Source organism: Pseudomonas sp. p99-361 (genome assembly GCF_003935475.1).
GTDB classification, from domain to species: Bacteria; Pseudomonadota; Gammaproteobacteria; order Pseudomonadales; family Pseudomonadaceae; genus Aquipseudomonas; species Aquipseudomonas juntendi.
The window spans coordinates 1-55,668 of the sequence record NZ_RHQO01000007.1; the positions used below are offsets into that span (position 1 = coordinate 1).

The 55,668-nt window shown below is 62.6% G+C and carries 53 protein-coding genes, 1 tRNA gene, 1 pseudogene and 1 riboswitch (1 of these 56 only partly in view); of the genes and pseudogenes, 29 read left to right on the plus strand and 26 right to left on the minus strand.

The genetic code is table 11. The features are described 5' to 3' along the window. Nucleotides 1-214: 214 nt before the first annotated feature. From EGJ22_RS04965 to EGJ22_RS04980, 3 genes are all read right to left on the minus strand, one after another. Entirely contained in the window at nt 215-1,579 is a 1,365-nt protein-coding gene (locus EGJ22_RS04965; protein WP_009682932.1) for a DUF1329 domain-containing protein, read from the minus strand. Nucleotides 1,580-1,604: 25 nt separating this feature from the next. Next, nucleotides 1,605-3,491, minus strand: coding sequence for a DUF1302 domain-containing protein (locus EGJ22_RS04970; protein WP_009682933.1), 1,887 nt, complete (start codon nt 3,489-3,491; stop codon nt 1,605-1,607). A gap of 332 nt (nt 3,492-3,823) precedes the next feature. Further along, nucleotides 3,824-5,506, minus strand: a complete 1,683-nt coding sequence (locus EGJ22_RS04980; RefSeq protein ID WP_009682934.1) for a fatty acid--CoA ligase — start codon at nt 5,504-5,506, stop codon at nt 3,824-3,826. Between the two features lie 210 nt (nt 5,507-5,716). Here EGJ22_RS04980 and EGJ22_RS04985 point away from each other — a divergent pair, with 210 nt between their 5' ends. The 3 genes from EGJ22_RS04985 (at nt 5,717) to EGJ22_RS04995 (ending at nt 8,586) form a co-directional block, all read left to right on the plus strand. Beyond that, nucleotides 5,717-6,682 carry a 2-hydroxyacid dehydrogenase gene (locus EGJ22_RS04985; RefSeq protein WP_029887160.1) on the plus strand — a complete coding sequence of 322 codons (966 nt, stop codon included), beginning with the start codon at nt 5,717-5,719 and terminating at the stop codon, nt 6,680-6,682. Nucleotides 6,683-6,736: 54 nt separating this feature from the next. Continuing rightward, nucleotides 6,737-7,735 carry a class I SAM-dependent methyltransferase gene (locus EGJ22_RS04990; protein ID WP_009682937.1) on the plus strand — a complete coding sequence of 333 codons (999 nt, stop codon included), beginning with the start codon at nt 6,737-6,739 and terminating at the stop codon, nt 7,733-7,735. Nucleotides 7,736-7,774: 39 nt separating this feature from the next. After that, nucleotides 7,775-7,913, plus strand: a riboswitch (yybP-ykoY riboswitch). 88 nt (nt 7,914-8,001) lie between these two features. Beyond that, nucleotides 8,002-8,586, plus strand: a complete 585-nt coding sequence (locus EGJ22_RS04995) for a TMEM165/GDT1 family protein (protein WP_009682938.1) — start codon at nt 8,002-8,004, stop codon at nt 8,584-8,586. Nucleotides 8,587-8,631: 45 nt separating this feature from the next. Here the strand turns inward: EGJ22_RS04995 and EGJ22_RS05000 are convergent, their stop codons facing one another. From EGJ22_RS05000 to EGJ22_RS05015, 4 genes are all read right to left on the minus strand, one after another. Further along, nucleotides 8,632-9,450: a M48 family metallopeptidase gene (locus EGJ22_RS05000; RefSeq protein ID WP_009682939.1), complete on the minus strand. Its 819-nt coding sequence runs from the start codon at nt 9,448-9,450 to the stop codon at nt 8,632-8,634. A gap of 99 nt (nt 9,451-9,549) precedes the next feature. Continuing rightward, complete coding sequence (locus tag EGJ22_RS05005; RefSeq protein WP_029887159.1) at nt 9,550-10,170, minus strand: SOS response-associated peptidase; 621 nt, start codon at nt 10,168-10,170, stop codon at nt 9,550-9,552. Nucleotides 10,171-10,185: 15 nt separating this feature from the next. Continuing rightward, a complete protein-coding gene (locus EGJ22_RS05010) occupies nt 10,186-10,446 on the minus strand; it encodes a putative signal transducing protein (RefSeq protein WP_029887158.1) in 261 nt (86 codons plus the stop codon). Next, nucleotides 10,446-10,628, minus strand: a complete 183-nt coding sequence (locus EGJ22_RS05015) for a CPXCG motif-containing cysteine-rich protein (RefSeq protein ID WP_009682943.1) — start codon at nt 10,626-10,628, stop codon at nt 10,446-10,448. The genes EGJ22_RS05010 and EGJ22_RS05015 overlap by 1 nt, the downstream gene beginning before the upstream one ends. Nucleotides 10,629-10,752: 124 nt before the next feature. Between EGJ22_RS05015 and EGJ22_RS05020 the strand changes: the two genes are divergently transcribed. Further along, on the plus strand, nt 10,753-11,919 hold the full coding sequence (locus EGJ22_RS05020; protein ID WP_029887157.1) for a 1-acyl-sn-glycerol-3-phosphate acyltransferase: 1,167 nt from the start codon (nt 10,753-10,755) through the stop codon (nt 11,917-11,919). Between the two features lie 33 nt (nt 11,920-11,952). On the opposite strand, the gene EGJ22_RS05025 is transcribed toward EGJ22_RS05020, so the two are convergent. After that, the gene (locus EGJ22_RS05025; protein WP_009682945.1) at nt 11,953-12,213 is read right to left on the minus strand and encodes a hypothetical protein; all 261 of its coding nucleotides are present in this window, start codon (nt 12,211-12,213) and stop codon (nt 11,953-11,955) included. Nucleotides 12,214-12,373: 160 nt separating this feature from the next. Here EGJ22_RS05025 and EGJ22_RS05030 point away from each other — a divergent pair, with 160 nt between their 5' ends. Further along, nucleotides 12,374-12,580 (plus strand): hypothetical protein, encoded by a 207-nt coding sequence (locus EGJ22_RS05030; RefSeq protein WP_009682946.1) that lies wholly within the window; start codon nt 12,374-12,376, stop codon nt 12,578-12,580. A gap of 94 nt (nt 12,581-12,674) precedes the next feature. Here the strand turns inward: EGJ22_RS05030 and EGJ22_RS05035 are convergent, their stop codons facing one another. Next, a complete protein-coding gene (locus tag EGJ22_RS05035) occupies nt 12,675-13,259 on the minus strand; it encodes a YajG family lipoprotein (protein ID WP_029886852.1) in 585 nt (194 codons plus the stop codon). A 765-nt stretch (nt 13,260-14,024) separates the two neighbouring features. On the opposite strand from EGJ22_RS05035, the gene mqo reads away from it, so the two are divergent. Beyond that, complete coding sequence (gene mqo / locus EGJ22_RS05040; protein ID WP_009682949.1) at nt 14,025-15,533, plus strand: malate dehydrogenase (quinone); 1,509 nt, start codon at nt 14,025-14,027, stop codon at nt 15,531-15,533. A gap of 268 nt (nt 15,534-15,801) precedes the next feature. On the opposite strand, the gene EGJ22_RS05050 is transcribed toward mqo, so the two are convergent. The 3 genes from EGJ22_RS05050 to EGJ22_RS05060 form a co-directional block, all read right to left on the minus strand. Then, nucleotides 15,802-16,092, minus strand: a complete 291-nt coding sequence (locus tag EGJ22_RS05050) for a PA4642 family protein (RefSeq protein ID WP_009682950.1) — start codon at nt 16,090-16,092, stop codon at nt 15,802-15,804. A 68-nt stretch (nt 16,093-16,160) separates the two neighbouring features. Beyond that, the gene (locus tag EGJ22_RS05055; protein ID WP_029886853.1) at nt 16,161-16,631 is read right to left on the minus strand and encodes a hypothetical protein; all 471 of its coding nucleotides are present in this window, start codon (nt 16,629-16,631) and stop codon (nt 16,161-16,163) included. Between the two features lie 44 nt (nt 16,632-16,675). Next, nucleotides 16,676-17,233, minus strand: coding sequence for a hypoxanthine-guanine phosphoribosyltransferase (locus EGJ22_RS05060; protein ID WP_009682952.1), 558 nt, complete (start codon nt 17,231-17,233; stop codon nt 16,676-16,678). A gap of 158 nt (nt 17,234-17,391) precedes the next feature. Between EGJ22_RS05060 and upp the strand changes: the two genes are divergently transcribed. After that, a complete protein-coding gene (upp, locus tag EGJ22_RS05065) occupies nt 17,392-18,030 on the plus strand; it encodes a uracil phosphoribosyltransferase (protein WP_009682953.1) in 639 nt (212 codons plus the stop codon). A gap of 2 nt (nt 18,031-18,032) precedes the next feature. Next, nucleotides 18,033-19,307: a uracil-xanthine permease family protein gene (locus EGJ22_RS05070; RefSeq protein ID WP_009682954.1), complete on the plus strand. Its 1,275-nt coding sequence runs from the start codon at nt 18,033-18,035 to the stop codon at nt 19,305-19,307. 78 nt (nt 19,308-19,385) lie between these two features. On the opposite strand, the gene hemH is transcribed toward EGJ22_RS05070, so the two are convergent. Next, complete coding sequence (hemH, locus tag EGJ22_RS05075; RefSeq protein WP_029886854.1) at nt 19,386-20,408, minus strand: ferrochelatase; 1,023 nt, start codon at nt 20,406-20,408, stop codon at nt 19,386-19,388. Between the two features lie 13 nt (nt 20,409-20,421). Next, on the minus strand, nt 20,422-21,327 hold the full coding sequence (locus tag EGJ22_RS05080) for a TIGR01777 family oxidoreductase (RefSeq protein WP_029886855.1): 906 nt from the start codon (nt 21,325-21,327) through the stop codon (nt 20,422-20,424). 187 nt (nt 21,328-21,514) lie between these two features. On the opposite strand from EGJ22_RS05080, the gene EGJ22_RS05085 reads away from it, so the two are divergent. The 5 genes from EGJ22_RS05085 (at nt 21,515) to EGJ22_RS05105 (ending at nt 26,591) form a co-directional block, all read left to right on the plus strand. After that, the gene (locus EGJ22_RS05085; protein WP_029886856.1) at nt 21,515-22,501 is read left to right on the plus strand and encodes an NAD(P)/FAD-dependent oxidoreductase; all 987 of its coding nucleotides are present in this window, start codon (nt 21,515-21,517) and stop codon (nt 22,499-22,501) included. A gap of 99 nt (nt 22,502-22,600) precedes the next feature. Next, nucleotides 22,601-23,569, plus strand: coding sequence for a DUF523 and DUF1722 domain-containing protein (locus EGJ22_RS05090; RefSeq protein WP_029886857.1), 969 nt, complete (start codon nt 22,601-22,603; stop codon nt 23,567-23,569). After that, nucleotides 23,559-24,458, plus strand: coding sequence for a MerR family transcriptional regulator (locus EGJ22_RS05095; RefSeq protein WP_029886858.1), 900 nt, complete (start codon nt 23,559-23,561; stop codon nt 24,456-24,458). The genes EGJ22_RS05090 and EGJ22_RS05095 overlap by 11 nt, the downstream gene beginning before the upstream one ends. After that, nucleotides 24,449-25,870, plus strand: coding sequence for a deoxyribodipyrimidine photo-lyase (phrB, locus tag EGJ22_RS05100; RefSeq protein WP_029886859.1), 1,422 nt, complete (start codon nt 24,449-24,451; stop codon nt 25,868-25,870). Before EGJ22_RS05095 ends, phrB begins: the two co-directional genes overlap by 10 nt. Before the next feature lie 19 nt (nt 25,871-25,889). Then, on the plus strand, nt 25,890-26,591 hold the full coding sequence (locus EGJ22_RS05105; RefSeq protein ID WP_029886860.1) for an SDR family NAD(P)-dependent oxidoreductase: 702 nt from the start codon (nt 25,890-25,892) through the stop codon (nt 26,589-26,591). A gap of 65 nt (nt 26,592-26,656) precedes the next feature. On the opposite strand, the gene EGJ22_RS05110 is transcribed toward EGJ22_RS05105, so the two are convergent. The 6 genes from EGJ22_RS05110 to hemA all read right to left on the minus strand — a co-directional run bounded on the left by EGJ22_RS05110 (nt 26,657) and on the right by hemA (nt 32,005). Beyond that, complete coding sequence (locus EGJ22_RS05110) at nt 26,657-27,175, minus strand: acyloxyacyl hydrolase (RefSeq protein ID WP_033744719.1); 519 nt, start codon at nt 27,173-27,175, stop codon at nt 26,657-26,659. A 104-nt stretch (nt 27,176-27,279) separates the two neighbouring features. Then, complete coding sequence (murI, locus tag EGJ22_RS05115) at nt 27,280-28,077, minus strand: glutamate racemase (RefSeq protein ID WP_029886862.1); 798 nt, start codon at nt 28,075-28,077, stop codon at nt 27,280-27,282. Then, nucleotides 28,070-28,825 (minus strand): molybdopterin-synthase adenylyltransferase MoeB, encoded by a 756-nt coding sequence (locus EGJ22_RS05120; RefSeq protein ID WP_029886863.1) that lies wholly within the window; start codon nt 28,823-28,825, stop codon nt 28,070-28,072. The genes murI and EGJ22_RS05120 overlap by 8 nt, the downstream gene beginning before the upstream one ends. Continuing rightward, nucleotides 28,819-29,649 (minus strand): peptide chain release factor N(5)-glutamine methyltransferase, encoded by an 831-nt coding sequence (gene prmC / locus EGJ22_RS05125; protein ID WP_029886864.1) that lies wholly within the window; start codon nt 29,647-29,649, stop codon nt 28,819-28,821. Before prmC ends, EGJ22_RS05120 begins: the two co-directional genes overlap by 7 nt. Beyond that, nucleotides 29,649-30,731, minus strand: a complete 1,083-nt coding sequence (gene prfA / locus EGJ22_RS05130; RefSeq protein ID WP_009682967.1) for a peptide chain release factor 1 — start codon at nt 30,729-30,731, stop codon at nt 29,649-29,651. The genes prmC and prfA overlap by 1 nt, the downstream gene beginning before the upstream one ends. Beyond that, entirely contained in the window at nt 30,728-32,005 is a 1,278-nt protein-coding gene (gene hemA, locus EGJ22_RS05135) for a glutamyl-tRNA reductase (protein ID WP_009682968.1), read from the minus strand. Before hemA ends, prfA begins: the two co-directional genes overlap by 4 nt. 787 nt (nt 32,006-32,792) lie before the next feature. On the opposite strand from hemA, the pseudogene EGJ22_RS05140 reads away from it, so the two are divergent. From EGJ22_RS05140 to EGJ22_RS05225, 14 genes and pseudogenes are all read left to right on the plus strand, one after another. Next, nucleotides 32,793-33,280, plus strand: a pseudogene (locus EGJ22_RS05140) (Hcp family type VI secretion system effector). A gap of 10 nt (nt 33,281-33,290) precedes the next feature. Then, nucleotides 33,291-34,268 carry a hypothetical protein gene (locus tag EGJ22_RS05145; RefSeq protein ID WP_009682970.1) on the plus strand — a complete coding sequence of 326 codons (978 nt, stop codon included), beginning with the start codon at nt 33,291-33,293 and terminating at the stop codon, nt 34,266-34,268. Nucleotides 34,269-35,031: 763 nt separating this feature from the next. Further along, nucleotides 35,032-35,331 carry a hypothetical protein gene (locus EGJ22_RS05155; RefSeq protein WP_223809640.1) on the plus strand — a complete coding sequence of 100 codons (300 nt, stop codon included), beginning with the start codon at nt 35,032-35,034 and terminating at the stop codon, nt 35,329-35,331. 1,077 nt (nt 35,332-36,408) lie between these two features. Continuing rightward, entirely contained in the window at nt 36,409-38,130 is a 1,722-nt protein-coding gene (locus EGJ22_RS05170; RefSeq protein ID WP_029886865.1) for a tetratricopeptide repeat protein, read from the plus strand. A 4-nt stretch (nt 38,131-38,134) separates the two neighbouring features. Next, nucleotides 38,135-38,752: a lipoprotein insertase outer membrane protein LolB gene (lolB, locus tag EGJ22_RS05175; RefSeq protein ID WP_029886866.1), complete on the plus strand. Its 618-nt coding sequence runs from the start codon at nt 38,135-38,137 to the stop codon at nt 38,750-38,752. A 4-nt stretch (nt 38,753-38,756) separates the two neighbouring features. Further along, on the plus strand, nt 38,757-39,617 hold the full coding sequence (gene ispE / locus EGJ22_RS05180) for a 4-(cytidine 5'-diphospho)-2-C-methyl-D-erythritol kinase (protein WP_029886867.1): 861 nt from the start codon (nt 38,757-38,759) through the stop codon (nt 39,615-39,617). A 21-nt stretch (nt 39,618-39,638) separates the two neighbouring features. Next, a tRNA-Gln gene (locus tag EGJ22_RS05185) sits at nt 39,639-39,713 on the plus strand. A 48-nt stretch (nt 39,714-39,761) separates the two neighbouring features. Continuing rightward, nucleotides 39,762-40,703, plus strand: a complete 942-nt coding sequence (locus EGJ22_RS05190; protein WP_003247410.1) for a ribose-phosphate pyrophosphokinase — start codon at nt 39,762-39,764, stop codon at nt 40,701-40,703. 120 nt (nt 40,704-40,823) lie between these two features. Next, nucleotides 40,824-41,423, plus strand: coding sequence for a 50S ribosomal protein L25/general stress protein Ctc (locus EGJ22_RS05195; protein ID WP_009686184.1), 600 nt, complete (start codon nt 40,824-40,826; stop codon nt 41,421-41,423). 79 nt (nt 41,424-41,502) lie between these two features. After that, nucleotides 41,503-42,087, plus strand: coding sequence for an aminoacyl-tRNA hydrolase (gene pth, locus EGJ22_RS05200; protein WP_009686183.1), 585 nt, complete (start codon nt 41,503-41,505; stop codon nt 42,085-42,087). Between the two features lie 24 nt (nt 42,088-42,111). Beyond that, nucleotides 42,112-43,212, plus strand: a complete 1,101-nt coding sequence (gene ychF / locus EGJ22_RS05205) for a redox-regulated ATPase YchF (RefSeq protein ID WP_064314338.1) — start codon at nt 42,112-42,114, stop codon at nt 43,210-43,212. 503 nt (nt 43,213-43,715) lie between these two features. Further along, the gene (locus EGJ22_RS05215; RefSeq protein ID WP_029887927.1) at nt 43,716-44,105 is read left to right on the plus strand and encodes a nuclear transport factor 2 family protein; all 390 of its coding nucleotides are present in this window, start codon (nt 43,716-43,718) and stop codon (nt 44,103-44,105) included. A 92-nt stretch (nt 44,106-44,197) separates the two neighbouring features. Next, on the plus strand, nt 44,198-45,697 hold the full coding sequence (locus tag EGJ22_RS05220) for a cytosine permease (protein ID WP_009686127.1): 1,500 nt from the start codon (nt 44,198-44,200) through the stop codon (nt 45,695-45,697). A 12-nt stretch (nt 45,698-45,709) separates the two neighbouring features. Beyond that, nucleotides 45,710-47,140, plus strand: a complete 1,431-nt coding sequence (locus tag EGJ22_RS05225; RefSeq protein WP_029887928.1) for an aldehyde dehydrogenase family protein — start codon at nt 45,710-45,712, stop codon at nt 47,138-47,140. 77 nt (nt 47,141-47,217) lie between these two features. Here the strand turns inward: EGJ22_RS05225 and EGJ22_RS05230 are convergent, their stop codons facing one another. The 3 genes from EGJ22_RS05230 to EGJ22_RS05240 are packed head-to-tail and all read right to left on the minus strand — an operon-like array spanning nt 47,218 to nt 51,424. Next, entirely contained in the window at nt 47,218-49,629 is a 2,412-nt protein-coding gene (locus EGJ22_RS05230; protein ID WP_029887929.1) for a DUF3772 domain-containing protein, read from the minus strand. A 56-nt stretch (nt 49,630-49,685) separates the two neighbouring features. Beyond that, complete coding sequence (gene ada, locus EGJ22_RS05235; RefSeq protein ID WP_029887930.1) at nt 49,686-50,744, minus strand: bifunctional DNA-binding transcriptional regulator/O6-methylguanine-DNA methyltransferase Ada; 1,059 nt, start codon at nt 50,742-50,744, stop codon at nt 49,686-49,688. Between the two features lie 53 nt (nt 50,745-50,797). After that, a complete protein-coding gene (locus tag EGJ22_RS05240; RefSeq protein WP_009686122.1) occupies nt 50,798-51,424 on the minus strand; it encodes a DNA-3-methyladenine glycosylase in 627 nt (208 codons plus the stop codon). Nucleotides 51,425-51,594: 170 nt separating this feature from the next. Between EGJ22_RS05240 and EGJ22_RS05245 the strand changes: the two genes are divergently transcribed. Both EGJ22_RS05245 and EGJ22_RS05250 read left to right on the plus strand, forming a co-directional pair. Continuing rightward, complete coding sequence (locus EGJ22_RS05245) at nt 51,595-52,110, plus strand: sigma-70 family RNA polymerase sigma factor (protein ID WP_009686121.1); 516 nt, start codon at nt 51,595-51,597, stop codon at nt 52,108-52,110. Then, a complete protein-coding gene (locus EGJ22_RS05250) occupies nt 52,097-53,053 on the plus strand; it encodes a FecR domain-containing protein (RefSeq protein WP_029887931.1) in 957 nt (318 codons plus the stop codon). The genes EGJ22_RS05245 and EGJ22_RS05250 overlap by 14 nt, the downstream gene beginning before the upstream one ends. A gap of 73 nt (nt 53,054-53,126) precedes the next feature. On the opposite strand, the gene EGJ22_RS05255 is transcribed toward EGJ22_RS05250, so the two are convergent. From EGJ22_RS05255 to EGJ22_RS05260, 3 genes are all read right to left on the minus strand, one after another. Then, on the minus strand, nt 53,127-54,284 hold the full coding sequence (locus EGJ22_RS05255; RefSeq protein ID WP_064314340.1) for an MFS transporter: 1,158 nt from the start codon (nt 54,282-54,284) through the stop codon (nt 53,127-53,129). An 83-nt stretch (nt 54,285-54,367) separates the two neighbouring features. Continuing rightward, nucleotides 54,368-54,505 (minus strand): hypothetical protein, encoded by a 138-nt coding sequence (locus tag EGJ22_RS26060; RefSeq protein WP_165944152.1) that lies wholly within the window; start codon nt 54,503-54,505, stop codon nt 54,368-54,370. Between the two features lie 106 nt (nt 54,506-54,611). Next, nucleotides 54,612-55,668 carry the 3' portion of an MFS transporter gene (locus EGJ22_RS05260; protein WP_009686117.1) on the minus strand. Its footprint extends 158 nt past the window's final position, so only the last 1,057 of its 1,215 coding nucleotides appear in the window; its start codon lies beyond the right edge, outside the window; the stop codon is at nt 54,612-54,614.

Here is a 55,668-nt window from a genome sequence, read left to right on the forward strand (position 1 = left end):
GGGCGGCGCTCGATCTCACAGGCGCTGAAGATGCTCCGGCTACCCTTGCCAGGAACCATAGAATCTCCCACAGGTACAGCGCAGGCCTCAAGAACTGCACGGTCTTGGTAGGAGCGGCCTTGTGTCGCGATGGGCTGCGCAGCAGCCCCAATCAGTGTGACATCACACACAAGTGAACAACATTACGGTAAACCGGCGCTTGAATGCGTTCTGCTCAGCGAATGCCGGACTGGCGCAGCGCCGCCGGTTGGAAATCGGCTTTGCTGGCACTGAAGCCGAAGTCATAAGCACGCTTCTCTTCGTTCTTCATACCTAGCGCCAGGTAACGACCAGACTGCAGGTCGTAGATGGCCTCCAGGGTGTACCACGGTACCTCGACATTGTAGTAAGGCTGGGCATGCGCCTCGGACACGCGCCACAGCTGGCCACGGCCATCGTACTGGTCGATCACTGCGGCCTGCCAGGTGTCTTCGTCGATGTAGAAGTCACGCTTGGCGTAGATGTGCCGCTGCCCCGGCTTCAGTGTGGCGACCACATGCCAGACACGGCGCAGCTCATAACGGGCCAGGTCCTGGTTGATGTGCCCGGCCTTGATGATGTCGGTGTACTTGAGCTTGGGGTCATCGAGCTTGAAGGCGTTGGAGGCGATGTACAGCTCCTTCTTGCCCTCCAGCTTCCAGTCATAGCGGTCTGGCGCGCCGTTGTACATGTCCAGGTTGTCCGACGTGCGCAGGCCATCAGCGGCGGTACCCGGGCCGTCGTACGACACCTGTGGCGCCTGGCGCACTCGGCGCTGGCCGGCGTTGTAGATCCAGGCCTTGCGCGGATCCTTGACCTGGTCGAGGGTTTCGTGCACCAGCAGTACGGTACCGGCCAGGCGCGCCGGGGCGGTAACTTCCTGCTTGAAGTAGAACAGGATGTTGCCCGGGTTGTTCGGGTCGTAATCCTTCATCTTGTCGCGGAAGACGAACTGGTCGGAAAAGTACACGGGGTTGAAGGAGCCGTTCTGTTGCGGGGTGGCCTGGGTAACCAGGCGGCTGACGCTGCCACCCCGGTAGCGGGTGATATGGTTCCAGATCACCTCCAGGCCGCTTTTCGGAATGGGGAACGGTATCGCGGTGCGGAAGTTGCTCAGGCCGTTGCCGCCTTCCACCAGGGTGGTCTTGGTGGCGTTCTCCTTGATGGCGGCGAACACGTCGGCAGGCACAGTGGAACCGCGGTGGGTCTTGAATACCGGGATCTTGAAGGTGTCCGGGTAACGCTTGAGCATGGCCATCTGGCCTGGCGAGAGCTTGTCCTTGTACTGCTCGGCGTTTTGCGCAGTGATGGTGAACAGTGGCTTCTCACTGCCGTACGGGTCGGACAGGAAGCCTTTGCCATCGACGCTGCCTGCGGTTTTCGACAAGGGCTGCCATGGGCCGATCGAACCATCGGCGTTACCGGCCTTTTCGGCGCCCATCGGGGTCAGCGTGCTACCCAGCTTGGCCGCCTCGTCGGCGGATACCGCAGCCATGACGCTGGTCGCCAGCAGGGACAGGCTCAGCACACCGGCTTGCAGCAGACTTCTGGTCTTGTTCATGTCGTGTTGTCCTGGATCTGTGGGCTTAGAAGTTCACGCCGAAGCTGAGGGCGACAAAGTCGCGGTCATCCACGGTGCTGTACTTGCCGTCGAAGAAGTTGGTGTACGACAGACTCGCCGTGTAGGTGTTCTGGTACTCGGCGTCCAGGCCCAGGCTGACTGCCTTGCGGCCTTCCTCGAAGTTGCCGCCAGGGCCTGGCGAATAGCCCGACACGTCGTGCGACCAGGCCACGCTCGGTTTCAGGTTGACCCCGGCGAACACGTCGTTGTAATCCCAGATCACGCGGGCGCGGTAGCCCCACGAAGTGCTGGTGGTGTAGCCGTCGTTCTCGCACTTGCGGTTCAGGTTGGCGGTGGAGGCACCCGCACCCGCGCCGGCGATGGTGCTGCTGTTGAGTGCCTGGCAGGTATCTGCGCCGCCGGTGGCGGGCAGCGGGCCTGGGCCGAATACCGGGTCACGGCCGTAACGGGTATCGTGCGCGTTCTCCAGGCCACCGACGTGGGTCACACCCAGCTCGCCGACCACGGTCATGCGGCTGGCGCCCATCACCTGGTCGAAGAAGTGCGTGAGGGTCGTCTGGAACTGAGTGATCTCCTTGCGACGGTAGCCATGCAGGTCCTGGCCAGGGGTGCCTGTCAGCAGCGAGGCGTTGCTCAATGCGCCACCAATCGGGCGAACCCCGGCAAACAGGATGTCCGTGGTATTGAGCTGCACCGGTGCGTTGGGCCGGTAGCTGATTTCGCCGCTCCAGGCGGTGCCAGTGGGCAATGTGGTGGAGAAGCTCAAGCCATACAGGCGAATGTCTTCCGGGTATTCGACGAAGTACTCGGAATTGCCGGCCACGATCAGCGGCGCCAGCGCCCGCAGTTGCGCAGGCAGCGCGCTGAGCCCTGCAAATACCGAAGGTGCGGCCCCTGTGGCGCTGAAGATTGGCGCACGGCTGTGGTAGTTCATGAAGTAGGCACCGAACTCGGTGTCCAGCGGCTCGAACATGTAGCGCATGGCCACACCGAACTGCCCGCTGTCACGCGCATCGCGGTCGGCACCACGCCGCACCATCACGCCCTCTTCGTTGATGTTCACGCCGCGCGTGGCAAGAAACTGCTGGGCGGCGCCCGGTACCGTGCGGCTGCTGTTAAGCACGCGTAGGTTGTCGGTACAGCCATCGGCGATGATGTCGGGTTGCGAGAAGAACGTGCCGCAGTTGTCGACGACCGTCTGGTCCCACTCCAGCTGATAGAAGGCCTCGGCCGACAGGTTGTCGGTCAGGCTCTGGGAGATGTAGAACATGTTGACCGGAATCAGGCCTTCCTTGATCTCGGCACCCGGGCGGCGGAACGCCGACACGTCGATGGGGTTGATCGCGTTGATGCCGCCACCGATGAAGGTACTTTCGCCCCAGCTGACCACCTGCTTGCCGAGGCGAACCGAGCCCGGCTGATCACCGATCGAGTAGTTGTGGTAGACGAAGGCGTCGAGCAGTTCGGCGCCGGACGATTTAGCCCCCTCCTTGCGGTTGGAATCGCTGATGTCCTTGAACTCGCGACCTTCGTCCTTCAGCTCGAAGTCATACCAGTACTTGCCGCGCACGAAAACGCCGGTATCACCGTACTTGAGCTCCAGGTCGTGGATACCCTTGAAGATCTTGGAGAAGGTTTCGCCCTTCTTGAAGTTCAGGTGACCGTCGTCGGAGGTCTGCGACAGGCCCTTGCCGCCGTTGTTCACCCCGATCAGGTTCCGGTTGGGGTTGGCGGTCGACCAGCTGGCGCCAATGGAGAGCGACGAGTCGAACTGGCCTTCGATTTCACCGATGTTGAAACTGACAGCGAAAGCAGGACTTGCGAGCGTGGAAGCGATGCTGACGGCCAAGGGCAGCTTGGCCCGGCGCCAGAACGGATTTGCAGATTTCATCGACGCTACTCCATGTACTTTATTGTTATGGCAGTGAGTCCTTTCAAGAACGGCCCGAGTGACCGGTTTGCAGGCTTGCGCCTGCGGCGGCACGGCTAGCGCGTGACGCCCTCCCCCATTCCTGAAAATCCCCTGGCCCCGACTATAGCCAGCAAGGCACAGGCGCTTGATCCCTCTAAAGTGTGATTTGCGCTCCGTGCCAACCACTCGTTGGGTTTTTTCCTTGATCGCGTGCTGGCAGTGCTCAAGGATGGCGCATTTTTACCATTTGGCAAGGCGCCAGCCGCTCTAGAACGCGGGTCGCGTTCTGTCGCACGCGACCCGCCCCGGGTTTACAGGGTGGACAGGAAGGCGCTGTTGCTAGCCTGCCACTGCACGATGTCCTGGCGTATGCGCTTCTTGTCCAGCTTGCCGACACTGGTCTTGGGAATTTCAGTAACAACGGCGATCTGGCTGGGAATCGCCCATTTGTTGATATGGCCTTGCTCGACGAACGGCTTGAGGTGGTCCTTCAGCGCTTTCGCATCGATCGCCATGCCCTCGCGCACCACCAGCAGGGCAAACGGGCGCTCGCCCCACTGCGGGTCGGCCACCCCCACCACCGCGACTTCGCGCACGGCCGGGTGGCGGCTGACCAGGTCTTCCAGGTCGAGTGACGACACCCACTCGCCACCGGTCTTGATCACATCCTTGATACGGTCGCGTATGTCGATGTAACCCATGTTGTCGAGGGTGGCGACGTCGCCGGTGTGCAGCCAGCCGCCCAGCCACAGCTCTTCGCTCTTTTCCGGCTCCTTGAAGTAACCCTGGGTCAGCCACGGTGCACGCAGCACCAGCTCGCCCTGGGTTTCGCCATCGGCGGGCAGGAAGTTGCCGTCGCCGTCGACAATCGCCGCCTCCACCAACGGTACCGGCACCCCGGCCTTGATACGGTAGGTGACGCGCTCATCCTCACTGCCGGCCTGCAACTCGTCGTTCAGGTGCGCGGCGGATATCAGCGGGCAGGTCTCGGACATGCCGTACGCTGCGGTCAGCTGGATGCCGCGGGCCAGCGCCGCCTGGTACAGCGACCGGTTCAGCGAGCTGCCGCCGATGATGATCTTCCAGCCGCCGAAGTCCTGGCCTTGGGCAGTCGGGCAGTTGAGCAGCATCTGCAGGATGGTCGGCACACAGTGGGAGAAGGTGACGTTCTCTTCACGCCACAGCCTGATCAGCATCTCGGGCTCGTAACGACCGGGATACACCTGCTTCATGCCGAGCATGGTGGCCGCGTAGGGAATGCCCCAGGCATGCACGTGGAACATCGGCGTGATCGGCATGTAGACGTCATCGCTGCCCAGCAGGCGCACGCTGTCGATACTGCCGGTGACCGAAGCCTCGGCCAGGGTGTGCAGCACCAGCTGCCGATGGGTGAAGTACACGCCCTTGGGGTTGCCGGTAGTGCCAGTGGTGTAGAACGTGGTCGCCACCGAGTTCTCGTCGAAGTCGGGGAAGTCGTAGCTCGGGCTGGCGGCGGCGAGCAGTTGTTCGTACTCACCCACCAGCCCGGGCAGGTCGGCGACCTGGGCCGGGCCATCGGTCAGCAGTACGGTCTTGTCGACAGTGGTCAACTGCCCGGCGATGGCCTGGTACAGGCCGACGAAGTCACTGTTGACCAGCACCACCCGGTCTTCGGCGTGGTTCATGGTGTAGAGGATCTGCTCGGGTGACAGGCGCACGTTGATGGTATGCACCACGGCGCCGATCATCGGGATGGCAAACATGCATTCCAGGTAGCGGTGGCTGTCCCAGTCCATGACCGCCACGGTGTCACCGGCCTTGACCCCGGCCTCGGTCAGCACGTTGGCCAGCCGGGCGATACGCTCGTTGAGCTGTGGGTAGGTCAGCCGCATCTGGTCGCGGTAGACGATTTCGCGGGTCTTCTCGTAGCGGCTGCCAGACATCAGCAGGCGCTTGATCAGTAATGGATAGGCATAGGCGCCCTCGGCGGGCTTGATGATGCGGGTCTGCAACATGGATATCCCTTTTCTTGGAAGCGGGCCGGAAAAGTCGGTGGGGAGCTGATCTGGGGAGTTACTGTAGTTCGCCAATGTGACGGCCAAATCAGCCGAAGGAATGATTTGCCTGGCCAAGGTATGAGCCGCGAGGCGTTGACGGGCGGCGAGGTTGAGCTGGACACTGCGCCGGGAGCCCACCACAAACCCACCCCTGCCCAGGAGATGTTCATGCCCAGCCCGCGTCGCGCCGTGTTTCTCGACCACCAGTCCCTGGACCTCGGCGACCTGGATCTGTCGCCCCTGCAGCAGCAGTTCGACCAGTTCGAGCTGTTCGCCGCCACCGCCCCGGAACAGGTCGCCGAGCGCCTGCAGGGCGCGGTAGCAGTGGTCAGCAACAAGGTTGTGCTCGACGCCGCCGTGCTGGCCGCAAACCCGCAATTGAAGCTGATTCTGGTGGCCGCCACCGGCACCAACAACGTCGACCTGGCCGCCGCCCGCGCCCAGGGCATCACGGTGTGCAACTGCCAGGGCTACGGCACGCCGTCTGTCGCCCAGCACACCCTCGCGCTGCTGCTGGCGCTGGCCACGCGGCTGTGCGACTACCACCAGGCGGTGGCAGAGGGGCAATGGGCCAAGGCCAACCAGTTCTGCCTGCTGGATTTCCCGATTGTCGAACTGCAGGGCAAAACCCTTGGCCTGCTTGGCCACGGTGAGTTGGGCGGCGCGGTGGCGCGGCTGGCCGAAGCGTTCGGCATGCGCGTACTGAGCGGGCTGATCCCCGGCCGCCCGCAGCGGGCCGACCGGCTGCCGCTGGAGGCGTTGTTGCCGCAGGTTGACGCGCTGACCCTGCACTGCCCCTTGAACGAGCACACCCGGCACATGCTGGGGGCGCGCGAGCTGGCCCTGCTCAAGCCTGGGGCGCTGGTGGTGAACACCGCGCGCGGCGGCCTGATCGATGAGCAGGCCCTGGCCGATGCGCTGCGCAGTGGCCACCTGGGCGGCGCTGCCACCGACGTATTGAGCGTGGAGCCGCCAGTCAACGGCAACCCGCTGCTCGAAGCCGGTATCCCGCGCCTGATCATCACCCCACACAGCGCCTGGGGCGCGGTGGAGGCGCGCCAGCGTATAGTCGGCCAGCTCAGCGAGAACGCCCAGGCCTTTTTCGCCGGGCAGCCACGCCGCGTGGTCAGCTGAGCCAGGCGCCGGGCTCTGCTACACTGCGCCACTTTTTTCCAGGAGGCGTCGTTCATGGACCCGCGCAGTGAAGTATTGCTCCGCCAGGCGGAGCTGTTCCAGGGCCCGCTGCTGCTCGCAGGCGCCCCCGCCGACGGCTTGCTCGGGCAGTTGCCCGAAGCCCGCGCCTGGTCGTGGCACGCCGGCGACCAGGCCGTGCTAGAAGGCCGCTTTGCGGGCCGCAGCCAGTATGGCGTAGAGCCCCCGGCGGGCGCGTTCGACAGCGCCGTGCTGTTCCTGCCCAAATCCCGCGAATTGGCCGCCTACCTGCTCAACGCCCTGGCTTCCCGCCTGGCGGGTCGCGCGCTGTACCTGGTCGGTGAAAAACGCGGTGGCATCGAGGGCGCGGCCAAGCTGTTGCAGGCTTTCGGCAAGCCGCGCAAGCTCGACAGCGCGCGGCATTGCCAGTTGTGGCAGGTGACGGTCGACCAGGCCCCGCAGGCGACACCGCTGCAGAGCCTGGCGCAGCGCTTTGAACTGGCCCTGGAAGACGGACCGCTGCAAGTGGTCAGCCTGCCCGGTGTGTTCAGCCACGGCCGCCTGGACCGCGGTACTGCGCTGCTGCTCAAGCACCTGGACAACCTGCCCAGCGGCCACATGCTGGACTTCGGTTGCGGTGCCGGGGTGCTGGGTGCCACAGTCAAGCGCCGTTACCCGCACAACCGGGTGACGTTGCTGGACGTGGATGCCTTCGCCGTGGCGGCCAGCCGTCTGACCCTGGCTGCAAACGGCCTGGAAGGTGAGGTGATCAGCGGTGATGGCATTGATGCAGCACCGCTCGACCTGAGCCTGATTCTTAGCAACCCGCCGTTCCATACCGGGGTGCACACCAATTACCAGGCCTCGGAAAACTTGCTGAGAAAATTGGCGGTTCATCTGCGAAAAGGGGGCGAAATGCGCTTGGTTGCCAATAGCTTCCTGCGCTACCAGCCGCTGATCGAAGGGGCGCTGGGCAACTGCCAGATACGCGACGAGGCGGAAGGCTTCCGAATCTACCAGGCCGTGCATGGCTGAAAACAGCGCTTGCCGAAAGCATTTTGCCAAGGCAGAATCCGCTCCGTCCTAGGGGAGTAGTCTCCCGCGAGCCCACCGCTCGCCCGGTACGCGTCAACATACTTGGTCCACAGACCATGGCGCGTGCGACCCCCATGCCCACGTGCATGGAGAGATCCGCATAGACGGATCCGGGGTTTGACAAGACCTATGACACGCACACCTTACCCGGGGCGGGAAGGCTGTACGTGTCATAGCCGTGTCGACCCGCCCCCGTAGGAATCCTGATGCTGGAATCTCTGTTGGTCCCCACCGCCATCGTTGCGCTCGCCGAAATCGGCGACAAGACGCAGCTGCTCGCACTCATTCTCGCCGCGCGCTTCCGCAAGCCCTGGCCGATCATTGCCGGCATCATCGCCGCCACCCTGGCCAACCATGCCGCAGCCGGTGCCGTAGGGGCGTGGGTCGGTAGCTTCTTCAGCGATTCGGCCCTGCACTGGATCCTGGCCGCGAGTTTCACCGCCACGGCGCTGTGGACCCTGGTACCGGACAAAATGGACGATGACGAGAACCCGGCGCGCCGCTTCGGCCCGTTCCTGACCACGCTGATTGCGTTCTTCCTCGCCGAAATCGGTGACAAGACCCAGGTCGCTACCGTGATGCTGGCGGCCCAATACCCGCACCTGATCATGGTCATCATCGGCACCACGCTGGGCATGCTGATTGCCAACGTACCCGTAGTGCTGGCGGGCAACTTTGCAGCCGACAAGCTGCCGCTGACGCTGATCCGTCGCCTGGCGGCCGCGGCGTTCTTCGTACTGGCGATCGTGGCCGTGTACTCGGCGATGAAGGCCAGTGGCTGGGTCGGGTAACCGGAAATGACGGGGGGGCGCCGTGCGCCCCCACGCTTCAAGCGATCATGGCTTGGCCGCGGCCTGATACAGCGGCATCACCTTGGGAACGGCCGCCTGCAGCGAGGCAATGCGGCTGGAAGATGCCGGGTGAGTGCTCATGAACTCGGGCGGGGCGCCTTCGGACGCCTTGCTCATCTTGTTCCACAAGGTGATTGCGGCGTTCGGGTCGTAGCCGGCACGGGCCGACAACTCCAGGCCGATCAGGTCGGCTTCGTTTTCGTTGGCCCGGCTGTTGGGCAGGGTCATCGCGTAGTTCACCACGGTGTCGGCCATGGCCATGCTGTTCTGGCCCAGGCCGAAGATGGCACCCGCCCCCTGGCGCGCCATTTCCACACCATAGGCCTTGGACATCGCCTCGCGGCTGTGCTCACGCAGGGCGTGGGCGATTTCGTGACCGACAACCGCGGCAATTTCTGCATCGGTGAGCTTGAGCTGATCGATCAGGCCGGTATACACGATGATCTTGCCGCCAGGGCCGCAGTTGGCGTTCAGTTCATCGCTCTTGATCACGTTGACTTGCCAGTCCCACTGCGCGGAATCCGGGCGGAACTTGGGGGCCTGGGCAATCAGCCGGCTGGCGATGGCCTGCACACGCTTGGCATCGGCACTGGACTTGTCGAGCACCCCCTTGCTGGAGGCTTCACCGAGGGTCTGCTGGTACGACTGGGCGTACATCTTGTTGACTTCATCGGTGGAGAGCATGCTGAACATGTACTGCTGGCGCTCGACGCCGACAGCACCGCCACTGGTGGTATTCACCGCCTGGCAGCCGCCCAGCACGATGCCAGCACTCAACAGGCTGACGACAAAAGACTTACGCATGAAAACACTCCCTTTTTTGCATGCGCCGTATCCTAGGCCGACTCGCCGGTAGCCGCCATAGCCGCAGGGAAGATTTTCATCACCAGCACCGGCCACCCATCAAAGCGGGGTAAGACACTCCGGCGCATCCAGCTTCGGGTCATTGACGAAATTCGCCAAGGCCCTTTCGCGCAGTGGCGCAGGCGGGCTGGCCAGCAGTTCGTGCAGGCGGGTAACCGGCGTATCCGGATCGAGCCAGGCAGCCTGGCCCGCATCGTCGAGGATCAGCGGCCGGCGCTGGTTCATGGCCGCCTGGGTCACCACCGCGCAACTCAGCCACACCTGGTCCTGCACGGGGTAGGCTTCCCATATGGCCGCAAAGTACAACGAGGCGCCCTCCCCCGGCGTCAGCCAATAAGGACGCTTGCGTACCGTGCCCCGCCACTCGTAAAAGCCGTTGGCCGGCATCAGGCAGCGGCGCTGGCGAAACGCCTCACGGAACATCGGTTGCTCGGCCAGGGTTTCGGCGCGGGCATGAGCGGGGGTGCGGGACAGGTCGGTGAGCCACGCCGGGGTCAGCCCCCAACGCGCCATGGCCAGTTGCTGCTGGCCGTCAAGCTGGCGCTGGATCAGCACCGATGCCCCAGGTGCGATATTCCATTGGGCCGGCTGGCCCGCGGGGAACCCCGGCAGACTGGCAAGGGCCTGGGGCCAGCGAAACAGGGCGTAACGTCCACACATGAGCGAATTCAGAACCTAGCAGATCAAGGTACCGGGGATACTCTCCGGTTCGTCGCCAACCAGTGGCTGGGCCTCATTGTACGCATCGATCAGCTGCCGTGCGTACTCGGCCTGCTCATCGGCGACCGCAAGCCCTAGCAACCCTTGCATGGGCAGCTCGCCGACTGCACCGATCAGGTCACGGCCCACCACCTGCACCGCGATGCCTTCACTGGCGAGCATCCCGGCCAGCATTTCGGCTTCAAGCAGGTTTTCCGGTTCGTAGATCCGCCGCATCATTCGTTCTCGCCGTAGACATCCAGCATCCATTCCTCGCCATGCACCTGCAGCACGAAACGAATCGGCCTGCAGCACACCTGGCAGTCCTCGATGTACTCCTGATCGCCACCGGACAGGTCCACCGTGGTTTCGACCTCTTCGCCGCAATAAGGGCAATCGTAGAACGCAGTTTCGAGCATCGCGGCCTCCGGGGTGACTTATGCGTATAATTGCTGGTCTGTTTACGGGGCCCGTGTGCGTCCGAGCCGTTTTTCGGAGCCTGCCCCTGTTTATTACCCTAGCCGTTTCCAACAAGAGAGCATGATGGGCGAATTCGATGCCATCCGACCCTACGACGACGCTGAGGTACCTGCGGTTCTGGCCCGCCTGCTCAGCGACCCGGCATTCCTCGATATCCTCACCCACTTCCGCTTCCCGCGGGCAGCCGGGGCTTTCGGCTGGCTGCTCAAACCGCTGATCGCCCGCCGCCTGCGCAAGGAATTCGCCGGTGTGACCTGCGTTTCCACCTTGCAGGACAAGGTCGAGTACTACGTTGACCAGACCATCGACCGCGCCACCGACGGCGTCAGCTATTCCGGTGTGGAGCAGTTGAAGGCAGGTACGGCCTACCTGTTCCTGGCCAACCACCGCGACATCGTGATGGACCCGGCCTTCGTCAACTATGCGGTGTACCACGCCGGCCTGCCCACGCCGCGCATCGCCATTGGCGACAACCTGCTGCAAAAGCCGTTCGTCAGCGACATGATGCGCCTGAACAAGAGTTTCATCGTGCACCGTTCGATCAGCGGGCGCCGTGAAAAGCTGGCGGCTTATCAGCTGCTCTCGGCCTACATCAACCACTCGATCCGCAACGACGCCACCTCGATCTGGATCGCCCAGGCCGAGGGCCGCGCCAAGGACGGTGACGACCGCACCGACTCGGCGATCCTCAAGATGTTCCACATGAGCCGCAAGGACGAGGCGTTTGGCGCCGTCATCCAGAGCCTGAACCTGACGCCGGTGTCGATCAGCTACGAGTACGACCCGTGCGACCAGGCCAAAGCCCGCGAGCTGTATATCCGCGCCACCACTGGCAGCTACCAGAAGGCCCCAGGGGAGGACGACAACAGCATTGCCAAGGGCATTACCGGCTACAAGGGCCGGGTGCACATCAACTTCGCGCCACCGGTGACCGAGTACTACGAGGATACCAAGCAGCTGGCCGCGGAGATCGACCGCCAGATCCTGGCTGGCTACCGCTTGTTCCCGGTGCATTACCTGGCCTACGCAATGTGGGAGGGTAAGGACGAAGCCCTGCAGGTACCTGGCGCCGAACAGGTGTTCCCGGCCGACGAACTGGCCAAGGCCAAGGAAGAATGGCAACGTCGGCTGGCGGCCTGCCCTGAAGAGCAGCGGCCGTACCTGGTGTTGCAGTATGCGACACCGGTGCGCAACCAGTACCAGGTCAGGCAGCAGGCGCCGGTTGCCTGACCGATTGCGGGGCTGCCTTGCAGCCCCGCAATCTCAAACCCAAGTGCTGAGCCAGGACAGCAGCAGCGCCATGGCCAGGCAAGCGAAGCCCAGAATGTAGAAGTACTTGGGCACCCGCAGGTCGAAGGCATCCACTACCCCCTCCTCAAACGCCAGGCTCTCGCGGGTTTCGGCCGCGCGCCGCCGCGCGCTTTGCAGCAGCAACCCGCCCGGGCAGGTCAGCAGCAGCGCCAGCACATTGATCAACTTGGTGGGATGGGCGGCCAGAAAACCCCAAAGCACTTGCAAGGACATCACGCAACCTCGGTGTAAGCGACGGCGAAGGCCCGCATTCTACGCAACTCGCCCTTCGCTGCCCGGCATTGGCGACAAACTGTCATTTAATTTCATCTGTCATCGGCTCGTCATCTGAGCAGGCCACCCTGTCGACCTTCCCAAGAGCCGGAGCTATTTCATGCTGCACGCCGAAAACCAGGACCGCCTTTACCTCGTTGCCCAAAGCGAGGAGCAACAGGCGCTGATCGATGGTTTTGCCATCAATGTGCAAGACCGCCAGTGGCTGGTCTACTGCGCGCTGGGCGGGCATGTGCATGCAGACCTGCCGGAGGTGGACGCCGGCACTGGCTTCAGCCTGCTGGATTTCCACATAGAGGCGGCGTGAACCTGCGCCGGCCACCCCACCGGCAAGCGTTGGCGAGGCACAAAAAACCCGCTGCCTGGCGACCAGGCAGCGGGTTTTCAGCAGCGCAGAGGGCTTACTGGGCCAGGATCTGGCCAATGCTCGGGTCTTTGAACATGCGGGTCAGCGCATCGCTCAGAACGTCGCCTACCAACTGGGTGTTGGTGTCCTGGTTCGGTGCCATGCCGAAGCGCTGGTCGAGCGACGCACCGTAACGGCCGCTGTAGCTGCGGCCGCCATTCTTCACGTCGGCACGGAAGGTGGCACCGATCGTGGCTTCGGTCACGTACAGGTTGTCTTTGGGCGACTGGTACTTCAGCTCGGCCAGGGTCACGGTCAACTGCGGCGCGTTGTAGGCGTTGGCCGTAGGCGTGAAGCCGAGCAGGCGTACAGCCGCTTCAGCCTGGGCCTGCAGCTTGGGCACCACGTCGTTGCCACTGACGCTGATGGTGCTGGTTTCAGGGTACATGCCACCACGGGTACCCAGCGACTGCGATGGGCGACCGTCAACCACCCGGACCACCACCGGCTGGCCATGACCGACCGGCGCGAGTTGGGCCTTGAGCGTGGGTTGCGGGTTGAGTTGTTGCGGGCTGTGGGCACAACCGACCAGGCTGAGGCTGGCCACGGCAAGCAAACCGAACAACAGACGTTGCAACATGCGCGTTTCTCCAGAAAATGCGGCTAAGGCGCACAGTATACCCAGCCCCGCATCGGCCAGTCATCGGTCCCAGCCCGCTTGTGACAATGCTTTCATGCACTGCCCGGGCCTGTACTTTGCGCCCGCGCAAGCCGGCATTGGCAGCCGCGCATGCGCCTGGCCTGACAAACGCTGCAATAAAAACCACGAATGGCGACATTTCTGCCCGCGACATCGTTATAATCTCCCCCCGATTATAAGGACGTCTCCTGATCGGGCCCCGCACTCGCCGATTGACCCCGGCAACTTCAACGCTTCGCCCACAGAGAGCCTTCCACTCAGGTCTTGCATCGGCTGTCGTGCCTGCTTTTCCGGCCCTTCACGCTGCATGAACCTGCGGGTTGCCATCGCGCAGTCCCTTTTTGAGGTTCACGTCTCCAAAAGAGCGTGAAAAAACGGTTTTCACAACTTCACAAGAGTGTGGCGAGCAAATGAACAGTCTGGCATGTGTAAAAGCGGCAGATGTGTCCCGAACAGCCCTGAACAGGCGGCAAATGCGCTCATCCTGCATGAGTGCCTGACCCGCTCCATAACGCACGCACGACACCTTGACCATAAGTCGAATTGCCGCAGCCCTGGCAAACGGCGTTCAATACCTGAACCCGAAGACTGGTTGGCGGTGTCCGCGGAAGTTGCAAGAACTGCGAAAAGCCGGACATGGCGACCCTGGCAACCCCAGGTCCTATGCTGTCAATTAGGTAGCTGTAGATTGTGGAGACGCGTTAAATGGCGCAGAACGAATCGGTTGATGTGGTACTGGTAGGCGCGGGCATCATGAGTGCCACCCTGGCCGTACTGCTCAAGGAGCTTGACCCGACCCTGAAGCTTGAGGTCGTCGAGGCGATGGACTCCGGAGCCGCGGAAAGCTCCAACCCCTGGAACAACGCAGGCACCGGCCACGCCGGCCTGTGCGAGCTGAACTACACGCCGCAGGCCGCCGATGGCAGCATCGACATCAAGAAGGCCGTGCACATCAACACCCAGTTCGAGGTTTCGCGCCAGTTCTGGGCCTACCTGAGCAAGAAGGACAACTTCGGCTCGGCGCGTGCGTTCATCAACCCTGTCCCGCACCTGAGCTACGTCGAGGGTGACAAGGGTGTTGCCTTCCTCAAGAAGCGCTTCGAGCTGCTCAAGCAGCACCATGCCTTCTCCGAGATGGAGTACACCGAAGACAAGGCCGTGATGAACGACTGGATGCCGCTGATGATGCCTGGCCGCCCTGCCGACCAGCACATCGCCGCGACCCGCGTGGCCAAAGGCACCGACGTCAACTTCGGCGCCCTGACCCTGAAGCTGCTGAAGCTGCTGGGTGACGCGCCGCACGCGCAGGTCAAATACAGCAAGAAGGTCGTCGGCCTGCGCCGTAACGGCAGCGGTTGGACCGTCAGCATCAAGGACGTCAACAGCGGCGGCAGCCGTGAAGTGGACGCCCGCTTCGTGTTCCTGGGCGCCGGCGGCGCGGCCCTGCCGCTGCTGCAGATGTCCGGCATCCCGGAGAGCAAAGGTTTTGGCGGCTTCCCGGTCAGCGGCCAGTGGCTGCGCTGCGACAACCCGGAAATCGTCAAGCAGCACCAGGCCAAGGTTTACAGCCAGGCCGCCGTGGGTGCGCCACCGATGTCGGTACCGCACCTGGACACCCGGGTTGTAGACGGCAAGACTTCGCTGCTGTTCGGTCCTTATGCCGGCTTTACCACCAAGTTCCTGAAGCACGGTTCGCTGATGGACCTGCCGCTGTCGGTGCGCATGGGCAATATCGGCCCGATGCTGGCCGTGGCCCGCGACAACATGGACCTGACCAAGTACCTGGTCAGCGAAGTGATGCAGTCGATGGAACAGCGCCTGGAAGCCCTGCGGCGCTTCTACCCGCAGGCCAAGGCCGAAGACTGGCGCCTGGAAGTCGCAGGTCAGCGCGTGCAGATCATCAAGAAAGACCCGAAGAAAGGCGGCGTGCTGCAATTCGGCACCGAGCTGGTCTCGGCGCAGGACGGCAGCCTGGCTGCACTGCTCGGCGCCTCGCCAGGTGCCTCGGTGACCGTTTCGATCATGCTGGAACTGATCGAGCGTTGCTTCCCTGAGCAGGCCAAAGGGGCCTGGGCCGACAAACTCAAGGAAATCTTCCCCGCACGCGAGAAGACCCTGGCGACCGATGCGGCCCTGTACCGCAAGATCAGTGCAGATAACGACGCGGCACTGGACTTGGTGGAAAGCAGCCCGGCAGCCAAGCATTACGCCTGACTGGCCCGGTAACGAAAAAACGCCCTTCGGGGTAATGCCAGTCAGTTAAGTAAATGGGGGCCGCTTTGCGGCCCTTCGCGGGCACGCCCGCTCCCACAGGGGTCGCGCATTTCTTGAGTGCAGCGCCAAACGTGTGGGAGCGGGCGCGCCTGCGAAGGGCTGCAAAGCAGCCCCACTAACGCTTAAAGGACAGGCATCACCCTTCGGGGCGTTTTTTTGCCTGCGTGTTGGTCAGCCTGGGCCGCGAGGAGGCGGCACAGGCCAACGATCAACCACGGGCCTGGGCGATGATCTCGATGTATTCCTGCGCATTGCGCTGGTCGGCGATCTGCTCGACGAAGGTTTTGCCGTGTTCGTCCTTGCCATCCAGGTCCAGGCCGGCTTCGACGAAGAACCCGACAAAACGCTGGAAGTCGTCCACACGCAGGCCGCGGTAAGCTTTCACCAGTTTGTGCAGCGAGGGTGAGGTGACGCCATCGGCCGGCTCGAACTGAAGGAACGACTTGATGTAGTCGTCGCTGATTTCGTCACCGATTACCTGTTTCTTGTCTTTACGCATTGCCGGCTCCATCTGGACCATCACGGAATTTCGAAGGCCGGCAGTTTACCCCCCGCAGGCCGCGCGCCTCAACGCGTACGTACGGTGCCCGTGTGCAGGTCGGCCCAGATATGGCCGTTGCCATAGGTGAGGAACTGCACATACAGCGTTTCGTTGCGCAGCAGGTCCATGATCACCCGGTAGTCGCTGAGGGGGTAATTCAGGCTCAAGGTGCGGGTCTTGTCGTCGTACACCGGTTTCTTGAGGCTCTTGGCGGCCTCACCGTCGAATGTCAGCAGCACCTGGGCAATGGTCGCCCCCTTGCTTAGCGGCTTGCCCTTCAGGCGCACTTGCAGCGACGAGGTGATCGGGATCGGCTGCTGGTCGGACTGCCGCTGGGCACCGACTACCACCGAGTAGTCGGTCACTTGCAGCAACTGCTGGCTGGTGGGTGCTTCCTGACGCAGGACCAGGTCGTCCGGGGGCAGGAACTGGCTGTGCAGCGGTGCAGCGGCCAGCGGCAGGCTGATGGCCACCAGAAGGGGGAGAAACGCACGCATGTGAGGCTCCTTGTATGAAGCCGCACTCTAACACGTGGCCGTTTTTACAGGCCCTTGACGGCGAAGATGCCGTTGGCGTTGCGCCAGTAGCCTTTGTAGTCCATGCCATAGCCGAAAATGTAGCGGTCAATGCAGGGCAGGCCCACGTAGTTGGCCTTGAGGTCCGGGCTGGCTTTGCGGTCGTGGTCCTTGTCGATCAGCACGGCGGTGTACACCGAGCGCGCGCCGGCGTGCTTGCAGAACTCGATGATGGCACTGAGGGTATGGCCTTCATCGAGGATGTCGTCGACGATCAGCACGTCGCGGTCGATGAACGACACCTCGGGCTTGGCCTTCCAGAACAGCTCGCCGCCACTGGTCTGGTTGCGGTAGCGCGTGGCGTGCAGGTAAGAAGCTTCCAGCGGGAACTGCAGGTGGGTCAGCAGTTTGCCGGAGAAGATCAGGCCACCGTTCATCACGCAGAACACCACAGGGTTCTTGTCGTGCAGGTCCTTGCAGATCTGCTCGCCCACCTTGGCGATGGCCGCTTCGACCTCAGCTTCGGTGTACAGGCAGTCAGCTTCACGCATGACTTGACGGATATGCTCGAGATCGGCGGACATGGCGCGCTCCGGGGGATTTTGGAAAAGCGGGCAAAGGTACGCATCCGCTCGTCACAGATCAAGCGTTTATGGACTAACGTGCAGAATGACCAGACGACAGCGCAGGCTGAATAGATTAATCTAGCGCGGTTTTTTTGCCCGCCTTTCGGAGCCCCCCTATGCCCACTCGTGAGATCCGCCACCCGCTGATCCGCCACAAGCTCGGCCTGATGCGCCGTGCCGATATCAGCACCAAGAATTTTCGCGAACTCGCCCAGGAAGTCGGCGCTCTTCTGACTTATGAAGCCACCCAGGACCTGCCGCTCGAAACCTACGAGATCGACGGCTGGTGTGGCAAGGTCGCGGTAGAGAAAATCGCCGGCAAGAAGATCACCGTAGTGCCCATTCTGCGTGCCGGCATCGGCATGCTCGACGGCGTACTCAGCCTGATCCCGGGTGCCAAGGTGAGCGCGGTCGGTGTTGCCCGCAACGAAGAGACCCTCGAAGCCCACACCTACCTGGAAAAGCTCGCCCCGGACATCAACCAGCGCCTGGCATTGATCATCGACCCCATGCTGGCAACCGGCGGCTCGATGGTTGCCACCATCGACCTGTTGAAGAAGGCTGGCTGCAAAGAGATTCGCGCCATGGTCCTGGTCGCGGCACCAGAAGGCATCGACGTGGTGGAAAAAGCTCACCCCGATGTACAGATCTACACCGCCTCGATCGACCAGCGCCTGAACGAGCACGGCTATATCGTGCCGGGCCTCGGCGATGCCGGTGACAAGATCTTCGGCACCAAGCAAAAGGACGCCTGAACATGCAGGACGGCTTCAACGACCCGCTCTGGCGCCAGGTCGTTTCGGGCGCGCAGATGCTCTTCGTGGCATTCGGTGCGCTGGTACTGATGCCACTGATCACCGGCCTGGACCCGAACGTGGCGCTGTTCACCGCGGGTATCGGTACCTTGCTGTTCCAGTTGGTCACCGGCCGTCAGGTCCCGGTGTTCCTGGCTTCCAGCTTCGCCTTCATCACCCCGATCATTCTCGCCAAAGGCCAGTTCGGCCTGGCCGAGACCATGGGCGGCGTGATGGCCGCAGGTTTCGTGTATACCTTCATGGGCCTGATGGTGAAAATCAAAGGCACCGGTTTCATAGACCGCATGCTGCCGCCCGTGGTGATCGGGCCGGTGATCATCTCCATCGGCCTGGCCATGGCGCCGATTGCTGCCAACATGGCGATGGGCAAGGCTGGCGACGGCAGCGTGCTGCTGCCGTACAAGACAGCCATGCTGATCTCCATGCCGGCGCTGCTGACCACACTCATCGTCGCTGTGTTTGGCAAAGGCATCTTCCGCCTGGTGCCGATCATCGCTGGCGTGCTGGTGGGTTTTGCCCTGTCATTTGCCTTTGGCGTGGTCGACACGGCCAGAATTGCCGCTGCCCCCTGGCTGGAAATGCCCAACTTCACGGCGCCAGCGTTCAACTGGCAGGCCATTCTGTTCATCGTTCCGGTAGCCCTGGCACCTGCGATCGAGCACATTGGCGGGGTTATCGCGGTTGGCAGCGTAACCGGCCGTGACTACCTGAAGAAGCCCGGCCTGCACCGCACCCTGCTGGGTGACGGCCTGGCCACCACCGCCGCCGGCCTGTTCGGCGGCCCGCCCAACACCACCTACGCCGAAGTGACCGGTGCGGTGATGCTGACCAAGAACTACAACCCGAAGATCATGACCTGGGCGGCGGTATTCGCCATTACCCTGGCGTTCATCGGCAAGTTCGGCGCGCTGCTGCAGAGTATTCCGGTGCCGGTGATGGGCGGCATCCTGTGCCTGCTGTTCGGCTCGATCGCCGCGGTAGGCTTGAACACCATGATCCGCCACAAGGTCGACCTGGCCGAAGCGCGCAACCTGGTGATCGTGTCGGTGACCCTGGTGTTCGGTATTGGCGGGGTACTGATCGGCAGCGGTGATGGCCCGGATGACTGGGGCCTGAAGGGGATTGCACTGTGTGCCATCGTGGCGATTGCCCTGAACCTGATCTTGCCTGGCAATGACGGCTGGAAGCACAAGAAGCTCGAGGATCAGCAGCCTTGAGCCACCCTTGACCTGAGCGCCCACAGGGCAGCAAAACACCCTGTGGGAGCGGGTTCACCCGCGAAAAGGCCGGTTCACTCAGGCCTTTTCACACATGTCCGCCAACACCCTCACCCACTGCGGGTGGTCGTTCAAGCACGGCACCAGCACCAGCTCCCGCCCGCCTGCCTCGACAAACTGCTCACTGCCGCGCATGCCGATTTCTTCCAGCGTTTCGATGCAGTCGGCCACGAATGCCGGGCACATCACCAGCAACTTCTTGACCCCCGCCTTGGCCAGCTCGTCCAGGCGTGTTTCGGTGTACGGTTCGATCCACTTGTCACGCCCCAGCCGCGACTGGAAACTCACCGACCACTTGCCGTCGGGTATACCCAACTGCGCCGCAAACGCTTTGGCGGTCGCCAGGCACTGACCCCGGTAACACACCGCGCGCACCTCGGCGCTGGCATCTTTGCAGCAGTCGGCTGCACGCAGATCATGCTTGCCGCGCGTGCCGCGCGGGTACAGCTTTTTCAGGTGCCGCTCCGGCAGCCCATGAAAACTCAGCAACAGGTGGTCGTAATCCTGTGCCAGGTAAGGTTCGGCGCTGGCCGCCAGTGCCTGGATATACGCGGGGTGCTCGTAGAACGGCTGCAGCACCCGCATTTGCAACGGCAACTGGCGCTCTTGGATGGACTGTTTCGCCAACTCCACGACCGTGGTCACCGTACTGTCCGCGAACTGTGGATACAACGGCGCCAGGGTAACCCTGCGCACGCCCTGCGCTGCCAGACGCGCCAACACATCCTCCAGCGCCGGCTGGCCGTAACGCATGGCTATTTCAACCGGCCCATGCGGCCAGTGCTCGACCATGGCGGCCTGCAGGCGGCGGGTCAGCACCACCAGCGGCGAGCCCTCCTCCCACCAAATGGACGCATAGGCATGGGCCGACTGCTCCGGTCGTTTGATCAGGATCAACGACACCAGCAGCCGCCGCAGTGGCCAAGGCAGGTCCACCACGTACGGGTCCATCAGAAACTGGTTAAGGTAGCGGCGTACATCGGCCACCGAAGTGGAGGCCGGGGAACCCAGGTTGACCAGCAGCAGGGCGTGATCAGTCATGCAGCGTCCTATGTCAGAGGCGGCTGGACAGGTCGTCCAGGGCCGATTGCAGATCATTGAAGCGGAAGGCGAAGCCCGCCTCCAGCAAACGTACCGGGCGCGCACGCTGGCCGCCCAACAGCAAGGTCGACAGCTCGCCCAAACCGGCCTTGAGCAGCAGTGCCGGCACCGGCAATAGCGCCGGCCGATGCAGCGCACGGCCCAGCCGCCTGGCGAACTCGCGGTTGCGCACGGGCGTTGGAGCGCAGGCATTATAAGGACCGCTGGCGTCCTTATGCTGCAAGAGAAAATCAATCAGGGCGACCTGGTCGTCTATATGGATCCACGGCATCCACTGCCGGCCGTTGCCCAACGGCCCACCCAGCCCCAGCTTGAAGGGGATGCGCAAGCGCGACAAAAAGCCGCCATCGCTGGCCAGCACCAGCCCGGTACGCACCAGCACCACACGGATGCCCTGGGCCTGCGAGCGCTGGGCTGTTTCTTCCCAGGCTATACACAACTGGCTGGCGAAATCTTCCCGCACCGGGGGCGAGGCTTCGGTCAGTTCGCGCTCACCGCCGTCTCCGTACCAGCCCACCGCTGAACCGGATAGCAACACCTCAGGGCGCTGTTCGCGGGTACCCAGCCAAGCCAGCAGTTGCTCGGTCAGGGCAATGCGGCTAGCCCACAACAGGTTGCGCCGGGCGGCCGTCCAGGGCCGGTCGGCAATCGGCGCCCCCGCCAGGTTGACCACTGCATCGAGCTGATCGTCTGCTTCCAGTTGCTCAAGCCGGGCGATGCCCCGCACCCCGGCGCCGCAGATCTTCGCCACTTCCTGTGGCCGCCGGCTCCACACTGTCAGCCGGTGGCCCTGGCTGAGCCAGTACTGGCACAGGTGCTTGCCAATCAACCCGGTACCGCCTGTCAGCAATATATGCATGCCTGTGTCCTCGCAGATTGCAGCGTTGGTCTATTTTTAACATCAAGGCACTTTTTTGACCCGACGCTCTCGGATAAACATAGGCCAACCTGTCCGGCAAAGCGGAATTACCTTATACAATATTTTTGCTTTGTACAGGTTTTCCTGACAGCGTAGTCTGCTCATAGCAAGGTTTGAAGAGGCCATCATGACAGTACCTATTGCCATCATTGGTGCCGGTATCGCCGGCTTGTCTGCCGCCCAGGCTTTGCAGAAGGCCGGGCAGTCGGTGCACTTGTTCGATAAAGGCAAGGGCAGCGGCGGGCGCATGGCCAGCAAGCGCAGCGAGGCCGGCGCCCTCGACCTTGGCGCGCAGTATTTCACTGCCCGCGACCGGCGCTTTGTCGAGCAGGTCCAGCAATGGGTGGCCACAGGCTGGGCAGAACAGTGGAAACCCCAGCTGTACAACTACCGCGACGGCACCCTCAGCCCCTCCCCCGACGAGCAGACACGCTGGGTAGGCGTGCCGCGCATGAGCGCGATCACTCGCGGCCTGCTCGAGGACGTGACGGTGAATTTCGACTGCCGCATTGCCGAGGTGTTTCGCGGCAAGCAGTACTGGCACCTGCAGGATACCGACGGCTGCAGCCACGGCCCCTTCAGCCGCGTGGTAGTTGCCGTGCCGGCGCCCCAGGCGACACCGCTGCTGGCCGCCACGCCCAAGTTGGCCGCCGTGGCGGCCGGCGTGCAGATGGAACCCACCTGGGCCGTGGCCCTGGCATTCCAGGCCCCCCTGGATACACCGATGCAAGGCTGCTTCGTGCAGGACAGCGCCCTCGATTGGCTGGCACGCAACCGCAGCAAGCCTGGCCGCGACGAGCAGCCCGATACCTGGATATTGCACGCAACGGCAGACTGGAGCCGGCAGCATATCGACCTGCCCAGAGAGGCAGTGATCGAGCATCTGTACGGCGAATTCGCCGAACTGATCGGCTGCGTGGTGCCCGCGCCCGCGTTCTCCCTGGCCCACCGCTGGCTGTATGCCCGCCCGAGCAGCAACCATGAGTGGGGCGCCCTGGCCGATGCCGACCAGGGCTTGTATGCATGCGGCGACTGGTGCTTGTCGGGGCGTGTAGAAGGCGCCTGGCTTAGCGGCCAGGAAGCAGCACGGCGACTGCTCGAACATTTGGACTGATTTCACCTTATACAAAAAAACTGGTTTGCATAACTTCCGCACTGTGCTGGAATAAACCTGTACAAGTTTTTACAAACGTACAGGTTTTCGGAGGCAGTCATGCAAAACCCGCCCACCCACAGCAAGCCGCGTATTGCCATCAGCGCCTGCCTCACCGGGCACAGCGTGCGCTATAACGGCGGCCACAAGGCCTCCGACCTGTGTCGCAAGCAACTGGAAGAACATTTCGAATGGCTGCCTGTTTGCCCAGAGGTAGCCATCGGGCTAGGCGTGCCTCGCGATCCGATCCGCCTGGTTGGCGACCCGAACAACCCTGAAGTGGTCGGCACCCGCAACCCGGGCATGGACCTGACCGGGCCGCTACGCAGCTATGGCGAACAGATGGCCGCTGAGCTGGGTGACATCTGCGGCTACATTTTCATGCAGAAATCGCCGTCCTGCGGCTTGGAACGGGTCAAGGTCTATCAGCCAAACGGCCACCCTGCGGTGCAGAGTGGTCGCGGCGCCTTTGCCCAGGCCTTCTGCGCGCTACGCCCAGACCTGCCGGTGGAAGAGGAAGGCCGGCTGCATGACCCGGTGCTGCGCGAGAACTTCATAAGCCGTGTCTACGCCTATGCCGACTGGCAACGCCTGCTGGCCGAGGGCCTCAGCCGGGGTGCCTTGGTAAGCTTCCATTCGCGCTACAAGTACCTGTTGATGGCCAACAACCCTCAGGCCTACCGCACCCTCGGGCGCCTGCTCGGCAGCATGAGCAAGGACGATGACCCACAACAGGTGGGCCAGCGGTATTTCAGCCAGCTGATGCAGGCGCTGCGCCGCTGTGCCAGCCGTGGCACCCACTGCAATGTGCTGCAGCACCTCAGCGGCTATTTCAAGGACACCCTCACCCAGCAGGACAAAGCCGAGCTGCAGGCGATCATCGGCCAGTACCAGCAGGGCGTCGTGCCGCTGGTGGTGCCACTGACGCTGCTCAAACACCACCTGCGCAAGCACCCGGACCCGTACCTGCTTCAGCAAACCTACCTGCAACCCCACCCTGAAAGCCTGGGTTTACGCAATGCGGTCTGAGGTGCTGTTACCAATAGGCGAGTTGGCCCGCCGCACCGGGGTGAACCCGGTCACGCTGCGCGCCTGGGAGCGCCGTTATGGCCTGCTGAAACCACAACGCACAGCGAAGGGGCACCGTCTGTACCCACAAAGCCAGGTGGAACGGGTGGAAACGATCCTGGCCTGGTTGCAGCGGGGTGCCTCTGTTGGCCAAGTGCGCGAGTTGCTCGACAAACCAACCAGCAGCGCGCCCAAAGGCGACTGGCAAGCCCGTCAGTACGAGCTGGTCGAAGCCATCGCCGGCCTGTCGCAACGTAACCTGGACCAGCAACTTAACCAGGCCATGGCGCTGTATCCGGCTCTGACCCTGTGCGAACAATTGCTGCTGCCCTTGCTCGACCTGCTCGACCTGCGCTGGGGCAGCTACTTCAACGCGCGGCTGGAGCAGGTGTTCTTCTACGGCTGGCTACGCAGCAAGCTGGGCGCCCGCGTCTACCACGACAACCAGTTGCTGCACGGCCCCGCCGTGCTTCTGGCCGAAGACAGCGAGCGCGCCTTCAGCCCAGGGCTGTGGCTGTGCGCCTGGTTGTTCACCAGCAATGGCATCCCCGTTGAGGTGCTCGAGCAGCCTGTCAGCGCGGCGCAACTGCATAGCGCAGTCAGCATCTTCCAACCCCGGGCCGTGCTACTGCACCTGGGCCCGCGCATGGACGACAAAGCCTTGCTGCGTGCCCTGCAAGGGGTGCCGGTGCCGAAGTTGCTTGGTGGCAGCATGGTTGCACTGCATGAAACCCGCCTCAAAGACAGCGAACTGCCTGACCTTTTCCTGTTCGATACCCCGCAAGCGGCCTTGCGCCTGCTTCAAGCCCATGACCGCCAGCCTGTAGAGATCAATGCCCCATGCACCTGACCTGGCTGCGTAGTGACCTGCGCATCGATGACAACACCGCACTGAGCGCTGCGACCGAACGCGGGCCGACCATCGCCTTGTGGCTGGTCAGCCCCGGGCAATGGCGTGCGCACGACGACGCCGACTGCAAAGTCGATTTCTGGCTACGCAACCTGCGCGACCTGCGCCAGGCGCTGGAAAAGCTGAACATCCCGCTGCTGATCCGCAAGATCGACACTTGGGACCAGGCGCCTCAGGCCGTACTCGATGTTTGCCAACAACACCAGGTGCAAAGCGTGCACTGGAACGAGGAATACGGCATCAACGAGCAGCGCCGGGACGCTGCTACGCGCAAGCTGCTGGAAAAAGCGTCTGTCCAGGCGCACAGCTATCTCGACCAACTGCTGTTTCGCCCAGGCACCATCCTGACCCGCAGTGGCGATTACTTTCAGGTATTCAGCCAGTTCAAGAAAACCTGCCTTGAACACCTGCACCGCAGCCTGCCTGCGCTGGCCCGGCGGGTAAAGCGCCAGGCTGCGCTGAAGATCCACAGTGACCCGATCCCGCAACATATTGACGGCTTCGAAAAAACCCCGCGCGCCTTGCGTGAGCACTGGCCGGCGGGCGAGGCCCATGCACAGCAGCGCCTGTCGCAGTTTCTGGACGAAACCATCGACGATTACCTCAAAACCCGGGATCTGCCGGCAATGCCGGGGACCAGCCAGCTTTCGCCTTATTTGGCCGCCGGGGTAATTTCCCCGCGCCAGTGCTTGCATGGGGCCCTTGCCGCCAACAAGGGCGAGTTCGACAGCGGGAGCACGGGTGTGCAGACCTGGGTCAACGAACTGCTGTGGCGCGAATTCTACAAGCATATCCTTACCGGCTACCCACAGGTCTCGCGGCACCGCGCCTTCCGCAGCCATACCGAAGCCCTGCCCTGGCGCGATGCGCCGGGCGATCTCGAGGCTTGGGAGCAGGGCCGCACCGGCTTCCCCATCATCGACGCGGCCATGCGCCAACTGCTACACACGGGCTGGATGCACAACCGGCTGCGCATGATCGTCGCCATGTTCCTCAGCAAAAACCTGTTGATCGACTGGCGCAAGGGCGAGCGTCACTTCATGCGCCACCTCATCGATGGTGACCTGGCCGCCAACAATGGCGGCTGGCAGTGGAGCGCCTCTACCGGCACCGATTCGGTGCCCTATTTCCGCATTTTCAACCCGGTCTCACAATCGCAGCGTTTCGACCCTCAGGGGCGTTTCATTCGTCACTGGCTGCCGGAGCTTCGCGATATCGATGAAAAAACAATTCATGGTCCGATGAAATCTACGGATCTTTTCGCTGGTAATTCGTATCACAATCCAATAGTGGATCTGGGCAGTAGTCGCCAACGTGCATTGGAGGCCTTCAAAGGCCTGCCGCGGCGGTAACATCAGGGGGCAGAACGTCTTGAATAACTCACGCAGTTTTTGGGTTACAGGCGCAAGCAATGGACTTGGCTTGGCGTTGTTGCAAGGGCTGCTCGACCAAGGCCACCGGGTGGCCGCGAGTGGCAAGGATGCGCCTGCGTTCGAAGCGCTGGGCGAACGCTATGGCCAGCAATTCCTGCAAGTGCCCTGGCAGTTGCACGATGCACAGCAAGCCGCTGACGCTTGCCAGTTGATCGCCCGTCACTGGCACTCACTGGACGGCGTGATCATCAATGCCGGCACCAGCGATTACCTGCCGGGCGATGTGGCTGACAGCGAATTGATCGAGGCCATCGTCACCAGCAACCAGCTGGCGGGCAAGCACTGCCTGACAGCGGTGATGCCCTTGCTGGCAAAGGGTGATTCACCCCAGGTGATGGCTATTTTCAACCGTTATTCGGCCCTGCAGTTGTACGCGCCAAGCCAGGTAACCGCCGGTTGGAACCAACTGCCGCAGTGGGTACGTGAGCAACGTGATGCGCTCAAGGCGTTGGGGATATCGCTGACCGTGGTAGGACCGCAGTCGCTGAAAACGCCAGTGACGCCTGCGCAAGCCTTTCCGGAGCAGTGGACGCCGCAAAGCGCCGCGCAGGAGTTGTTGCGGCGCTGGCCCGCGGCTGAGCCCGAGTTGGTACTGGAGACGCTTGACCTCAGTGGGCTATGGCCGCTGCCGCCAAGGTGACGGCAGGCTCCCCGCCAAGCGCGAACCTGGGTCGCGCTTGGCGGTTGATGGTTGACCCGATCGGGTCAGAGCGCCATGCGGTAATGCAAGCTGTAGCTTTCAACCCCGTCATTGGGTTCTTTGATGCCGGCGTTCGAGTAGTGAATCGCACGCACACCAATTTCATGCCCACCGGCGAAGCGCAGGCCGAAGCCGATGCGGTCTTCGAACTGGAACGACGAACCCAGTTCGTTGCTTTCCAGCTCGGTGCTGGAGAAAGCTGCCACGCCAATGCCCGCCTCGATGTAGGGCTTGACCGACTGGCCGGCAAACTCGTACACGAACACGGGTGCGAACGACAGGCTGTGGTTGCTAGCCGTGTCGTCGCCGTCCCAATAGGTGTAGGCACCGTCCCAATAGCCGGTCACGCGGCCGACGCTGGTCTGCCACCAGCTGGCATCCCAGTTCGACTGCAGCCCCAGCCGGTAGACCATCGTCGAGTCACCGGTCTGCCCTACCGAAACCGATACATCAGCAGCCTGCGCCAATACTGCCTGCCCCATGGTGAAAACGGCAGCCGCCGCCAAGCCCAGCAGTTTCTTCATGAGAAACATCCTTCATCCTAGTGCTGTTTTAATAAGCGCCTCATCTCAGGCAAGGCATAGAAAACGGCAGTGGTACGATAGTTCAGCTTTTCTTCACGTTTTTTTCACATGGCAAAGCTTTGCACATCGTCAGACTTATGCCACAGCACAGGCAGGATTTTTTTCAGGGAAGAGGGATCGGCGCTGGTCCAGAAGCGGGTAGCCTGCGCCGGTCCGGCCGCCAGCAGGCCATTGTTGCCTAGCAGCCGCTGCAACTGGCGGGCGACGGCGGCACCGGTATCGATGATGGCCACATCTGGCGGCACCATGCCGGCCAGCAGCGGCCGCAGGAAGGGGTAATGGGTACAGCCCAGGATCAAGGTGTCACAACCAGCGGCCAGCAGCGGCTCGACATAGCCCCACAGCATCTGGCGCAGCGTCGGGCTGCACAAGTCGCCGGTCTCGATCAGCTCGACCAACCCCGGGCAAGGCTGGGTGATCACCAGCACGTCGCTGGCGAAGCGGTCGAGCAAAGCCGCGAACTTGGCACTTTGCAACGTGCCGGTGGTGGCCAGCACGCCAACCACGCCTGAGCGTGTCGCAGCCGCGGCAGGCTTTACTGCAGGCTCCATCCCCACCAATGGCCAGTTCGGGTACAGCTCGCGCAGATCCGCTGCGGCCGCCACCGTGGCGGTGTTGCAGGCCAGCACCAGGGCCTTGGCGCCTTGCTCGCGGAAGAACCCGGCAATGCGCCGGCAGCGCTCACGGATGTAGTCCGGGGATTTTTCGCCATAAGGCACATGGCCGCAATCGGCCACGTACAGCAGTGTCTCGTTGGGCAACAGGCGCTGGATCTCGGCGAGCACCGACAAGCCACCAACACCTGAGTCCATCACGCCGACCGGCGCCGAGCGCTCAGCCATCGCGCTTGCCGCACACGGCACACGCCGGGTCGCGCTTGACCCGCAGTTCGCGAATACGGGTGCCGAGGGCGTCGATCAACAGCAGCCGGCCGACCAGCGGCTCGCCGAAGCCTGCCAGCAGCTTCATCGCTTCCAGCGCCTGCAGGCTGCCGACCAGGCCCACCAGTGGGCCGATCACCCCCGCCTCGCTACAGGTCAGCTCGGCTTCACTGCCATGCCCATACAGGCAGTGGTAGCAAGGGCTGTAGTCGCGACGCGGGTCAAACACCGACAGCTGCCCCTCCAAACGGATTGCCGCACCGCTGACCAAGGGTTTGCCGGCGGCGAAACAGGCGGCGTTGACCGCCTCGCGCGTGGAGAAATTATCGGAGCAGTCCAGTACCAGGTCGACGGCCGCTACCGCGGCTGCCAGGGTGTCGTCGTCCAGCGCCTGGCGGTGGGCAACCAGGGTGACTTCAGGGTTGATGGCCTGCAGGCGCTGCAGCGCCGAGTCGACCTTGCTCATGCCGACACTGTCGCTGTCGTGAAGCACCTGGCGCTGCAGGTTGGTCAGGTCGACGGTATCGAAGTCCGCCAGGTGCAGTTCGCCAACCCCCGCGGCTGCCAGGTACAGGGCGACCGGCGAACCCAGGCCACCCAGCCCGACAATCAATGCCTTGCTGTGCTTGAGGCGTAGCTGGCCGTCGATGTCGATCTGCGCCAGCAGCACCTGGCGGCTGTAGCGCAGCAGTTCCAGATCACTCAGCATGGCAGGCGCCCCAGGCTGATGCGTTCATGGCCACCCAGATCGGTCCGGCTGGCCACCTCGTTGAAGCCCTGTTCGACCAGCAAGGCCCGTACTGCCGCGGCTTGATCATAGCCATGCTCCAGCAGCAACCAGCCACCCGGCACCAGGTGCCCAGGGGCCTGGGTGACGATCACGCGCAGGTCGTCCAGGCCATCGGGGCCAGCCACCAACGCACTGCTGGGCTCGAAACGCACGTCGCCAGCCACCAGGTGTGGGTCTGCGGCGGCGATGTAGGGCGGGTTGCTGACGATCAGGTCGAAACGCTCACCGGCCAGGCTGTCGAACCAATGGCTGATGCGCACCTGGGCATTGCTCAGGCCCAGGCGCTGCCGGTTGCGCTCGGCAAGCGCAGCGGCCTCTGCCACCCGGTCTACGGCCGTGACCTGCCAGGCGGGGCGCTCGCTGGCCAGGGCCAATGCGATGGCGCCCGTGCCAGTGCCCAGGTCGAGAACCCTGGCTGGGGCTGCGGGCTGCAGTTCGAGGGCGGTTTCGACCAGCAGCTCGGTATCCGGCCGTGGGATGAGCGTGTGCGGCGCGACTTCCAGGTCGATCTTCCAGAAACCTTGCTGGCCAAGGATATACGCCACCGGCTCACCGCCGCGGCGGCGCTGCAGGTACCCGGCGTAGGTCTGCGCGTCTTCGCTGCTGACGATCCGCTCGGGCCAGGTGTGCAGATAACTGCGCGACTTGCCGATGGCCGCTGCCAGCAGCAGTTCGGCATCCAGGCGTTCGGTAGGCGATTCTGGCAACTGTGCGTTGCGCAGCAGGCTGGCGATGATGGTCATCAGTCCCCCAGGGCAGCCAGTTGATCGGCCTGGTATTCGGCCAGCAGCGGCTCGATCACCGCGTCCACGCCACCACTGAGGATGTCGTCCAGCGAATACAAGGTCAGGTTGATACGGTGATCGGTCACCCGCCCCTGTGGGTAATTGTAGGTACGAATACGTTCCGAGCGGTCACCCGACCCGACCAGCAGTTTGCGCTCGCTGGCAATGGCGTTCTGGGCAGCGCTGGTCTGCATGTCGTTGAGCTTCGCCGACAGCCAGGACATGGCGCGGGCGCGGTTCTTGTGTTGCGAACGCTCTTCCTGGCACTCGACCACGATGCCGGTGGGCAAGTGGGTGATGCGGATCGCCGAGTCGGTCTTGTTGACGTGCTGGCCGCCGGCACCGGAGGCGCGGTAGGTGTCCACGCGCAGGTCAGCCGGGTTGATTTCGATGGCCGCTTGTTCGTCTGGCTCGGGCAGTACCGCCACGGTGCAGGCGGAAGTGTGCACGCGGCCCTGGGATTCGGTCTCCGGCACGCGCTGCACGCGGTGCGCGCCGGACTCGAACTTGAGCTTGCCGTAGACGTTTTCACCTTCGACACGGGCGATGATTTCTTTGTAGCCGCCGTGTTCGCCTTCGTTCTCGGACAGAATCTCCAGGCGCCAGCCACGCTTTTCGGCGTAACGCGAGTACATGCGGAACAGGTCACCCGAGAAGATCGCGGCCTCGTCGCCACCGGTGCCGGCGCGGATCTCGAGGAACACGTTGCGGCCATCATTCGGGTCCTTGGGCAGCAGCATGCGCTGCAGCTGCGCCTCCAGGGTCAGCAACTGCTCCTTGGCTTCACGCACTTCTTCCACGGCCATTTCGCGCATGTCCGGGTCACTGTCCTTGAGCAGCGCCTGGGCACCTTCGAGGTCGTCCTGGACTTTGCGCCACTCTTTATAGGCAGCATAGACCGGCTCGACCTCGGCGTACTCGCGGGAATACGCGCGAAAGCGCGTCTGGTCGGAAATGACCTCGGCATCGCCGAGCAAGGCGGTGAGTTCTTCGAAGCGGTCCTGGAGAATTTCCAGTTTGTTCAGCAGCGACGCTTTCATTGCGGGGTTTTGTCCGTCGAGCCCTCGTTGAGGGCAAAGAGTTCCTGGGCCATGGCCAGCGCATCGACGCGCCCCTCGGCCGAGAGCTTTTTCAACTGCACGCTGGGCGCATGCAGGAGTTTGTTGGTCAGGCCCCGGGCCAATTGGGCCAGTACGTCCTCGGGGTTGCCGCCGTTGGCCAGCAGGCGCTGGGCCTTTTGCAGTTCTTCGTCGCGCAGGCGCTCGCTTTGCTGGCGATAGGCCTTGAGCACATCCACGGCAGCCAGTTCACGCAGGCGCAGCATGAAGTCTTCGGCGCCGACTGTCACCAGTTCTTCGGCAGCCTGGGCCGCGCCTTGGCGGCTCTTGAGGTTTTCCGCCACCACATCGTGCAGGTCATCGACGGTGTAGAGGTAGACGTCATCGAGCTCACCGACCTCGGTTTCGATATCGCGGGGCACGGCGATGTCGACCATGAAGATCGGTTTGTGCCGGCGCTGCTTCAGCGCACTTTCGACCGCGCCTTTGCCAAGGATCGGCAACTGGCTGGCAGTGGAGCTGATGACGATGTCGCTGTTGGCCAGCTCCTGGGGGATGTCGGCCAGCAGAACGGCATGCGCACCGAACTGTTCGGCCAGGATGCTGGCGCGTTCCAGGGTGCGGTTGGCCACCACGATGCGGCGCACGCCCTGCTCATGCAGGTGGCGGGCGACCAGGGTGATGGTTTCGCCGGCGCCGATCAGCAGGGCCTGGCTACGCCCCAGGTCGGCGAAGATCTGCTTGGCCAGGCTGACGGCGGCAAAGGCCACCGACACCGGGTTCTCGCCAATGGCGGTGTCGGTACGCACCTGTTTGGCAGCACTGAAGGTGGCCTGGAACAGGCGCCCGAGCAACGGCCCGACGGTACCGGCTTCGCGGGCCACGGCGTAGGCAGACTTCATCTGGCCGAGGATCTGGGGCTCGCCGAGCACCAGCGAGTCGAGGCCCGAGGCCACGCGCATCATGTGCTTCACGGCGTCGTGCTCTTCGTGCACGTAGGCACTGGCGCGCAGTTCGTCGAGGCTGAGGCGGTGGTAATCGGCCAGCCATTTGAGTACGGCGTCGGCGGACAGGTGGTCCTGCTCTATATAGAGTTCACTGCGGTTGCACGTCGACAGAATCGCCGCTTCGCGGCTGGACGTCAGTCGGCAGAGCTGCTGCAGGGCGTCTACCAGCTGCTCTGGGGTAAACGCCACGCGCTCGCGTACGTCTACCGAGGCAGTCTTATGGTTGATACCGAGTGCAAGAAAGGCCATGCGAAGTCGCTGGTTGTGACAGGAAGCCGATAATTGTCCTCTTTCGCAGGTTTCAGGACAACCACCGTTCGCTATTGCGCTGATAGCGCGGCGGCTATCGCCGGCTGCACGCCCGCACCAGCTGTGATTCCAGCCCCGGATCCTGATTTTGATCTGGCTCGGATTTTAGCTTTAGCAAGATGTGGGCATTCACACCGAGTAGGTATTCGTTCGCGATGGTGGCGCTGAGTCACCTTTGCGCCCTTCCGGCGGGTTACTTTGGTCGTGGCCAAAGCAACCAAAGCCGTCCGCTCCCATCATCCGGCCCCTACGCTGCGCTCCGGGGTCCCTTCGCTACGGGCATGCTCCCGGGAGTACGCGCTGCAAGCCCCATCCATGGGGCCTCAGCGCTTGACGGGCATCCATGCCCGTCACCTCCCTGCGCATGCCCTTCGCTCAGCCTCCTGAAGTCGCAATCTGCGGCGCGTGAACTACCGCGTGCTTAGAAGCAAAACCGAAGCCCGCTACGCCACTGAAGCAGCGGCACATAACAGACGCCTTGACCTGACCGAATCGAAACCCGACGTGACAATGTAACGAGGGGATATTTCCTACAAAAGCTTATGTGAATTACTTTTTTCGACATATCTGTATCGATTTTTTCCATCGACTTGTAGTCCATTTCTGAATTGCAGATCCAGCTATTGCTTCACCCAATTTCAATGCCTAGCCTTTCCCATCACTGATCTGGATTTGGTTCCTCACCAGAAAATTAAAACCTGACAATGATTACCAAAGAGAGGTAAGCATGGCTTTTGACGCTTATATAAAATCGATGATATCCCAGGCGAGGCATTGGACGAAAAATACAACAAATGGATCGAAGTCACAGGTTACCAATTCGGTGTAAGCCAAAGCACTTCAGCCACCGCAAGCTCTGCCGGTGGCGCCACATCAGGCCGCACGGCCGTCAGCCATTTCACCTTCACCAAGTTTCTCGACAGTGCCAGTTGCAAATTGATGGAAGCCAGCTGCGCAGGCCAACATCTCAAGGAAGTTAAACTCGCACTCTGCCGCGCGGGCGGCGACAAGCTCAAATATTACGAAATCATTCTCGAAGAAGTGATCATTGCCGACTACACCCAAAGCGCCGCCGATGGAGTACCGATAGAGGTGGTGCAGCTCGATTATGGGAGAATCAAAACCACCTATACCCAGCAAAAACGCATTGACGGCTCCGGCGGCGGCAACATCGCTGGCGGGTGGGACCGGATCGGAAACAAGAAGTACGCCTGAGGGGGTCGCCATGTCTGAAGCCCGTGCGTTCATCAACCCCAGGATGCAGAACTACCACACCCTCAAGGCCGGCCTTGCGCTGACTGGGCATTCGGCCAGCAAGTTCGACATCCTGAATTCGCACATTTGCAACAGCGTGGTCAGAAGCGGCGAACTGGTGATCGTCGGTGACTGGTCAACGCCTTCCTGTACCAGTCAGGAGGCGTATTTGATGTCGAAGGCTACCGTGACCCATATGGGGTTGATGCATAGCGGCCAGGGTGCCGATGAGTTTTTCGTAGACAATTTCGAGCTGTTGAAGAGTCTGCTCGCCCATGCGTCCATGGGCACGGGCGTGGTAAGCGATAGTTGGAGCAAGTATCTCAAAGCGATTCAAGACACCTTGCTGGAAATCGAGACGCTGCATAGAGAGCACATGAGCTCAGGGTCCCTCAAAGCCCGCGAGCAGTTTTACGCCAAGCGGGCGGGGCTTTTCACGAAGCTGGATGAGCAGTTGCGCAGGTTGGCGGCGTTCGGCTCAGGCTTGCGCAACAATGGCTCCATCAAAAGAATGCTAGCCATTTCCACGAAAAGCTATTTGCATACGGGTGAGATTGCAGGGTATGCGGATAAGGTTGCCGGTGTGAGCAAGGCTGCTAACCTGATAAAAAAAGGAACTTATTTAGGCATTGCACTGGAAGTTTCGAGTACAGGCCTATCAATCAATAAAGCCTGCACGGAAGGGAGAGAGGAAGAGTGCAGAAGAGCTAAAATTGTGGAGAGTAGTTCATTGGCAGGTGGCGTAGGTGGAGGCGTAGTTGGCGCATATGCAGGCAACATAGTTGGCGTAGCAGCTTGCGGCGTGGTTCTGGGAACCGTATCGGGCGGGCCTGGAGCTATCGCTTGCGGTGTAGCGGGCGGAGCCTTTGGGGGGATGCTAGGCGGGAAGTTCGGAAGCGATGGTGGAGAATTCATGGGAGATTTATTCTACGAACGGGTGATAAAGTGACCACAGCTCATGAAATTTTGGGAGCGGTGTTCGCCCTCCTTATCACCGCGATCTTCATATCCATGTCGATAACGCTATATTTGTCCCATCGCCTGACTGAACACATTGAATCTCTGCTACCCAACTGCAAGCTGATCAGTGAGAACAGAAAAACATACGCTGAACTTGGCTTTATCGGAAAAGTTTTTCGATTCGGGACAATATCTTTAATGTTAGTCTCCCCAAAAGCCTATGCACGTAAAGGCCTGATAGACATTAATGAAGTAAACCAACTACCGGCCCGCATAAAAAAATTACTTAGCAGACTCGTCATTACGTGCTTAGCACTTTTTCTCACACTGCTATTATTTAGGGCATGCCTATATGCTGCTGATCACTACCAAACCCTTTGAAAACCAGTATTGAAGCTCGAGCAAACGCTCCCGTTGTTATTGCTAATAACAGCGCCAATAGCATATGCGTGAACCTATATTGGCATAATGCTTAACATAGCAGTAACCGGTCTATAAATTCGCCATGCTTGAAGCGAGCCGCATATGTAAACTCTGCATCATTAGCTGGAGGCCTGGCTGGTAGCGCTGTAGGCGGTTATCTAGGAGGGAATATTGTTGCACCCGCAGTATCCGGCACTAGGAGTAGGGACTGCCGGACTAGGGCACTCACCTGCGCGGTCATCGGTGGCACTGCCGGGGCGAAGTTAGCCGGTGATTTCGCAGAAAAAAAGCGAGGTATTAGGTGACTTTTTGTATCACGAGTTCTCAAAATGACTAACATAGAGCCAGGACTGATCGCGCTGATCCTGATTACAGCAATGTTAATTGCCGCTAGCGCGCAAATTATTATTTCACACAAATACACCGAGCATTTTGAATCTTTCCTCCCCACCTCTCGCCTCGTATCTGACAACATCAAAAATTACCAGCACGCCGGACTCTTGGGCAAAACAATAAGAACCGGCCAGATTGCAACACTGTTGGCTATACCCAAAATCTTCATTTACAGGGGTTACGCTGAAATTGAGGAAGTAAAAAACTCCCCCCTCCGCGAAAAGCGCATTTGTTAATCCTATGGATTATTCACATCACCTTGTTCATTGCCTTGATGCTGTCGCATTATCTATGACTTCATGCCGATACGACTTGCCCCGAATCGAAACCTGACGTGGCAACGTAACGAGGGGAAATTTCCTACAAAAACCTGTACCGCTGGCCGCGATAATGAGTGTAGAAGAGCTAAATACGTCCATGGATCTTCCTTGACAGGCAGTGTCGCCGGGGGAGGGTTAGCAGCAAGCTACGGTGGAAATATTGCCACTAGTACTTGTCTCGCTCTTGGCGTGCCAACAGCCGGTACAGGCGCACTCCTCTGCGCTGTTATTGGTGGGGCTGCGGGAGCCACGGGAGGAAACATGCTTGGCGGTGCTGTAGGGGAAGCGCTCGGCGAAGTACTGTATGAAAAGGTAGGCACCCAATGAGCACTGCTGTGGGCATTGTTGCATTTATAATTTTGGCCGCCATGATCATCACGCTTTGCGCATCCCTCTACATATCAACCTATCATCTTGGCAGGATCGAATCACTACTACCGAATAGCGCATTCGTAAGCGGAAATAAGAAAACCTTCACAAGCAGGCCTTATTGGCAAGGTAATGCGCACACTCTCAATATCAATACTGCTAACAGTACCAAAGATATATGCACGGAAAGGCTTAGTTGACCTTGATGAGGTCACGAGCTTCCCTATACGCATGAAGCGCACCCTGATCGTCTTAGGGGCTATGCACCCAACACTTATCGGAGCACTTATTCTATTCCGCATTTGGCTGCATACCCTGGACCCAAGCCGCAGTTGGTAGCGAGAGAATAACGTCAGCCGGAGAGCTACAGCAGGGCGTCTACCATCTGCTCTGGGGTAAACGCCACGCAGTGGTGCGCTTCGCGGGTGGCCGCCTTTACACCATCTGCGCTCGATCTCATAAACCGCCAAAAAACCCAAGCCAAACACCCGGCACAGCCACCACATCACGGAACCCTCTCCCACCACAAAGGTCGCAGTTAACCAGACACCACACAGGTGGGTTTGCCCCCGCGCTTGTGTCATCATGCTGCGACCGCCGGTGAGTCCTCCTATTAAGCCTTCTATGAACAAACCATACGCATTGCTGCTTGCCTTCGCCCTGCTCCAGGGCTGCCAGAGCCTGGCCCCGCAAAAGGCCGAGCCTCCCGTTGCCGATGCCGCCAAGGCTGAGGCCGAGAAGCCCGTGGTGTATGGATCGTTCAAACAAGACACGCTCTACAGCCTGCTGGTGGCGGAACTGGCCGGCCAGCGCAACCGCTTCGACATCGCCCTGGCCAACTACACCGACCAGGCCGAGAAAACCCAGGACCCAGGGGTTTCCGAACGCGCCTATCGCATCGCCGAGTACCTCGGCGCCGACGAGCCGGCCCTGGACAACGCACTGGTCTGGGCGCGCAACGACCCGCAGAACCTCGACGCCCAGCGCGCCGCCGCCATCCAACTAGCCCGCGCCGGCCGCTACGACGATTCCATGACGTACATGGAAAAGGTGCTGCAGGGCCAAGGCGACACCCACTTCGATTTCCTCGCCCTGTCGGCAGCCGAGACTGACCAGAGCACCCGCGACGGCCTGCTGCAAAGCTTCGACCGCCTGCTGGTCAAGTACCCGGACAACAGCCAACTGGTGTTCGGCAAGGCCCTGCTGCTGAACCAGGACAACAAGCCCGAAGAGGCGTTGGAACTGCTCGAGTCGCACCCGCCGCAAAACGGCGAAATTGCCCCGATCCTGCTGCGCGCCCGCCTGCTTCAGGCACTGGACCGCGGCCCCGAGGCCCTGCCCCTGCTGCGCGGGGCCATTCGCGACAACCCGGACGACAAACGCCTGCGCCTGACCTACGCCCGCACCCTGGTCGAGCAGGACCGTATCGCCGATGCCAAGGGCGAATTCCTCAGCCTGGTCCAGCAGTACCCCGACGACGACGAACTGCGCTACTCCCTGGCCCTGGTGTGCCTGGAGAACAAGGACTGGGACGAGGCCGAGGGCTACCTGCAGGAACTGGTCGAGCGCGACAGCAACGTCGACGCCGCGCGCCTCAACCTGGGCCGTATCCGCGAAGAGCGCCACGACCCCGCAGGCGCCCTGCGTGAATACGCCCTGGTCGGCCCGGGCCCCGACTACCTGCCGGCGCAACTGCGCCAGGCCGACATTCTGATCGCCAACGGCCGTGGCAGCGAGGCCTCGCGCCTGCTTGCCGAGGCCCGCGAAGCGCAGCCGGACTACGCCATCCAGCTGTACCTGATCGAATCGGAAAGCTACAGCAACAACAACAAGGACGCCCAGGCCAACCAGGTGCTGCAACAGGCCATACAGCGCTACCCGGACGACCTCAACCTGCTTTACACCCGCGCCATGCTGGCCGAAAAACGCGACGACCTGGCGCAGATGGAACAAGACCTGCGCGCGATCATCGCCCGCGAGCCGGAAAACGCCATGGCCCTGAATGCCCTGGGCTACACCCTGGCCGACCGCACGACCCGCTACGCCGAGGCCTGGACGCTGATCGAAAAGGCCCACCAGCTGACCCCCGACGACCCGGCAGTGCTCGACAGCCTGGGCTGGGTGAATTACCGCCTGGGCAACCTCGACGCGGCTGAAACCTACCTGCGCCAGGCGTTTGCCAACTTCCCCGACCACGAAGTGGCCGCCCACCTGGGCGAAGTGCTGTGGGCCAACGGCAAACGCCGCGAAGCCCGCCAGGTCTGGGCCAAGGGCTTCGATGCCCAGCCCGACAGCCCCCTCCTGCGCAAGACCCTCCTGCGCCTGACCGGATCCGAGACCCTTTAACGCCATGTTTCTGCGCCATTGCATTACCTTCACCCTGATCGCCCTGCTCGCCGGCTGCGCCGGCTTTGGAAGCCGCGAGGCCCTGCAGGGCCATGGCGACCCACAGCAGTGGCGCGCCCATAAAGAGCAACTGAGCAGCCTCGACGGCTGGCAGATCAACGGCAAGGTCGGCATCCGCGCACCGCGCGATTCGGGCAGCGGCACGCTGTTCTGGCTGCAACGCCAGGATTACTACGACATTCGCCTGGCCGGCCCGCTGGGCCGAGGTGCCGCCCGCCTCACCGGTCGCCCCGGCGGCGTGGTGCTGGAAGTGGCCAACCAGGGCCGCTACGAAGCCCCCAGCCCTGAAGCCCTGCTGGAAGAGCAACTGGGCTGGAGATTGCCGGTCTCGCACTTGGTCTGGTGGGTACGCGGCCTGCCCGCCCCTGACAGCAAGAGCACACTGAGCCTTGACGGCGACAGCCGCCTGGCCACCCTCGAACAGGATGGCTGGCAGGTGCAGTACCTGAGCTACACCGAGCAGAACGGCTACTGGCTGCCCGAGCGCCTGAAGCTGCACGGCCAGGACCTGGACGTGACCTTGGTGATCAAGGACTGGCAGCCGCGCCAGCTGGGGCAGTGAGCCCATGCACACCCTGACCCTGCCGGCACCGGCCAAGCTCAACCTGTGGCTGCACATCATTGGCCGCCGCGCCGACGGCTACCATGAGCTGGAAACGGTGTTTCAGTTTCTCGACCACGGCGACGAACTGCACTTCGCCCTGCGCGATGACGGCGTGATTCAGTTGCATACCCCTGTCGAGGCGGTGCCGCACGACAGCAACCTGATCGTGCGTGCTGCGCGCAAGCTACAAGCGCAATCAGGTACCCCATTGGGTGCGGACATCTGGCTGACCAAGGTCCTGCCCATGGGTGGCGGTATCGGCGGCGGCAGTTCGGATGCTGCCACCACCCTGCTGGCCCTCGCCCACCTATGGCAGCTGGATTGGGACGAAGACCGCCTGGCCGCCCTGGGCCTGAGCCTGGGGGCGGATGTACCGGTATTCGTCCGCGGCCATGCAGCCTTCGCCCAGGGCGTGGGCGAACAGCTGACCCCGGTCGACCCGGAAGAACCCTGGTATGTCGTGCTGGTGCCGCAAGTGTCTGTCAGCACAGCAGAAATTTTTTCACATCCGCAGTTGACACGTGATTCACTGCCCCTTAAGATGCGCCCCGTTCCCAAGGGAAACAGTCGAAATGACTGCCAACCGGTGGTAGAGCAGAATTACCCAGAAGTTCGAAACGCATTGAATTCACTGGGAAAATTCACCGAAGCTCAATTAACCGGCACTGGAAGCTGTGTGTTTGGGGCCTTCCCAAGCAAAGCCGAAGCTGATAAAGTTCTGGCCCTTCTTTCAGCGACCCAAACAGGGTTTGTGGCGAAAGGAAGCAATGTTTCGATGTTGCATCGCAAGCTGCAAAGTCTGGTCAAGAAGTCGGGCGCATAAGCGTTCGCAAGCAACAGATACAGGGGCGTCGCCAAGCGGTAAGGCAGCAGGTTTTGATCCTGCCATGCGTTGGTTCGAATCCAGCCGCCCCTGCCATTTTCCTTATACTCATCCAGGTATACCCTCAGCCTCCAGGTACTGCGCGTGTCCAAGATGATGGTCTTTACGGGGAACGCTAACCCCGATCTGGCTCGGCGTGTAGTACGTCAGCTGCATATCCCTCTCGGTGACGTCTCTGTCGGTAAATTCTCCGACGGCGAGATCAGCACTGAGATCAATGAAAATGTTCGCGGTAAAGACGTTTTCATTATTCAGCCGACCTGTGCCCCGACCAACGATAACCTGATGGAACTGGTAGTGATGGCCGACGCCTTCCGCCGCTCCTCAGCATCCCGAATCACCGCCGTGATTCCTTACTTCGGATATGCCCGCCAGGACCGCCGTCCGCGTTCGGCACGTGTAGCCATCAGCGCCAAAGTCGTTGCTGACATGCTCACTGTCGTTGGTATCGACCGTGTACTCACTGTCGATCTGCACGCTGACCAGATCCAAGGCTTCTTCGATATCCCCGTCGACAACATCTACGGCTCGCCCGTACTGGTAGACGACATCGAAGACCAGCGTTTCGAGAACCTCATGATCGTATCCCCGGACATCGGTGGTGTTGTGCGCGCACGCGCCGTCGCCAAGTCCCTGGGTGTCGACCTGGGTATCATCGACAAACGCCGTGAAAAGGCTAACCACTCCGAGGTCATGCACATCATCGGCGACGTCGAAGGGCGCACCTGCATCCTGGTAGACGACATGGTCGACACCGCCGGCACCCTGTGCCACGCGGCCAAAGCTCTGAAAGAACACGGCGCTGCCAAGGTTTATGCCTATTGCACGCACCCTGTCCTGTCGGGCCGCGCGATCGAGAACATCGAGAAGTCGGTACTGGACGAGCTGGTGGTGACCAACACCGTACCGCTGTCCGCCGCTGCTCAAGCCTGTGACCGTATCCGCCAGCTGGATATCGCACCGGTTGTCGCTGAAGCGGTACGCCGTATCAGCAACGAAGAATCGATCAGCGCGATGTTCCGCTAAGCGGAACCCGTGTTGATATGAAGCGCCCCGCCCCAACCTGTGTTGGGGCGGGGCTTTTTTGCCATCCCCGTCTGGCGCTGGTCGCAAACGCCATTCGGGAGGCTATTTTGGAGAAGTAAAATGACCGATTTCATCCTGAACGCCCAAGCGCGTACTGACCTGGGGAAAGGTGCGAGCCGCCGCCTGCGTCACTCCGCCAGCATCCCTGCCGTAGTCTACGGTGGCGATAAAGAAGCCCAGTCCCTGACCATCGTGGCCAAGGAAATCGCCAAACTGTTCGAAAACGAAGCTGCCTTCAGCCACGTTATCGAACTGAACGTCGACGGCGCCAAGCAGAACGTCGTGGTCAAGGCCATGCAGCGTCACCCAGCCAAAGGCTTCATCATGCACGCTGACTTCGTTCGCGTCGTAGCTGGCCAGAAGCTGACCGCTGTTGTTCCAGTGCACTTCATCAACGAAGAAGCACCGGTCAAGAAAGGCGGCGAAGTTTCGCACGTTGAATCGCAGATCGAAGTTTCCTGCGAAGCCAAAGACCTGCCAGAGTTCATCGAAGTCGACCTGGCCAACGCTGAAATCGGCACCATCATCCACCTGTCGGACCTGAAAGCTCCGAAAGGCGTAGAGTTCGTCGCTCTGGCCCACGGTGATGACAAAGCTGTTGCCAACGTTCACGCTCCGCGCGTTTCCGCCGAAGCTGCTGAAGAAGGCGCTGCCGAGTAATCCACTCGCACGCCGGCGTTGATCGGGTTACAGTGCCGCGCGCACTGTAGCCCACCAACTCCAAGGAAGAGCCCCTGACGTGACCGCCATCCAGTTGATCGTCGGCCTGGGTAACCCCGGCCCCGAATACGAACAGACCCGGCATAACGCAGGGGCTCTTTTCGTTGAACGCATTGCCAGCGCCCAGCGTGTTTCGCTGACCGCTGACAAAAAATATTTCGGCCTGACGGCTAAGTTCAGCCATCAGGGCAACGACGTTCGTTTGTTGATCCCCACCACCTACATGAACCGTAGCGGCCAGGCCGTGGCGGCCTTGGCCAATTTCTTCCGCATCAAGCCGGAAGCGATCCTGGTGGCGCACGACGAACTCGACCTGCCCCCGGGCGTTGCCAAGCTCAAGCGCGGCGGCGGTCATGGGGGGCACAACGGCCTGCGCGACATCATCGCGCAGCTCGGCAACCAGAACGACTTCCACCGCCTGCGGCTTGGCATCGGCCACCCGGGCGACGCCAAACTGGTCTCCAACTTCGTCCTGGGCCGCGCGCCGCGCGCCGAGCAGGAGAAGCTCGACGCCAGCATCGATTTTGCCCTCGGCGTGCTGCCGGACGTGCTTGCCGGCGATTTCGCCAAGGCGATGCGCGAACTGCACAGCCAGAAGGCCTGATTTCCTTTAGAGAGGGGAATACCCATGGGTTTCAATTGCGGCATCGTCGGCCTGCCCAACGTCGGCAAGTCCACCCTGTTCAACGCCTTGACCAAATCTGGCATCGCGGCGGAGAACTTCCCTTTCTGCACTATCGAGCCGAACAGCGGCATCGTGCCGATGCCCGACGCGCGCCTGGCTGCGCTGGCTGAAATCGTCAAGCCGAACCGCATCCTGCCGACCACCATGGAGTTCGTCGACATTGCCGGCCTGGTGGCCGGTGCATCGAAAGGCGAAGGCCTGGGCAACAAGTTCCTCGCCAACATCCGCGAGACCGACGCCATTGCCCATGTGGTCCGCTGCTTCGAAGACGAGAACGTGATCCACGTTTCCAACAGTGTGGACCCCAAGCGTGACATCGAGATCATCGACCTCGAACTGATCTTCGCTGACTTGGACAGCTGCGAGAAGCAACTGCAGAAGGTCGCACGCAATGCCAAGGGCGGTGACAAAGAGGCGCTGGCACAGAAGGCCATCCTCGAGCAGTTGATCCCGCACTTCACCGAAGGCAAGCCGGCACGCAGCCTGATGAAGAACATGAGCGCCGAAGACAAGGCGGTCATCCGCGGCTTCCACCTGCTGACCAGCAAGCCGGTGATGTACATCGCCAACGTCGCCGAAGACGGCTTCGACAACAACCCGCACCTGGACGTGGTCAAGGCCATTGCCGAGGAAGAAGGCGCGGTCGTGGTGCCGGTGTGCAACAAGATCGAAGCAGAAATCGCCGAGCTCGACGATGGCGAAGAGAAAGACATGTTCCTCGAGGCCCTGGGCCTGGAAGAGCCAGGCCTGAACCGCGTGATCCGCGCCGGTTACGAACTGCTCAACCTGCAGACCTACTTCACTGCTGGCGTGCAGGAAGTTCGCGCCTGGACCGTACGCGTGGGCGCCACCGCGCCCCAGGCGGCCGGCGTTATCCACACCGACTTCGAAAAAGGCTTCATCCGCGCTGAAGTCGTGGCCTATGACGACTTCATCCAGTTCAAGGGTGAAAGCGGCGCCAAGGAAGCCGGGAAGTGGCGCCTGGAAGGCAAGGACTACATCGTCAAAGATGGCGACGTGATGCACTTCCGCTTCAACGTCTAAGCGGTAGCCTGCAGTAACCAGAAACCCCTTGCGGCTCATGCCTCAAGGGGTTTTCGTTTTATGTGGCCCGCGCCGGCCTTATCGCTAAGGCGACGGCCGGGCTTTTGCAGGACAATATATAACTTTTTGATTTAACAGGGCCCTTGTGGGAGCGGGCGTGCCCGCGAACACCGGCGCAGCCGGTGCCAGCCACCGCGTTGAATTCTTCGCGGGCACGCCCGCTCCCACACCGGCCGCGTCGCGCTTACGAACTGAGTTCTCTGCGCGACAGCCCAGCCCGTAGCGCTGGGTAATCTCCCACAATGAATCGCGCAGGCTTTGCGAATTTTGAGAAAGACAGTTGCTCCGACCTGCTCCGCCAGTCGGGTATGGCTAAACGCCGGGCTGCCAGCGCATCACTTCACAAATTCCTGAACTGATTATTTGTCGCCAGCGATTTTTCCCACCGGCAAGCCCCACCAGAATCGCTTCACCACAATCATAAAAACCCGTGAGGCCACCCCGTGGACCAGACACTGCAGGTACGGCAAGCCGCCGCCGACCTTGTTGCCGCCTTCGCCAGCAACGACACCGCCCGCTACTTCGCCTGCTTCAGCGAAGACGCCACGTTCCTTTTTCATACCTTGGCGCAACCCCTGCTGTCACGCCGGGCCTATGAGAAGGTCTGGGCCCAGTGGCAGGCCGAAGGGTTTGCCGTGCTCGCCTGCGCGTCCAGCAACGCCCAGGTCAGCCTGCAAGGCGACGTGGCGATCTTCATGCATGATGTGGCCACGCATCTGCGCATCGGCGGTGCCGAGCACCAGCTGAACGAGCGCGAGACCATCGTGTTCCGCCGCCACGCTGACCAGTGGCTGGCCTGCCACGAACACCTGTCGGCCGTATCGCCAGCCTGATCCCCTTTTTGCGGCCCTGCCGCCCTGCCATCGCACCCACAAGAAGGCTTGCGCACTGCGCCGGCCCACAACAACCGCGCTGGAGCATCACCATGAGCCACTCGACCGGTATCGAGACCAACGGCGTAGAACAGATCCCCGCCGATCAACGCGACGCCTCCCCGCTGGACCTGTTCCGCCTGATCTTCGGCGGCGCCAACACATTCGCCACCGCCGTGCTCGGCAGTTTCCCGGTGTTGTTCGGGCTGTCGTTCCAGGCGGGGGTGTGGGCCATCGTGCTCGGCGTTGCCGTTGGCGCGCTGATCCTGGCACCGATGGGCCTGTTCGGCGCGCTGAACGGCACCAACAACGCGGTCTCCTCGGGCGCGCACTTCGGCGTGCATGGGCGCATCGTCGGCTCGTTCCTGTCGCTGCTCACGGCAGTGGCATTCTTTTCGCTGTCGGTATGGAGTTCGGGCGATGCCCTGGTCGGCGGCGCCAAGCGCCTGGTCGGCCTGCCGGAAACTGACCTGACCCTGGGCCTGGCCTACGGCCTGTTCGCGGTGCTGGTGCTGGTGGTTTGCATCTTCGGCTTCCGCTTCATGCTGTGGGTCAACAAGATTGCCGTGTGGGCGTCGAGCCTGCTGTTCCTGCTGGGTATCGCTGCTTTTGCCGGGCCGTTCGACGCGGGCTACGCAGGCAGCGTCAACCTGGGCCAGGCCGGTTTCTGGGCAGCTTTCGTCGGCGCTGCGATCCTGGCGATGAGCAACCCGGTGTCATTCGGCGCCTTCCTCGGTGACTGGTCGCGCTACATTCCACGCGAAACCCCCAAGGCGCGCATCATGCTGGCGGTGATAGCGGCCCAGGGTGCCACGCTGATTCCATTCCTGTTCGGCCTGTGCACCGCCACCCTGGTGGCCACCCAGGCACCGGACTACATTGCCGCCAACAACTATGTCGGCGGGCTGCTGGCTGTCGCCCCCAGCTGGTTCTTCCTGCCGGTGTGCCTGATTGCGGTGATCGGCGGTATGTCCACCGGCACCACGGCGTTGTATGGCACAGGCCTGGACATGTCCAGCGTGTTCCCGCGCCTGCTCAGCCGTGCCGGCGCCACGCTGCTGATCGGGGTGCTGGCGATCGGTTTCATTTTCATCGGCCGCTTTACCTTCAACCTGGTGCAGAGCGTGTCGACCTTCGCCGTGCTGATCATCACCTGCACCAGCCCGTGGATGGTGATCATGATCCTCGGCCTGGTCACCCGCCGTGGTTTCTACCACGCCGATGACCTGCAGGTATTCACCCGCGGCCAGCGGGGGGGCCACTACTGGTTCCTGCACGGCTGGAACTGGCGCGGCATGGGCGCTTGGGTCCCCAGCGCAGTGGTCGGCCTGTGCTTCGTGAACCTGCCGGGGCAATTCGTCGGACCGTTGGGCGACCTGGCCGGTGGCATTGACCTGAGCCTGCCGGTCACCCTGGGGTTGGCCGGGGTGCTGTACCTGCTGCTGCTCAACCTTTTCCCCGAACCTGCCGGCGTGTATGGCCCGCAGGGCCCACGCTGGGTGCGTTGCAAACAGGCTGCGCACACGCCTGTAACCACTGCCGAAATGGCCTGACTGGAAACCACCATGACCACTTCCCACTACATTGCCGGCCGCTGGGTCGACGGCCAGGGCAGCGACTGCATCAGCGTCAACGACCCTGCGCTGGGCCAACCGTTTGCCGAACTGATGGCTGCCAGTGCCGAGCAGGTCGACCAGGCCGTGGCCGCCGCACGTGCAGCCCTGCCCGCCTGGAAATGCACCAGCGCCAGTGAGCGCGCAGCGTATCTGCGCGGCTTCGCCGAACAGCTTGGGCAACGCCGCGAAGCGCTGGTCGCCCTGCAGATGCGCAACAACGGCAAGCCGCGCCACGAGGCAGAAATCGACCTGGACGACGCCATCGCTACCTTCGGCTATTACGCCGAGCTGGCTGAACAACTGCCTGGGCAAAACCGCGACGTACCGCTGGCTGCACCCGGCTTCACCGCCCGCACCCGCCTGGAGCCGGTGGGCGTGGTCGGCCTGATCGTACCCTGGAACTTCCCACTGGTGACCAGCGCCTGGAAGCTTGCCCCGGCCCTGGCCGCTGGCTGCACCGTGGTGCTCAAGCCCTCGGAAGTAACCCCACTGTGCGAACTCGCCTACGGCCAGATCGCCGACACCCTGGGCCTGCCGGCCGGGGTGCTGAATATCGTCAATGGCAAAGCCGAGACGGGTGCCGCGCTGAGCAACCACAACGGCCTGGACAAACTGTCGTTCACAGGCAGCAATAACGTTGGCAGCCAGGTGATGCGCAGCGCAGCGGCGCAATGCCGGCCGGTCACGCTGGAGTTGGGCGGCAAGTCGGCGATCCTGGTGTTCGATGACTGCGACGTCGATGCGGCGGTGCAATGGATCGTTGCCGGCATCTGCTGGAACGCGGGCCAGATGTGCTCGGCTACATCACGCCTGCTGGTACAGGACGGCATCGCCGACGCCCTGCTGCCACGCTTGCAGGCAGCGCTGGAAAACCTGCGGGTGGGCAGCCCGCTGAGCGAAGAAGCCGACATGGGCCCACTGACCAGCCAGGCCCAGTGGCTGAAGGTGGCCGGCTACTTTGCCACGGCGCGGGAGGAAGGCTTGCAGTGCCTGGTCGGTGGCAAAGTGCTGGACCGTGGCGGCTGGTTCGTCAGCCCTACCCTGTATGCCGATGTGCCTGAAGGCAGCCGCCTGTGGAACGAAGAAATCTTTGGTCCGGTATTGTGCGCACGGCGCTTCGCCAGCGAACAGCAGGCGATTGCCGAGGCCAATGACAGCCGCTTCGGCCTGGTGGCGACAGTGTGCACCACAGACCTGGCGCGCGCCGAGCGGGTGGCCGATGCGCTGGAGGTGGGCCATGTGTGGATCAACTCGGTGCAGGCGGTGTTCGTCGAGACCTCATGGGGTGGCACCAAGGGTAGCGGTATAGGCCGTGAGCTGGGCCCTTGGGGCTTGTCGGGCTACCAGTCGGTCAAGCATGTGACACGGTGCCTGGGGTGACTGTGCGGGGCCGTTTGGCGGCCCCTTTCGACAGCTTCTGCCATTCATCTAGTCGCGTGCCACTGGCATGAAGCGCATCACGGCGCTTCGTCAGCCGGGCGCGCAGCTTCCTGTACCAGCACCATGCTCTGCGGCGAAGACAAGGCGATACCCTCGTCACGCAGCCGCCCAAGGATGGTGAACAGCAGGTCACTGCGGGTACCCGACACCTGGCGCGGCCCGGCCACATAGCCACTGACCGCGATCACCATGCCATTGCTGGTCAGGTCCTTGAACGACACCGAGCTGGCGGGCGCGTCCAGAATTGCCTCGTGTTCATGGTAGGCCGCCAGCAGCAACTCACGTACACGGTTGGCATCCGTATCCAGCGGCAGGGTCAAGGTGATGCCGACCACCCCCAGGGCGTTGCCCATGGTCACGTTGCGCACGTTCTGCGAGATGAACTGCGAGTTGGGTACGATCACCGTGGAGCGGTCGGACATCTGGATTTCGGTAGCGCGCACGTTGATGCGGCGAATGTCGCCCTCGACGCCGGCCAGGCTGACCCAATCGCCGACCTTCACCGGGCGTTCGGTGAGCAGGATCAGGCCCGAGATGAAGTTCTGCACGATCTGCTGCAGGCCAAAACCGATACCGACCGACAAGGCACTGACCACCCAGGTCAGGCTGGTCAGGTTGATGCGCAGGGTCGACATCACCAGCATGGCCAGGAAAATGAACCCGAGGTAGCCCACCAGGGTGACCAGCGAGGCACGCATGCCGGCATCCATGTCGGTTTCCGGCAACAGCCGTTCGCTGAGCCAGCGCTTGACCACCCGGATGGCGAACAAGCCGCCGAGCAGAATAGCCATCGCCAGCAGAATGTCCTGCGGCACGATGTTCAGGTTGCCCAGCAATTTGCCACCGGTACCGTCCCAGTCGCCCAGGCTGAGCAGCAGTTCGCTGGGGCTGGTGCCCGACGGCATCAACGCCAGCAGCAGCGCCAGGAACAGCACTACGGTGCGGCCGATACCGGCCAGGATGGTGCTGGCCTGGGCCTGGTGACGTGGCGCCAGCCCCAGGGTCGACGCCAGTGCCAGGCCGCCGGGCTGGCGTGGCGACAGCAGGGTTTCGCACAGGTCGCCGAAGAAGCTGGTCAACAGGTAGGCGCACGTGATCACCAGGCTGACCCACAGCAGCTTGGCCGTAAGGAAGTAGGCAAGGGTCAGGTAGCCGGTCACCATGGCCAGCATGATCCCCCCCAGCCAGATGACCATCACGAACGGGATCAACCCGCCCAGGCCGGTGGGGCGTTCCAGTTCAAGCTTGCGCAGGGTGCGGCGGTAGCGCTGCAACGCGCCGGCGAAGATCATCGCCACTACCAGCGCGGTCAGGCCGTTCACCGCCACGGTCAGCGCCAGGCTGGCACCGATCACGGTGTTGATGCGCTCCATGGTCATCATGACCATCAGTGCCAGGGCCAGCACCTTGGGGAACCAGCCCAGCGCGCTGGCCACTTCGTCGTGAATGGCCGGCAGGCGCCAGGACGGGCGCTGCAGCATCAGCATGGCACGGCCCAGGCCCGCGATGAACGCGCTGAACACCACCAGCGCCAGGATGTGGTTGACCAGGCTGGCGATATCGCTGCCCAGTTCGGCATTGCTCTCCAACCCCCAGCGCAGCAGGGAAACCGAACCGGCGATGGTGCCCAGTGTTGCCAGGCTGACCCCCAGCGCCAGGGCACTGCGGCGCAGCCGGCCTTCGGGCAACCAGCGGACCATGGCACGGGCCAATAGCCGCTCTATCCACAGGCGCACCAGGGTCCAGACCAGGATGGCCGCTACCAGGCTGGCCATGAACGGCCAGCGGTGCTCGGGGCTGAACGCGCTGCCAATGGCAACGGCTGCTTCGCCCCGCAGGTCGCGCAGGCGCGCCACGTCATCCTGGGTTGGGCGGATGATGCTCTGCCAGAATGCCGGGCTCAACGGCGAGGCGGCGCGGCTGGTGATCTGCGAGTTGAACTGGCTACGGCGCAAGTTGACGATTTGCGTGGACAGGTCGCGGGCCGACTGCGTCAGCTTGGTGGCCTGGTCCTGCTGGGCGACCAAGGCCTTTTTCTCGGCCTCCAGGGCCTTGCGCTGCTGGGTCAGGGCCGCAGGCTCGTCAGGCTGGGCCGGGCCAACCACCTTGAGCTTGTCGTCGAGCTTTTCCACATCGGTGGTGCGCTGCGCACTCAAGGCATCAGCCTGGCGCTGAACCTGCATGGCCGCCAGCCGCAATTGCGACAGCAGGTCGTCGTTGGCGTTACTGCTGACGCCTTGGCGAATCTGGTCCAGGCTATCGCTCAATTGCTCGATACTGGCGTTTTCATCCACTGCCGGGGCTGCGGCGTTGGCCGGGTTGGACAACGGCGTGGCGGGGGCCGCCGCGGCTGGGCCGGTGAGCAGCAGCAGCAGGGCCAGCATGGCCATCAGGCCAGGGCAAAAACGAACAAGGCTCAGACGCCTCATCGAATATTCCTCTTTACAATCCGATTTGGCGGGAGATTCTACGCGGCTTCAAGGCATCAGGAGAGTGCCGTTTCTCGCGTCAGCAGTTGCTGCTTGCGCGCCACGCCCCAACGGTAGCCGCTGATGTCGCCATCCCGGCGCACCACGCGGTGACAGGGTATGGCCACGGCGATGCGATTGGCCGCACACGCCAGGGCTACCGCCCGCACCGCCTTGGGCGCGCCAATGCGTTCGGCAAGGTCGCTGTAGCTGATGCGGCTGCCAGCCGGCACCTCGCGCAGGGCTTGCCACACGCGCTCCTGGAACGCTGTGCCTTGTACATCCAGCGGCAGGCCCAGGCCCAGCGCCGGGGCCTCGACGAACCCCACCACCTCGGCAACCAGTTGCTCATAACCGCGGTCACCGCCGATCAACCGGGCCTTGGGGAACTGATCCTGAAGTTCATGCAGCAGGGTTTCAGGATCGTCGCCCAGCAGAATCGCGCAAATGCCTTTGTCACTTTGGGCCACCAGGATGGCGCCCAAGTAGCACTGGCCGAGGGCAAAATGAATGGTGGCCCCTGCGCCCCCGGCGCGGTACTGCCGGGGGCGCATACCCAGGCGCTGGTCGGCGCTGGCATAGAAGTGGCTGTTGGAGGTGTAGCCGGCGTCGTAGATGGCATCGGTGACCGAGCACCGAGCATCTTCCAGGTGCGCGCGCAGGCGCCGGGCGCGAAAAGCGGTGGCGTAGGCCTTGGGGGTAACGCCGGTTTCGGCTTTGAACAGCCGGTGCAGGTGGTACGGGCTGACGGCCAGTTGCGCAGCGAGCTGGTCGAGGCTGGGGCTGGGGTCGCTGGCTTCGATCAGGCGGCAGGCGCGGATGACCAACTGGCTATGGCGCGCCGCACTGGGCTTGGCGCCAGCGGTGCAGCGCTTGCACGCACGGTAGCCAGCGGCTTCGGCTAACGCAGGGGTATCGAAGAACTCGACGTTGCCGCGCTTGGCCAGCCGCGACTTGCAGTTGGGGTGGCAATAGATGCCGGTGGTGCGCACGGCATAAACAAAGTGCCCGACCGCAGCGGGGTCGCGGGCTTCGACGGCTTCCCAGCGCTGGTCGGGGGTGGTGTAGGCGGTCATTGTTATGCTTCCAGACTCGTGCGGCCGGCTCCGGCCTTGGCGGTGTAAAAACCTCAGGCGCGCCACAGGTACCAGGCTGCCACGGTTCGGTATGGCCGCCAGGCGCCGCCCAGCGAACGCATCTGCGCCGGGGTCGGCGCCTTGTCCAGGCCCTTGAGGCGGCGATACCCCTCGCGCACGCCAAAATCGTCGACGGGCAGGATATCCGACCGCTCCAGGCTATAGATCAGCAGCATTTCCACCGTCCACCGCCCTACCCCGCGCAGCGCTACCAGGCGTTCGATCAGGGCGTCGTCACTCATGGCCAGTGCTGCTTCGCGGGTCGGCACCAGGCCGTCCAGCCTGGCTTGGGCAATGCCCTGGATAGTCGCCAGCTTGCTCGCCGAAAAACCGCAGGCGCGCAGGGTTTGCGGGCTTGCGGCCAGTAACTGCTCGGGCGGCGGAAACGCATGCTGCGGGAACAACGCCAGCAACCGGCCCAGGATAGCCTCAGCTGCCCGGGCATGCAGCTGCTGGTAGGCAATCGCGCGCACCAGCGCCTCGTAAGGTTCGCGGCCAGGGGTGGCCTGGTGCAGGCATGGCCCGGTCGCGGCGACATGCCGCGCCCAGTCAGGGTCGAGCGCCGCCAGGTATTCGCCGGCTTGGCGGTAAGCCGCAGGGGAAAGGTCGGCCAGAATCATGGCGGCTCCATCAAGTCGAGTGCAGGTGCAGCTTAGCGCAGCCGTTCATCGGGGGAACGCCGGTTCTTGCGCGGCTAATTCCTGGCCCACCATTGCCCCGCGCCATCCTCCGCGCATAGAATTGAGAACTGTTCACATTCGCACACCTCATGGGACCGGCCTTGGCAACGATGCAGATCAACGACACGCTCAAACCGGCCGAGGTCGCTCTGCTCTACCAGTCCCACCATGCCTGGCTGCGTGGCTGGCTGCGCAGCCGCGTGGGGTGCAGTGAACATGCGGCCGATCTGGCCCAGGATACCTTTGTGCGGGTATTGCGCGCGCGCCAGGCATCGCCTTTGAAAGAACCGCGCGCCTACCTGAGCAGCATTGCCCGCGGCTTGATGATCGACCAGTTCCGCCGACGCGCACTGGAGCGGGCGTACCAGCAGAGCTTGGCCCAGGTGCCAGAAACCGAAGTGCCCAGCGAAGAGGCCCGGTTACTCATCCTCGATGCCCTGGCGCGCCTGGACCGCGCCCTGCATCAGCTCAAACCGCGGGCGCGCCAGGCCTTCCTGCTGGCCCAGCTGGACGGTTTGAGCATTGTCCAGATCGCCCGGCAGTTGCACGTGTCGCGCGCGACCATCGAGCGCGACCTGGCCAGCGCCCTGGGCGTCTGCTACCGGTTGCGCTATGCCGATGCCTGATGCCACCCCCACCCAAGCCCAGGTTGACCAGGCCATCGACTGGCTGGTGAAGCTGCGCTTCGACAGCCCCTGCCCGCGTACCCGGCAACAGTTTGAGCAATGGCTGGCCAGCCACCCGCATCACCCACTGGCCTGGCAGCGCGTGAGCCTGCTCAGCGACGAACTGGCAGGGCTGCCCAAGGACCTGAGCCGGCGCACCCTGGAAAGCAGCCAGCAGCAGCGTGGCAGCCGACGCAGCCACCTCAAGCTGCTGGCGCTGCTGGCCGTCGGCGGCAGCCTGGGCCTGGCGGCGCGTGAACCACTGGGTTTACCTCAGCTGCTGGCCGACAACAGCACCGCCGTCGGCGAGCGTCGCCAGGTGCAGGGGCGCGACGGCAGCCGTATCCAGTTGAACACTGCCAGCGCCATCGACCTGGACTACAGCGTTGAACAGCGCCAGCTGGCGCTGCTACGCGGTGAAGTGAGCCTGGAGAGCAACGCCAACGACCACCGGCCGTTCCTGATCGAAACGCCGGTTGGGCGGCTGGTCACCCTGGACGGCCAGTTGCTGCTGCGTGAAAACCGCCAGGGCCTGCTGCTGGCGGTGCGCCGTGGCCAGGTCACGCTGTTCCCCGCCTCGGCACTGCGCAGGCAAGTACGGCCGGGCGAGACCTTGCAGGTGTGGCGCGACGGCCGTGTCCAGGCCGTAACGTTGCACAGTGACCCGTGGGGCTGGACTGACGGCGTACTCAGCGTGCAGCAGATGCCGCTTGGCGAGTTTGTCGCCGAACTGGGCCGTTATCGCCCGGGCCTGCTGCGCTGTGCGCCGGAAGTGGCCAGCCTGATGGTGTCTGGCACCTTCCAGTTGAGCGACACCGGCGCCATTCTGCACCTGCTCAGCCATAGCCTGCCGGTGCGGATCGAGTACCATACCCGGTATTGGGTCAGCATCGCAGCCGCCTGACGCTTGCAGGAGTGGCCTTGTACCGCGATGGGCCGCCAAGCGGCCATTTATGACCGAAGCAACTCCGAAGCCGTCAGTCCGCCAACGCGCGCAGGCGGCCCTCAGCGCGAAACGACTGCCGGGCAAAGCACACGAACAGCCCGGCCATCAGCGCCAGCGCCATTGGCAGGCCATGCGGCGCCACGCCCATCGCCGCGCCACTGACCAGCGGCCCGACCAAACTGCCTACGCCCCACAGCAGGCCCACGCTGGCATTGGCGGTCACCAGGTCCTGGCCCTTGAAGCGCTGGCCGATCAGCACCAACGCCAAGGTATAGATCCCCCCGGCCACCGCCCCCAGCACCACCAGCAACGGCCACAACAGCCACGTCAGGTCCAGCAACCAGGGCAAACCTATACCGATCGACATCGCCACCAGCCCGCACACCAGGTGCAGCCCGGTGCGCTCGACCCGATCGGCCAGCCAGCCCAGCGGCAGCTGGAACAACATGTCGCCGGCAAACACCACCGTCACCATCAACGCCGCCACACCCACGGCGAAGCCATGGCTGCTGGCGTATACCGGCAGCAACGACAGCACCACGGCGTCGAAGAACGAGAAGAACAGCACCGCCATGCACAACGCCGGCGCCACCCGGAAGAACCCCGCCAGGCCAAAGCTTTTCTCGCCTTCTTCGTGCGCCACATGGTCATTGGGCACCGTCAGCACGATGCACAGCAAGGCCAGGCCATAGCCAACGGTGACCACGCCAGTGATCCATGGGCTGTCCGCCCCCAGTACTGCCAGCATGGCCGGGCCGAGCACCTGGAAGCCGGTAAAGCTGGTGGCATACAGGGCCATGATCTTGCCGCGGTTGTGCTCCGGGCACAGTTCGTTGACCCACGACTCGCCCAGGATGATGGCGATACCCATGCCCAGCCCCAGGCCAAGGCGCAGCAGCGCCAGCAGCCACAGCGAGCCAAAGGCCGCTTCGAGCAGGGCGATGCTGAGTGTGCACAGGCTGAAACACAGCAGGTAGATGGTGCGCCGGGTGAGGTGGCGGCAGCAGGCATCGACCAGGAACGCCGAAAGCATCATGCCGGCAGCAGGAATAGCCGAGATGATGCCGATTTCCAGGGTGCCCGCCCCTGCTTCATGCAGGCGCAACGAAACCAGGGGCAGGCTCGCCCCCAGGCTGAAACCCACGACCGAAACGGCGAACAACAGGCCCGCCAGCAAACGCATGTTCATGTACCACTCCTTGCAAACCGGAAAAACGTGCAGACACAGGCGCGCAGGCCAAAGTGGCCAGCGGCGCGAACGCGCAGATCAGGTCAGGCGAAGTGTGGCGAGAAGGTGAATGCAAACAGCACGCTGCGGCGGCGCTTGAGTACCGTGTCGCTCGGCCACGCATGGCGCAAGCCCTGAAGGGCAGGCTGGCGGGCGCTGGGCAGTGACGGGGTACGGCGCATTACTTGGCTACTACGCAGGTGGGAGGGGAAAGTGGCGGCACTCTAGGCCAAGGACAGTCCGGTCGTCAATCGGCAGGGGCCGCCGGATGCAGCGGCCCCGACGAAATCAGCGCTTGCCGGTATTGGGCAGGAACACCGCCAACAATCCGAACAGCGGCAGGAACGAACAGACGCCATAGACGTATTCGATGCCCCGCAAGTCTGCGACGTACCCCAGCAGTGCCGCACCGATGCCGCCAAAGCCGAACATCAGGCCGAAGAAGATGCCGGCAATCATGCCCACGCTGCCCGGCACGAGCTCCTGCGCATACACCACGATGGCGGAAAACGCCGAAGCCAGAATGAAGCCGATCACCACGCTCAGTACCGTGGTCCAGAACAGATCGGCATAGGGCAGCGCCAGGGTGAACGGGGTCACGCCCAGGATCGAGAACCAGATCACCGCCTTGCGCCCGATACGGTCACCGATCGGCCCACCGAAGAAGGTCCCGGCCGCTACGGCCCCGAGGAACAGGAACAGATGCAACTGCGAACTCGCCACCGATACCGCGAATTTCTCGATCAGGTAGAAGGTGAAGTAGCTGGTGAAGCTGGCCATGTAGAAGTATTTGGAGAACACCAGCAAGCCCAACACGATCAGCGCCACGATCACCCGCTGGCGGGAGATGCCATGGGTGGCCTGCACCGCCTTGCGTGCTTTGGCCTGGTTAAGGTGTTCCTTGTACCAGCCACGCAGCATCAGGGTTACGCCAAGGAAGAACAACGCCGCCAGGCCGAACCAGGCCACGTGGGTCTGGCCGAACGGAATGACGATGGCCGCCGCCAGCAACGGGCCCAGCGCCGAACCGGTGTTGCCCCCCACCTGAAAGGTTGACTGGGCCAGGCCGAAGCGCCCGCCGGAGGCCAGCCGCGCGATACGCGAGGTTTCGGGGTGGAAGGTGGAGGAACCGATGCCCACCAGTGCAGACGCCAGCAGGATCATCGGGAAGCTGCCGACGAAGGCCAGCATCACGATCCCCACCAGGGTGCACAAGGTGCCCAGCGGCAGCAGGTTCGGTGCCGGCCGACGGTCGGTGAAAAAGCCGACCCAGGGCTGCAACAGCGAGGCGGTGATCTGGAACGTCAGGGTGATCATGCCGATCTGGGCGAAGCTCAGGTTGTAA

Coding starts and splice junctions, on each gene's coding strand:
- EGJ22_RS05095 (WP_029886858.1), top strand. CDS start 23,559: ATGCGGTCTGAGGTGCTGTTACCAATAGGCGAGTTGGCCCGCCGCACC.
- ada (WP_029887930.1), bottom strand. CDS start 50,744: ATGACCGCCTACACCACCCCCGACCAGCGCTGGGAAGCCGTCGAAGCC.
- EGJ22_RS05090 (WP_029886857.1), top strand. CDS start 22,601: ATGCAAAACCCGCCCACCCACAGCAAGCCGCGTATTGCCATCAGCGCC.
- EGJ22_RS04980 (WP_009682934.1), bottom strand. CDS start 5,506: ATGTTGCAGACCCGCATCATCAAGCCCGCCGAGGGCGCCTATGCCTAT.
- EGJ22_RS05085 (WP_029886856.1), top strand. CDS start 21,515: ATGACAGTACCTATTGCCATCATTGGTGCCGGTATCGCCGGCTTGTCT.
- EGJ22_RS05015 (WP_009682943.1), bottom strand. CDS start 10,628: ATGCTCGAAACTGCGTTCTACGATTGCCCTTATTGCGGCGAAGAGGTC.
- EGJ22_RS04965 (WP_009682932.1), bottom strand. CDS start 1,579: ATGAACAAGACCAGAAGTCTGCTGCAAGCCGGTGTGCTGAGCCTGTCC.
- ychF (WP_064314338.1), top strand. CDS start 42,112: ATGGGTTTCAATTGCGGCATCGTCGGCCTGCCCAACGTCGGCAAGTCC.
- EGJ22_RS05225 (WP_029887928.1), top strand. CDS start 45,710: ATGACCACTTCCCACTACATTGCCGGCCGCTGGGTCGACGGCCAGGGC.
- EGJ22_RS05170 (WP_029886865.1), top strand. CDS start 36,409: ATGAACAAACCATACGCATTGCTGCTTGCCTTCGCCCTGCTCCAGGGC.
- prmC (WP_029886864.1), bottom strand. CDS start 29,649: ATGACCATCATCGCCAGCCTGCTGCGCAACGCACAGTTGCCAGAATCG.
- ispE (WP_029886867.1), top strand. CDS start 38,757: ATGCACACCCTGACCCTGCCGGCACCGGCCAAGCTCAACCTGTGGCTG.
- EGJ22_RS05250 (WP_029887931.1), top strand. CDS start 52,097: ATGCCGATGCCTGATGCCACCCCCACCCAAGCCCAGGTTGACCAGGCC.
- lolB (WP_029886866.1), top strand. CDS start 38,135: ATGTTTCTGCGCCATTGCATTACCTTCACCCTGATCGCCCTGCTCGCC.
- EGJ22_RS05060 (WP_009682952.1), bottom strand. CDS start 17,233: ATGTCCGCCGATCTCGAGCATATCCGTCAAGTCATGCGTGAAGCTGAC.
- mqo (WP_009682949.1), top strand. CDS start 14,025: ATGGCGCAGAACGAATCGGTTGATGTGGTACTGGTAGGCGCGGGCATC.
- EGJ22_RS05120 (WP_029886863.1), bottom strand. CDS start 28,825: ATGCTGAGTGATCTGGAACTGCTGCGCTACAGCCGCCAGGTGCTGCTG.
- EGJ22_RS05255 (WP_064314340.1), bottom strand. CDS start 54,284: ATGAACATGCGTTTGCTGGCGGGCCTGTTGTTCGCCGTTTCGGTCGTG.
- prfA (WP_009682967.1), bottom strand. CDS start 30,731: ATGAAAGCGTCGCTGCTGAACAAACTGGAAATTCTCCAGGACCGCTTC.
- EGJ22_RS05010 (WP_029887158.1), bottom strand. CDS start 10,446: ATGCGGCGGATCTACGAACCGGAAAACCTGCTTGAAGCCGAAATGCTG.
- EGJ22_RS05230 (WP_029887929.1), bottom strand. CDS start 49,629: ATGAGGCGTCTGAGCCTTGTTCGTTTTTGCCCTGGCCTGATGGCCATG.
- EGJ22_RS05080 (WP_029886855.1), bottom strand. CDS start 21,327: ATGCATATATTGCTGACAGGCGGTACCGGGTTGATTGGCAAGCACCTG.
- EGJ22_RS05055 (WP_029886853.1), bottom strand. CDS start 16,631: ATGCGTGCGTTTCTCCCCCTTCTGGTGGCCATCAGCCTGCCGCTGGCC.
- EGJ22_RS05110 (WP_033744719.1), bottom strand. CDS start 27,175: ATGAAGAAACTGCTGGGCTTGGCGGCGGCTGCCGTTTTCACCATGGGG.
- EGJ22_RS05070 (WP_009682954.1), top strand. CDS start 18,033: ATGCAGGACGGCTTCAACGACCCGCTCTGGCGCCAGGTCGTTTCGGGC.
- EGJ22_RS05240 (WP_009686122.1), bottom strand. CDS start 51,424: ATGATTCTGGCCGACCTTTCCCCTGCGGCTTACCGCCAAGCCGGCGAA.
- phrB (WP_029886859.1), top strand. CDS start 24,449: ATGCACCTGACCTGGCTGCGTAGTGACCTGCGCATCGATGACAACACC.
- EGJ22_RS26060 (WP_165944152.1), bottom strand. CDS start 54,505: ATGCGCCGTACCCCGTCACTGCCCAGCGCCCGCCAGCCTGCCCTTCAG.
- EGJ22_RS04970 (WP_009682933.1), bottom strand. CDS start 3,491: ATGAAATCTGCAAATCCGTTCTGGCGCCGGGCCAAGCTGCCCTTGGCC.
- EGJ22_RS04995 (WP_009682938.1), top strand. CDS start 8,002: ATGCTGGAATCTCTGTTGGTCCCCACCGCCATCGTTGCGCTCGCCGAA.
- EGJ22_RS05155 (WP_223809640.1), top strand. CDS start 35,032: ATGACTAACATAGAGCCAGGACTGATCGCGCTGATCCTGATTACAGCA.
- EGJ22_RS04990 (WP_009682937.1), top strand. CDS start 6,737: ATGGACCCGCGCAGTGAAGTATTGCTCCGCCAGGCGGAGCTGTTCCAG.
- murI (WP_029886862.1), bottom strand. CDS start 28,077: ATGGCTGAGCGCTCGGCGCCGGTCGGCGTGATGGACTCAGGTGTTGGT.
- EGJ22_RS05245 (WP_009686121.1), top strand. CDS start 51,595: ATGCAGATCAACGACACGCTCAAACCGGCCGAGGTCGCTCTGCTCTAC.
- EGJ22_RS05145 (WP_009682970.1), top strand. CDS start 33,291: ATGTCTGAAGCCCGTGCGTTCATCAACCCCAGGATGCAGAACTACCAC.
- EGJ22_RS05035 (WP_029886852.1), bottom strand. CDS start 13,259: ATGTTGCAACGTCTGTTGTTCGGTTTGCTTGCCGTGGCCAGCCTCAGC.
- EGJ22_RS05025 (WP_009682945.1), bottom strand. CDS start 12,213: ATGTCCTTGCAAGTGCTTTGGGGTTTTCTGGCCGCCCATCCCACCAAG.
- EGJ22_RS05220 (WP_009686127.1), top strand. CDS start 44,198: ATGAGCCACTCGACCGGTATCGAGACCAACGGCGTAGAACAGATCCCC.
- EGJ22_RS05005 (WP_029887159.1), bottom strand. CDS start 10,170: ATGTGTGGACGTTACGCCCTGTTTCGCTGGCCCCAGGCCCTTGCCAGT.
- EGJ22_RS05000 (WP_009682939.1), bottom strand. CDS start 9,450: ATGCGTAAGTCTTTTGTCGTCAGCCTGTTGAGTGCTGGCATCGTGCTG.
- EGJ22_RS05020 (WP_029887157.1), top strand. CDS start 10,753: ATGGGCGAATTCGATGCCATCCGACCCTACGACGACGCTGAGGTACCT.
- EGJ22_RS05030 (WP_009682946.1), top strand. CDS start 12,374: ATGCTGCACGCCGAAAACCAGGACCGCCTTTACCTCGTTGCCCAAAGC.
- hemH (WP_029886854.1), bottom strand. CDS start 20,408: ATGACTGATCACGCCCTGCTGCTGGTCAACCTGGGTTCCCCGGCCTCC.
- hemA (WP_009682968.1), bottom strand. CDS start 32,005: ATGGCCTTTCTTGCACTCGGTATCAACCATAAGACTGCCTCGGTAGAC.
- EGJ22_RS05195 (WP_009686184.1), top strand. CDS start 40,824: ATGACCGATTTCATCCTGAACGCCCAAGCGCGTACTGACCTGGGGAAA.
- upp (WP_009682953.1), top strand. CDS start 17,392: ATGCCCACTCGTGAGATCCGCCACCCGCTGATCCGCCACAAGCTCGGC.
- EGJ22_RS04985 (WP_029887160.1), top strand. CDS start 5,717: ATGCCCAGCCCGCGTCGCGCCGTGTTTCTCGACCACCAGTCCCTGGAC.
- EGJ22_RS05050 (WP_009682950.1), bottom strand. CDS start 16,092: ATGCGTAAAGACAAGAAACAGGTAATCGGTGACGAAATCAGCGACGAC.